Source organism: Acidovorax benzenivorans, assembly GCF_028680575.1.
Taxonomy (GTDB): Bacteria; Pseudomonadota; Gammaproteobacteria; order Burkholderiales; family Burkholderiaceae_C; genus Acidovorax; species Acidovorax benzenivorans.
This window is the reverse complement of record NZ_JAPCKI010000007.1, coordinates 220,543-261,253: the sequence shown is the minus strand read 5'-3', so window position 1 is coordinate 261,253 and position 40,711 is coordinate 220,543. Positions and strand designations below refer to the sequence as shown.

General features: G+C 66.1%; 37 protein-coding genes (1 of these 37 cut by a window edge). 20 read left to right on the top strand and 17 right to left on the bottom strand.

What is annotated here, in order from left to right:
* Positions 1-167: 167 nt before the first annotated feature.
* The 5 genes from OIN59_RS14985 to OIN59_RS14965 form a co-directional block, all read right to left on the bottom strand.
* Positions 168-935: a class II glutamine amidotransferase gene (locus OIN59_RS14985; protein ID WP_274111674.1), complete on the bottom strand. Its 768-nt coding sequence runs from the start codon at positions 933-935 to the stop codon at positions 168-170.
* Between the two features lie 90 nt (positions 936-1,025).
* Positions 1,026-2,489: a DHA2 family efflux MFS transporter permease subunit gene (locus OIN59_RS14980; RefSeq protein ID WP_274111661.1), complete on the bottom strand. Its 1,464-nt coding sequence runs from the start codon at positions 2,487-2,489 to the stop codon at positions 1,026-1,028.
* Between the two features lie 54 nt (positions 2,490-2,543).
* Entirely contained in the window at positions 2,544-2,825 is a 282-nt protein-coding gene (locus OIN59_RS14975) for a 4-oxalocrotonate tautomerase (RefSeq protein WP_274111659.1), read from the bottom strand.
* Positions 2,779-3,030: a cysteine-rich CWC family protein gene (locus tag OIN59_RS14970; RefSeq protein WP_274111657.1), complete on the bottom strand. Its 252-nt coding sequence runs from the start codon at positions 3,028-3,030 to the stop codon at positions 2,779-2,781. Before OIN59_RS14970 ends, OIN59_RS14975 begins: the two co-directional genes overlap by 47 nt.
* 192 nt (positions 3,031-3,222) lie before the next feature.
* Complete coding sequence (locus OIN59_RS14965; RefSeq protein ID WP_274111655.1) at positions 3,223-5,433, bottom strand: malate synthase G; 2,211 nt, start codon at positions 5,431-5,433, stop codon at positions 3,223-3,225.
* A gap of 232 nt (positions 5,434-5,665) precedes the next feature.
* Here OIN59_RS14965 and OIN59_RS14960 point away from each other — a divergent pair, with 232 nt between their 5' ends.
* The 5 genes from OIN59_RS14960 (at position 5,666) to OIN59_RS14940 (ending at position 11,994) form a co-directional block, all read left to right on the top strand.
* Entirely contained in the window at positions 5,666-7,591 is a 1,926-nt protein-coding gene (locus OIN59_RS14960) for an acyl CoA:acetate/3-ketoacid CoA transferase (protein WP_274111653.1), read from the top strand.
* A gap of 152 nt (positions 7,592-7,743) precedes the next feature.
* A complete protein-coding gene (locus OIN59_RS14955) occupies positions 7,744-8,679 on the top strand; it encodes a LysR family transcriptional regulator (protein WP_274111651.1) in 936 nt (311 codons plus the stop codon).
* 30 nt (positions 8,680-8,709) lie between these two features.
* Complete coding sequence (locus OIN59_RS14950; protein WP_274111649.1) at positions 8,710-9,357, top strand: response regulator; 648 nt, start codon at positions 8,710-8,712, stop codon at positions 9,355-9,357.
* A gap of 23 nt (positions 9,358-9,380) precedes the next feature.
* Positions 9,381-10,052 (top strand): response regulator transcription factor, encoded by a 672-nt coding sequence (locus OIN59_RS14945; RefSeq protein WP_274111647.1) that lies wholly within the window; start codon positions 9,381-9,383, stop codon positions 10,050-10,052.
* Positions 10,018-11,994 carry a sensor histidine kinase gene (locus tag OIN59_RS14940; protein ID WP_274111645.1) on the top strand — a complete coding sequence of 659 codons (1,977 nt, stop codon included), beginning with the start codon at positions 10,018-10,020 and terminating at the stop codon, positions 11,992-11,994. Before OIN59_RS14945 ends, OIN59_RS14940 begins: the two co-directional genes overlap by 35 nt.
* 237 nt (positions 11,995-12,231) lie before the next feature.
* Here OIN59_RS14940 and OIN59_RS14935 read toward each other — a convergent pair whose 3' ends face one another.
* Positions 12,232-14,919, bottom strand: a complete 2,688-nt coding sequence (locus tag OIN59_RS14935) for a beta strand repeat-containing protein (protein ID WP_274111643.1) — start codon at positions 14,917-14,919, stop codon at positions 12,232-12,234.
* Between the two features lie 232 nt (positions 14,920-15,151).
* Positions 15,152-17,827 (bottom strand): hybrid sensor histidine kinase/response regulator, encoded by a 2,676-nt coding sequence (locus tag OIN59_RS14930; RefSeq protein WP_274111641.1) that lies wholly within the window; start codon positions 17,825-17,827, stop codon positions 15,152-15,154.
* Between the two features lie 241 nt (positions 17,828-18,068).
* Here OIN59_RS14930 and OIN59_RS14925 point away from each other — a divergent pair, with 241 nt between their 5' ends.
* Both OIN59_RS14925 and OIN59_RS14920 read left to right on the top strand, forming a co-directional pair.
* Positions 18,069-19,439, top strand: coding sequence for a dicarboxylate/amino acid:cation symporter (locus OIN59_RS14925; protein WP_274111639.1), 1,371 nt, complete (start codon positions 18,069-18,071; stop codon positions 19,437-19,439).
* A 174-nt stretch (positions 19,440-19,613) separates the two neighbouring features.
* The gene (locus tag OIN59_RS14920; protein WP_274111637.1) at positions 19,614-20,060 is read left to right on the top strand and encodes a DUF2214 family protein; all 447 of its coding nucleotides are present in this window, start codon (positions 19,614-19,616) and stop codon (positions 20,058-20,060) included.
* Between the two features lie 100 nt (positions 20,061-20,160).
* On the opposite strand, the gene OIN59_RS14915 is transcribed toward OIN59_RS14920, so the two are convergent.
* The gene (locus OIN59_RS14915; RefSeq protein WP_274111635.1) at positions 20,161-20,535 is read right to left on the bottom strand and encodes a PsiF family protein; all 375 of its coding nucleotides are present in this window, start codon (positions 20,533-20,535) and stop codon (positions 20,161-20,163) included.
* A gap of 203 nt (positions 20,536-20,738) precedes the next feature.
* On the opposite strand from OIN59_RS14915, the gene argS reads away from it, so the two are divergent.
* From argS to OIN59_RS14865, 10 genes are all read left to right on the top strand, one after another.
* Positions 20,739-22,472: an arginine--tRNA ligase gene (gene argS, locus OIN59_RS14910; RefSeq protein WP_274111633.1), complete on the top strand. Its 1,734-nt coding sequence runs from the start codon at positions 20,739-20,741 to the stop codon at positions 22,470-22,472.
* A gap of 15 nt (positions 22,473-22,487) precedes the next feature.
* Positions 22,488-23,141, top strand: coding sequence for an SPOR domain-containing protein (locus OIN59_RS14905; protein WP_274111631.1), 654 nt, complete (start codon positions 22,488-22,490; stop codon positions 23,139-23,141).
* Between the two features lie 92 nt (positions 23,142-23,233).
* Positions 23,234-23,890, top strand: a complete 657-nt coding sequence (locus tag OIN59_RS14900) for a thiol:disulfide interchange protein DsbA/DsbL (protein ID WP_274111629.1) — start codon at positions 23,234-23,236, stop codon at positions 23,888-23,890.
* A 106-nt stretch (positions 23,891-23,996) separates the two neighbouring features.
* Positions 23,997-24,656, top strand: a complete 660-nt coding sequence (gene lptA / locus OIN59_RS14895; protein ID WP_274111627.1) for a lipopolysaccharide transport periplasmic protein LptA — start codon at positions 23,997-23,999, stop codon at positions 24,654-24,656.
* Between the two features lie 11 nt (positions 24,657-24,667).
* Positions 24,668-25,435 (top strand): LPS export ABC transporter ATP-binding protein, encoded by a 768-nt coding sequence (gene lptB / locus OIN59_RS14890; protein ID WP_407655103.1) that lies wholly within the window; start codon positions 24,668-24,670, stop codon positions 25,433-25,435.
* Entirely contained in the window at positions 25,435-27,036 is a 1,602-nt protein-coding gene (locus tag OIN59_RS14885; protein ID WP_274111623.1) for an RNA polymerase factor sigma-54, read from the top strand. The genes lptB and OIN59_RS14885 overlap by 1 nt, the downstream gene beginning before the upstream one ends.
* A 75-nt stretch (positions 27,037-27,111) precedes the next feature.
* Complete coding sequence (locus OIN59_RS14880) at positions 27,112-27,594, top strand: acyl-CoA thioesterase (RefSeq protein WP_274111622.1); 483 nt, start codon at positions 27,112-27,114, stop codon at positions 27,592-27,594.
* Positions 27,591-28,886 (top strand): THUMP domain-containing class I SAM-dependent RNA methyltransferase, encoded by a 1,296-nt coding sequence (locus OIN59_RS14875; protein WP_274111621.1) that lies wholly within the window; start codon positions 27,591-27,593, stop codon positions 28,884-28,886. Before OIN59_RS14880 ends, OIN59_RS14875 begins: the two co-directional genes overlap by 4 nt.
* Positions 28,883-29,371, top strand: coding sequence for a putative toxin-antitoxin system toxin component, PIN family (locus tag OIN59_RS14870; protein WP_274111620.1), 489 nt, complete (start codon positions 28,883-28,885; stop codon positions 29,369-29,371). The genes OIN59_RS14875 and OIN59_RS14870 overlap by 4 nt, the downstream gene beginning before the upstream one ends.
* A gap of 36 nt (positions 29,372-29,407) precedes the next feature.
* Positions 29,408-29,680: a hypothetical protein gene (locus OIN59_RS14865; protein ID WP_274111619.1), complete on the top strand. Its 273-nt coding sequence runs from the start codon at positions 29,408-29,410 to the stop codon at positions 29,678-29,680.
* Between the two features lie 94 nt (positions 29,681-29,774).
* On the opposite strand, the gene OIN59_RS14860 is transcribed toward OIN59_RS14865, so the two are convergent.
* Positions 29,775-30,596, bottom strand: a complete 822-nt coding sequence (locus OIN59_RS14860) for a BUD32 family EKC/KEOPS complex subunit (protein ID WP_274111617.1) — start codon at positions 30,594-30,596, stop codon at positions 29,775-29,777.
* On the bottom strand, positions 30,593-32,335 hold the full coding sequence (locus OIN59_RS14855; protein WP_274111615.1) for an FMN-binding glutamate synthase family protein: 1,743 nt from the start codon (positions 32,333-32,335) through the stop codon (positions 30,593-30,595). The genes OIN59_RS14860 and OIN59_RS14855 overlap by 4 nt, the downstream gene beginning before the upstream one ends.
* Before the next feature lie 228 nt (positions 32,336-32,563).
* Between OIN59_RS14855 and OIN59_RS14850 the strand changes: the two genes are divergently transcribed.
* The 3 genes from OIN59_RS14850 (at position 32,564) to OIN59_RS14840 (ending at position 34,943) form a co-directional block, all read left to right on the top strand.
* Positions 32,564-33,415, top strand: coding sequence for a UPF0149 family protein (locus tag OIN59_RS14850; protein WP_274111613.1), 852 nt, complete (start codon positions 32,564-32,566; stop codon positions 33,413-33,415).
* A 33-nt stretch (positions 33,416-33,448) separates the two neighbouring features.
* Positions 33,449-34,267, top strand: a complete 819-nt coding sequence (locus OIN59_RS14845; RefSeq protein WP_274111611.1) for a sterol desaturase family protein — start codon at positions 33,449-33,451, stop codon at positions 34,265-34,267.
* A gap of 121 nt (positions 34,268-34,388) precedes the next feature.
* Positions 34,389-34,943, top strand: coding sequence for an IPTL-CTERM sorting domain-containing protein (locus tag OIN59_RS14840; RefSeq protein ID WP_274111610.1), 555 nt, complete (start codon positions 34,389-34,391; stop codon positions 34,941-34,943).
* Positions 34,944-35,005: 62 nt separating this feature from the next.
* Here OIN59_RS14840 and OIN59_RS14835 read toward each other — a convergent pair whose 3' ends face one another.
* The 7 genes from OIN59_RS14835 to OIN59_RS14805 all read right to left on the bottom strand — a co-directional run.
* Positions 35,006-35,506 carry a nuclear transport factor 2 family protein gene (locus OIN59_RS14835; protein ID WP_274111608.1) on the bottom strand — a complete coding sequence of 167 codons (501 nt, stop codon included), beginning with the start codon at positions 35,504-35,506 and terminating at the stop codon, positions 35,006-35,008.
* A gap of 45 nt (positions 35,507-35,551) precedes the next feature.
* The gene (locus OIN59_RS14830; RefSeq protein WP_274111607.1) at positions 35,552-36,457 is read right to left on the bottom strand and encodes an alpha/beta fold hydrolase; all 906 of its coding nucleotides are present in this window, start codon (positions 36,455-36,457) and stop codon (positions 35,552-35,554) included.
* Positions 36,458-36,564: 107 nt separating this feature from the next.
* Positions 36,565-37,092 (bottom strand): CinA family protein, encoded by a 528-nt coding sequence (locus OIN59_RS14825; protein ID WP_274111606.1) that lies wholly within the window; start codon positions 37,090-37,092, stop codon positions 36,565-36,567.
* The gene (locus OIN59_RS14820) at positions 37,092-37,616 is read right to left on the bottom strand and encodes a phosphatidylglycerophosphatase A family protein (RefSeq protein WP_274111605.1); all 525 of its coding nucleotides are present in this window, start codon (positions 37,614-37,616) and stop codon (positions 37,092-37,094) included. The genes OIN59_RS14825 and OIN59_RS14820 overlap by 1 nt, the downstream gene beginning before the upstream one ends.
* Positions 37,617-37,634: 18 nt before the next feature.
* Entirely contained in the window at positions 37,635-38,114 is a 480-nt protein-coding gene (locus OIN59_RS14815; RefSeq protein WP_274111604.1) for a universal stress protein, read from the bottom strand.
* 114 nt (positions 38,115-38,228) lie between these two features.
* On the bottom strand, positions 38,229-39,848 hold the full coding sequence (locus OIN59_RS14810) for a DUF4139 domain-containing protein (protein ID WP_407655104.1): 1,620 nt from the start codon (positions 39,846-39,848) through the stop codon (positions 38,229-38,231).
* Positions 39,849-40,003: 155 nt separating this feature from the next.
* A protein-coding gene (locus OIN59_RS14805; protein WP_274111600.1) for a LysR family transcriptional regulator crosses the window boundary here: on the bottom strand, positions 40,004-40,711 show its 3' portion. 177 nt of this gene lie beyond the right edge of the window; 708 of the gene's 885 nt are visible here — the last part of the coding sequence; its start codon lies off the right edge, out of view; the stop codon is at positions 40,004-40,006.

Sequence of the window (40,711 nt, the reverse complement as noted above, 5' to 3'; positions counted from 1 at the left end):
TTTTTTGCTTTGGCGTGGCGTAAAACATGCGCTGCGCAATGAGCGCATGACGGCAGCGGACTGGATATGTTTATCCGCGGTCCGGTACGCGAAATCTCTGAACACGGCCCTGATCGAGAAAGCGCTCGCATCACCTGCCTCGCCCTGCGGCGAGGCATCGCGCGCGTTCAGATCCGTAGACGCCGACCTTGCTCGAACACCAGCAGTTCGCCCTTGCCGAATGCTGTCCACGTTTCATTGGTCGTGAGAGGGCTGGTTACGATCACTGCCACTTGATCGCGCTCGCCGGTTTCTTTCGAGAAATCCAGCTGTAGGTCTTCGTCACTCAATTGCGCTGCTCCAAATGGGTGGCGACGCTCTATGTAGTGCAGGTTTGTGGAGGCATGAGACCACAAGGCCTGGCCATTGGAGAGCAGGAAATTGAACGTGCCATGGGGCGCTATGCGTGCGGCGAGTTCCTTGAGCGTCAAGGTCAGTTCTGGCACAGAAGGCACGCTGGCGTGTGACTTGGCCAGCTCCTGCATGATCCAGCAAAACGCGTGCTCGCTATCAGTATCGCCCACGGGGCGGAAATGCGAATGCAGGCGAGGGCGAAAGTCTTTCAGATCCCCGTTATGGGCAAACACCCAGTAGCGGCCCCACAGCTCACGCACGAACGGGTGGCAGTTCTGAAGGCTCACCACGCCCTGAGTGGCTTTGCGGATATGGGCAATGACATTTTGGCTCTTGATGGGGTAGCGGCGAATCAGCTCGGCCACGGGGGAGTCGACCGCCGCCAGATGGTCCACAAAGTGCCGCAGCCCCTTGTCTTCAAAGAACGCAATGCCCCAGCCATCGGTGTGGTGGTCGGTTTTGCCGCCGCGTTGCGCAAACCCCGTGAAGCTGAAGGTCACATCGGTGGGGACATTGCAGTTCATGCCGAGGAGCTGGCACATGGCGAGATTCCGTTTCTTCGATTTCGTACAACGCTTGGAGAGGCACTGGCCGCTTCTGCGCAGAAGCATCAGGATAAGGCACGCGTGCCGTCAGTCGATCCGGACCCGGGCCTCGCGCAGCTGCCAGGCCGCTACCAGCGCCAGCAAGCAGAGAAAAGTCAGCATCAGAAAAGTCTCGCCGAACGCTGCAATGCGGGCAGGATTGCTTGCTCCGGCAGTCAACGAAGCGCCATGTGCGCCCAGCCGCCATTCGAGCACGATGCCACACAGACTGACCCCGGCTGCGCCGCCCAGCATGCGCAAGAAACCAATGGCGCTAGAGCCCTGAGAGATCAGCGACTTGTCCAGCGGGCGCATGGAGCCTAGGTTCAGCGAGGGCAGAATGAACCCGAGTCCGATGCGCCCCAGAATCGCAAAAGCGACCAGCATCCACAGCGACGAGCCGAGACCCACAAACACCATCAGCCCGAAGGACAGCGCCAGCAGACCCAAGCCGATGCTGACTAAAAAATGGGTGGGCTGCCGGTCCGCCAGCCGACCCACCACCGCAATGGTGATGGCAAGGACAAAACCGGCGGGCAGCATGAGGGTGCCCACATGAGATGCCGACAGCTCCAGCCCCAATTGCATGAACACCGGCAACAGGTAGGTAGAGCCAAACAAGGCCGTGCCGTAGATGAATGCCACCACGCTGCCCATGGCGAACTGGCGGTATTGAAAAAGGCGCAGGTCCATCAGCGGCTTGCGCCCGGTGCGAAGCAGCCTGCGCTGCCAGGCAATAAAACACGCGACAGCCACCGCCGCGCCCATCAGCAGGCCCCCCGCTTCAACCACAGAGCCGCCATGCAGCGACACCAGGCCGTTGAGCAGGCACAGCGTGCCCACAGTACCCAGCAACAGGCCACGCCAGTCCAGGGCCTCGCCCTGACGGTTGGCCTCCACCCCGCCGGGGGCCGTGACCGGCACAAACTTGTAGGCCAACCAGATGGAGGCCAGGCACAGCGGCACCACCATGAAGAAGATGGACCGCCACCCAAACCAGTCCACCAGCAACCCCCCCATGCTCGGGCCGATGGCGGGCGCCAGCACGACGCCCATGCCGAAGATGCCGCTGGCGCGCCCTTGCTCATGCGGCTGAAAGGCGTACAGGATGATGACGGCCGGAATGGGCTGCACCACACCGGCTGCCAGCCCCTCGGCGACCCGTGCTGCCAGCACCAGCCCAAAGTCACGTGCCACACCGCCCCCGACACCTCCGAGGAGCAACAGCAACATGGCGCCCACATAGGTAGCGCGGTAGCCGTACCGGGATAGCAGCCAGGGGGTGGTGAGCATGGACACGGTGGTGGCCACCATGAAGCCCGAGGTGACCCACTGGGCGCGCTCCTGACCCAGCGCGAAGTGGTGGCTCATGTCCGGTATCGCCACGTTCACGATGGTGGAGGACATGATGGAGGCCATGGTGCCCACCATGACGGACAGCAACAGCAGCCATCGGTAGCGCTCACCATAGCGCTCGCGCAATACGGACAAAGACCCCGAAGATGTGCTCATGAAGCGGTCAAATGCTGAGGCAGAGCCACGGTCAATGACGGCAGGACACAGCGCTCAGGACGTGCGCTCCAGCCACAGCTTGCCGCCCGTGGCCCAGTTTTCGCGCTTGATGTCGGTGATCAGGATGTCCACCGACTCGGGCGAGCCGCCCAGGATCTCGACGGACACCCGGGTGATCTCTTCCACCAGCTTCTTCTTTTGCTCGACCGTGCGGCCTTCCATCATTTCGATGTGGTACGTGGGCATGTCTTGTTCCTTCGCGCGCTGTGAATTCAGCGAAAAGCGCAAATCATATCGGCGAAGGCGGACTGCACGCGGCGGAGGGTTGCTGCGCATCCGGTGTTGGCGCCCCACACGCGGCACAGATACAGACCTGGCCACGCGCCTCATCCGGCAAAGCCGCCAGGGCCGCGGGGTCGATGGCCTGTGTCATGCACCAGCAGCTTTCTGCGGGGCGACCTGCTGCGATGGCGCACTGATTGGGTTGGCCACAAAGCGGACAACAAGACGAGGCTAAAGGGTGGGTGGACGCTGCAGGCATGGGGGTAGGCGCAATGGCGCTGACGCCAGTGTACGGCGCAGCCCTGCCGAACGGACCCAACGGGCCCCGTTCGGCAGGGCTGGAATGAGGCCTGAAACAAAAATAGCCACCAGCGCAGATATTGATTGCGCGGATAGCTATCAAAAATGGAGCAAACAGCGCTGCAAATGCAGCACTGCCTGCGAACGGAAATCAGACCGCTTGAGCTGCCTTCAGCTTCAGGCGCCAGGCATGCAGCAGTGGCTCGGTGTAACCGCTGGGCTGCTCCAGGCCCTTGAAGACCAGGTCGCACGCAGCCTTGTAGGCCATGCTGGTGTCAAAGTGTCCGGCCATGGGCTGGTACAGCGCGTCGCCTGCGTTCTGGCCGTCCACCACCGCTGCCATGCGCTCGAACGTGGCGCGCACCTGGGCTTCGGTCACCACGCCATGGTGCAGCCAGTTGGCCATGTGCTGGCTGCTGATGCGCAGGGTGGCGCGGTCTTCCATCAGGCCCACGTTGTGGATGTCGGGCACCTTGGAGCAGCCCACGCCCTGGTCCACCCAGCGCACCACGTAGCCCAGGATGCCTTGGGCGTTGTTGTCCAGCTCCTGCTGCTTCTCGGCGTCGCTCCAGTTGGGGGCGGCGGCCACGGGCACGGTCAGCAGGCCGGTCAGCAGGTTGTCGCGCTCGGCGTTCACGTCGGTTTTTTCCAGCTCGGCCTGGATGTCGCTCACCTTCACCTGGTGGTAATGCAGCGCGTGCAGCGTGGCGCCCGTGGGGCTGGGCACCCAGGCGGTGTTGGCACCGGCCTTGGGGTGGGCGATCTTCTGCTTGAGCATCTCGGCCATCAGGTCGGGCATGGCCCACATGCCCTTGCCGATCTGCGCCTTGCCGCGCAGGCCACAGCTCAGGCCCACCAGCACGTTGTTCTTCTCGTACGACTGGATCCAGGCGCTGGTCTTCATGTCGCCCTTGCGCACCATGGGGCCAGCGTGCATAGCGGTGTGCATTTCGTCGCCGGTGCGATCGAGGAAGCCCGTGTTGATGAAGGCCACGCGGCTCGATGCGGCGGCAATGCAGGCCTTCAGGTTGACGGAGGTGCGGCGCTCCTCGTCCATGATGCCCAGCTTGACGGTGCTGTCGGGCAGGCCCAGCAGCTTCTCCACGCGGCCGAACAGCTCTCCGGCAAAGCCCACTTCGGCGGGGCCGTGCATCTTGGGCTTGACGATGTAGACGCTGCCCTTGCGGGAGTTGCGGATTCCATTCGCGCCATGGCCTTGCAGGTCGTGCAGCGCAATCGCTGTGGTCACCACCGCATCCATGATGCCTTCGGGGATTTCGCGCACTGCACCCTGGGCGTCGGTCCACAGGATGGCCGGGTTGGTCATCAGGTGGCCCACATTGCGCAGGAACATCAGCGAGCGGCCATGCAGGCGCACTTCGCCACCGGTAGGGCCGGTGTAGATGCGGTCGCCATTCAGCCCACGCGTGAAGCTCTTGCCGCCCTTGGCGACCTGCTCGGTCAGCGTGGCCTGGATGATGCCCAGCCAGTTGCTGTAGCCCAGTACCTTGTCTTCAGCGTCCACGGCGGCCACAGAGTCTTCCAGGTCCAGGATGGTGGACAGTGCTGCTTCCAGCACCAGGTCGCTCACGCCCGCAGCATCGGACTGGCCGATGGGCGTGCTGCGGTCGATCTGGATGTCCAGATGCAGGCCGTTGTGCTGCAGCAGCACCGACGAAGGTGCTGCTGCGTTGCCCTGGTAGCCCTTGAACTGCGAGGCGTCCTTCAGGCCCGTGGTGCTCCCGTTGGCGAACGAGACGACCAGCTGGCCGCCTTCTACCTTGTAGCCCGTCGAGTCCTTGTGCGAGCCCGAGGCCAGGGGCGCCGTGTCATCCAGCACCTGGCGTGCAAACGCGATCACCTTGGCGCCGCGCACGGGGTTATAGCCCTTGCCCTTTTCGGCGCCGTCAGTCTCGGGGATCGCATCAGTGCCATACAGCGCGTCATACAGGCTGCCCCAGCGCGCGTTGGCGGCGTTGAGTGCATAGCGTGCGTTCAGGATGGGCACCACCAGCTGCGGGCCGGCCTGGGTGGCCAGTTCGTCGTCCACGTTGGCGGTGGTGGCCTTCACGTCGGCAGGTTGGGGCACCAGGTAGCCGATCTTTTCGAGAAAGCTGCGGTAAGCCACCATGTTCTGGATGGGGCCGGGGTTGGCCTTGTGCCAGGTGTCCAGCTCGGTTTGCAGGCGGTCGCGCTCGGCCAGCAGGGCGATGTTGCGCGGTGCCAGGTCGGCCACGATGGCGTCAAAACCCTTCCAGAAGGCGGCGGCATCAACACCCGTGCCGGGCAGCACCTTGTCTTCGACAAAGCGGAACAGGGAGGTGGCCACTTGCAGGCCGTGGACTTTGGTGCGATCGGTCATGGGGTGCCTAGAAAGTTGTGGAAACGTGGATCAATGAAAAACAAAAGCGGGGCCGTACGAGCAGGCCATGGCCAGACTGTATTGCAAATATTTGCCCACATAAATACGCTGAAAATCTCTAAACCAGTGACTTTTACGCAAAACTGGTGACCATCCGTAGTCACCCGGAATGGTGCTTTGGGCGGTTACCCACTACGCTGCGCACACAACAAACCCATCGGGAGACAAACCCATGCAGGCACCCCTGGACGCCAGCGCGCTCAACGCGGCCCACAAGAACAAAATCGTCAGCGCCGCCGATGCCGTGCAACTCATCCACGACGGCGATACCGTGGCCACGGGCGGTTTTGTGGGCATTGGCTTTGCCGAGAGCATCGCCGTGGCGCTGGCCCAGCGCTGGGAGTCGACACAGACCCCGCGCGACCTGACCCTGGTCTACGCCGCAGGCCAGGGCGACGGCAAACAGCGCGGGCTCAACCACCTGGGCCACGCTGGTTTGCTCAAGCGCGTGATCGGCGGGCATTGGGGCCTGGTGCCGCGCATCCAGAAGCTGGCGGTGGACAACCAGATCGAGGCCTGGAACCTGCCGCAGGGCGTGATCACGCACCTGTTCCGCGACATTGCTGCGGGCAAGCCCGGCACGCTCACGCGCGTGGGCCTCGATACCTTTGTGGACCCGCGCCACGGCGGCGGCAAGCTCAATGCGCGCACCACCGAAGACCTGGTGCGCCTGTTGCCCATCGATGGGCAGGACTACCTGTTCTACAAGGCCTTCCCGATCCATGTGGGCATCATCCGCGCGACCACGGCCGACGCGGACGGCAACCTCACCATGGAGCGCGAGGCGCTCACGCTCGAAGCGCTGGCGATTGCCATGGCCGCGCGCAACTCGGGCGGTGTGGTCATCGCGCAGGTGGAGCGCATTGCCGAGCGCGGCACGCTCAACCCCCGGCAAGTCAAGGTGCCCGGCGTACTGGTGGACGCCGTGGTGCTGGCCACCGAGCCCGCGCACCACCACCAGACCTTTGCCGAGCCCTACAGCGCCGCGTTCGCGGGCGAGCTGCGTGTGCCCGTGGACACGCTGGAGGCGATGCCCCTGACCGAGCGCAAGATCATTGCCCGCCGCGCGGCGCTGGAGCTGCGCCCGCACCAGGTGGTCAACCTGGGCATCGGCATGCCCGAGGGCGTGGCCAACGTGGCGGCGGAAGAGCGCATCATCGACCTCGTCACGCTCACCGCCGAGCCCGGCGTGATCGGCGGCATCCCCGCAGGCGGCCTGAACTTTGGCGCCGCCGTGAACCCGCAGGCCATCATTGACCAGCCCAACCAGTTCGACTTCTACGACGGCGGCGGCCTGGACATCGCCATCCTGGGCCTGGCGCAGGCCGACCAGCACGGCAACCTCAACGTGAGCAAGTTTGGCCCGCGCCTGGCGGGTGCGGGCGGCTTCATCAACATCAGCCAGAACGCCAAGACCGTGGTGTTTGTCGGCACCTTCTCGGCGGGCGCGCTGCAGGTGGAGGCGGTCGACGGCCAACTGCACATCCTGCACGAGGGCGGCGCGCGCAAGCTGGTGCGCGAGGTGGAGCACCGCACCTTCAGCGGCGCCGAAGCGCTGCGGCGCGGCCAGCGCGTGCTGTATGTGACGGAGCGCTGCGTGTTCCGCCTGGTGCCGTCGGGCGAGCCGGATGGCGGTGGCGCGCTGGAGCTGATCGAGCTGGCCCCCGGCATCGACCTGGACCGTGACGTGCTGGCCCACATGTCGTTCACGCCGCGCATCAGCCCCGGCCTGCAGACCATGGACCTGCGCCTGTTCGAGCCCGGCCCGCTGGGCCTGCGCGAGCAGTTGCTCAACCGCCCGCTGGTGCAGCGCTTCGAGCTCGATGCCACGCGCCAGCTGCTGCACATCGACTTCTCGGGCCTGCAGATCAACTCCGCCACCACCATCGACGCCATCGAGCAGGAGGTGCGCAGCCTGCTGGCCCCCCTTGCGTTGAAGGGCGAGCGCGTGGGGGTGATCGTGAACTACGACCACTTCACCATCGCGCCCGACCTGGCCGATGCCTACACCGCCATGGTGCAGGGCCTCACGCGCGACCTCTACACCGAGGTCAAGCGCTATGGCACCGTGGGGTTCCTGAAGTCGCGCCTGGTGTGACGCCGCTGGTGTAGGTGATTTGCTATTATTTGTATAGCTTCTTAGGCATATTACACGGGCGCAATCGGCCTTTTTTGCTTCAAAGTCAACTGACTACAGTGCCAGAGCCCGTCACCAGGCCCTTCGCCGCTTTATCCCCATAATCACCGCCCATGGACAAACTCAAGGCCTTCGAATCGTTTGTATCGGTGGCAACGCGCGGCAGCCTCACCGCTGCGGCCAAGGCCGAGGGCGTGGCGCCCGCCATCATGGGGCGGCGCCTCGATGCGCTGGAAGAACACCTGGGCGTGAAGCTGCTGGTGCGCACCACACGCCGCATCAGCCTCACGCACGAGGGCAGTGCGTTTCTGGAAGACTGCCAGCGCCTGTTGTCCGATGTGGCCAATGCCGAGGCCAGTGTGTCCGAAGGTGGCGTCAAGGCCACGGGCCATTTGCGCATCACCGCACCGGCCGGGTTTGGCCGCCGCCATGTGGCGCCGCTGGTGCCACGTTTTCGCACCGCGCACCCGGACGTAACCATCTCGCTCAACCTCAGCGACCGCGTGGTGGACCTGGCGGGCGAGGGCTATGACTGCGCCGTGCGCGTGGGCGACCTGCCCGACTCGTCGCTCGTCAGCGTGCGCATTGCCGACAACCGCCGCCTGTGCGTGGCCACGCCCGCCTACCTGCAGCGCCACGGCACGCCACGCCACCCCAGCGAGCTGGTGCAGCACGACTGCCTCACGCTGTCGAGCGAGGCGTCGCAAACACGGGGCTGGGCGTTCCGCATGCCGGTCGAAGGCGGTGGCACCGAGGTCATCCACCTCAAGCCCGGCGGACCGCTCGATTGCTCGGACGGGCAGGTGCTGCACGACTGGTGCCTGGCGGGCTACGGCATTGCCTGGCGCAGCACCTGGGAGGTCGAGGCCGAGATCGCCGCCGGGCGCCTGGTGGAGGTGCTGCACGCGTTTGCCGCGCCGCCCAACGGCATCTATGTGGTGTTTCCGCAGCGCAAACACATGCCGCTGCGGGTGCGGCTGTGGATCGAACACCTCAAGCACCAGTACGCACAGCCCGCGTTCTGGAAAGGCCCGCAGGCTGGCGGCTGATGGCCCCCGTGGCAGACTGCACAACACTCCATGTCCACCGCGCCCACGCTCCTCGTCGCTGACGACCACCCCTTGTTTCGCTCCGCCGTGTTGCACGTGCTGCGCGAGCGGCTGCCGCAGTTCCGCACACTGGAGGCCGCCAGCGCCGCCACACTGGGCCAGGCGCTGCAGGACCACCCCGAGGTCGAACTGGTGCTGCTGGACCTGAGCATGCCCGGCACACGCGGCTTCTCGGCCCTGCTGCATGTGCGCGGCGAGTACCCCGAGCTGCCCGTGGTCATCATCTCGTCCAACGACCACCCCCGCGTCATCCGCCGCGCCCAGCAGTTTGGTGCGGCAGGGTTCATCCCCAAGTCCGCGCCCGCCGATGCCATGGGTGATGCCATCCAGGCCGTGCTGGATGGCGGCAGCTGGTTTCCTCCCATGGCGGCCGAGCGCTCCGAGGCCGACGCCGAGCTGGCCGCGCGGCTTGCGCAGCTCACGCCCCAGCAGTTCCGCGTGCTGCTCTGCCTGGCCGATGGCCTGCTGAACAAGCAGATTGCGAGCGCGCTGGGCCTGGCTGAGAACACCGTCAAGGTGCATGTCACCGCCATCCTGAAAAAGCTCGCGTGCTACAGCCGCACACAGGCGGCAGTGCTGGTCAAAAGTCTGGAGGCAGAAGAGGGCGGCGCGGGCTAAGGGCCTGTGGCGATAATCGCGCCATGTCCGCGCCCACGTCTTCGCCCCCTCCCACGCTGCGCGTCGGGGTAGTGGAAGACGATGCCGCCAGCCGCGACACCCTGGTGGCCATGATCGGCATGCAGCCCGACCTGGAGCTGGCGCTGCTGGCCACCGGCTGCGCCGAGGCCCTGGCCAGGCTGCCCCAGGCGCCCCTGGACGTGCTGCTGGTGGACCTGGGCCTGCCCGACGGCTCGGGCCTGGACGTGATCCGCGCCGCGCGCGTGCAGTGGCCCGCTTGCAGCATCCTGGTCAGCACCATCTTTGGCGACGAGGACCATGTGCTGCGCTCCATCGAAGCCGGGGCCATGGGCTACCTGCTCAAGGACGTGAACGCCGCCGAGCTGGCCGAAGAGATTCGCAACCTCCACGCGGGTGGCAGCCCCATCAGCCCCATGGTGGCGCGCAAGATCCTGGCGCGCGCCGCCGCCAGCCTGGCGCCTGCCAGCGAGCCGCCCACCACCCTGTCCGTGCGCGAACAAGAGGTGCTGCGCTACGTGAGCAAGGGCTTCACCGCCGAAGAAACCGCAAGCTCCATGGGCGTGTCCCGCTCCACCGTGCTCACCTTTGTGCGGCGCATCTACGCCAAGCTCCAGGTCAACACCCGCGCCGAAGCCATCCATGCCGCCTACAAACAGGGCCTGCTGGCGGATTAGCCAGTGCCTGGCCTGGCTGCTGCTGGCCGCCTGGCTCGTGGCCTGTGGCGACCGTGGCCAGGGCAGTGGCGCCGTGCACATCGAACAGGCGAGCATGCGCGTGGAGCCCGGAGCCGGGTGGGAGCCCCCGCCCGGGCCGCCTGGAGCCGTGCAAGGCGCGGACGGCTGGGCGCAGGTGCCCCTGCCCCACGCCCGCGCCCGCAGCCTGGCCGAGGGCAGTGCTTCGTTGCAGGCCCTGCCAGACGTGGTTTGGTACCGGCTCACGCTGCCGCCTGGTGTGCCGGACCAGGCGCTTTTTCTGTACCTGCCGCGCTGGCAGACCATTGGCATCGTGGCGGTGTATGTGGATGGCCGCATGGCCTACCGAACCCAGGGCAGCCGCGTATGGAACAGCTTCAACTGGCCCCTGTGGGTGGCCCTTGGCGGTGGCGGTAGCCAAAGCGGCAACGGCCGCGCGGGCGGCGTGCCGCCCCACACGATCTGGGTGCGCATGGCCAGCCAGCCCGGCGTGGGGGGCGCTCTGTCCACCGCCTGGGTGGGCACGGAAGATGCGCTGCTGTGGCGCTACCACCTGCGCCGCTTTGTGCAAAACGACCTCATCAGCCAGACGGGCGCGGCCTTTCTGGTCATCGGGCTGTTTGCGCTGGCCGTGGGGTTGGTGCGCCGCCGCGAGCCCATCTACGTGTTGTTCTTTGCGGTGTCCGTCACCTGCGTGCTGCGCAACCTGCACTACGTGGTGGACGACAGCCCCCTGCCCGTGCCGGACGACTGGTTTGGCTGGCTCACCGTCAACGCGCTGGGTTGGTCCATGGTGGCCACCTTCGCCTTTGCCTTTGCCCTGCGTGTGCACCACAAGCGCATGCCGCGCCTGGCGTGGGGCATCGTGGCGCTGGTGGTGCTGTGTACGGTGCTCACCTTGCCGGTGCCCCAGTTGCTGCCGCATGTCCATGCCATCCTGCCTGCGGTTTACATCGTCCTCACCGTGCTCACGGCCGTGGTGGCGGCGTCAGGCGTGTGGGCGTCGTGGCAGGCACGATCGGGCGAGGGGCTGGTCCTGTTCGCCTGGTTCTCTCTCAACGTGCCCGCAGGCGTGCACGATCTGCTGCTGCAGAACTACCGCATCGACATCGAGCGTGTGTACCTGGCGCCCTACCTGTCCATTGGCCTGTTTGCCATCTTCCTGGCCATCGTCTACCGCCGCTATGTGGGCGCCATCCATGCGGTAGAAGTGGTCAACGCGGGCCTGGAGAGCCAGCTCGCCGTGCGCGAGCGCGAGCTCACCGCCAGCCACGAGCAACTGCGCGCGCTGGAGCGCCAGCAAACCCTGGCGGCCGAGCGCCAGCGCCTCATGCAGGACATGCACGACGGCATCGGCTCCTCGCTCATGAGCGCGCTGCGCATGGTCGAGCGCGGCCAGGCCAGCACCGCCGACACCGCCCTGGTGCTCAAGGACTGCATCGACGACCTCAAGCTCGCCATCGACTCGCTCAGCCCCGCCGATGCCGATGTGCTGGCCCTGCTGGCCGCCCTGCGCTTTCGGCTGGCGCCCCGGCTCAAGGCCGCAGGCATCGCCCTTACATGGAGCGTGCAAGACCTGCCCCCGCTACCCTGGCTGGACCCGCAGGCCGCCCTGCACGTGCTGCGCATCCTGCAAGAAGTGCTCACCAACATCCTCAAGCACAGCCAGGCCACCACCATCGACCTGGCGACCGAGGGGCACGCAGGGAGTGCGCACGAGGGCGGCGTGGTGGTGCGCATCCGCGACAACGGCCGCGCCTTTGTGCCCACCCCCAGCCCGCCACCGGCCATACCCGCGAGCCAGGGCCTGGCCAATGTGCGCCACCGTGCCAAGGCGCTGGGCGGGCACTGCCAATGGGCCGCGTGGGAGGGCGGGGGCGAGTTCCGCCTGTGGTTGCCGCTGACGCGGAGGGTGATTCAATGATTGCTACTATTTTTATAGCTATTGACGCTTGTCTGATAAGCGCCAGACACTGATTTGGCTTGATATTCTGGGTGGTGCGGAGAGCCCAGGCCCCTTCCCACCATGACCGTGCCTGGCGCCAATACGCCGTGCGCTGCAACCTGCAGGGCTCATCGCCTTGGTGAACGGGCGCCCGCTGCTGGCTGGCGCGGTTCACGGACGCCGCTGCCATCGGCAATGGCAATGACAATGACGGCGTCAGTACACATACACAGCGCCCACGTAGTTGGCCGAGTTGTCCGCCTGGTTGCTGTTGATGCCGGTGGCGTTGCTGTCTTCTCCGGGGGTCCCCACCGCCAGGGTATTGCCGTCGCCCGACAGGGCCACGCTGAGGCCAAACTGGTCACCCGCCCCGGCATTGCTGGCCTTCACATAGGCCTGCTGGCTCCAGGTGCTGCCACTCTTGGTGAACACGTAGACGGCGCCTGCGTCGGTGGCCGAGTTGTCCGCCTGGTCGCCGTTGATGCTGGTGGCGCTGCTGTTTTCTCCGAAGGCCCCCACCGCCAGGGTGTTGCCATCGCCCGACAGGGCCACGCGGTAGCCAAAGGTGTCACCCGCCCCGGTATTGCTGGCCTTCACATAGGCCTGCTGGCTCCAGGTGCTGCCACTCTTGGTGAACACGTAGACGGCGCCTGATTCGCTGGCCGAGTTGTCCGCCTGGTTGCTGTTGATGCCGGTGGCGTTGCTGCCTTCTCCGTAGGCCCCCACCGCAAGGGTATTGCCATCGCCCGACAGGGCCACGTTGATGCCAAAGTAGTCATTCGCCTCGGTATTGCTGGCCTTCACATAGGCCTGCTGGCTCCAGGTGCTGCCGCTCTTGGTGAACACGTAGACGGCGCCTGCGCCGAAAACCGAGTTGTTCGCCTGGTTGCCGTCAATGCCGGTGGCGTTGCTGTCTTCTGTGTAGGCCCCCACCGCCAGGGTATTGCCGTCGCCCGACAGGGCCACGCTGGCGCCAAAGCCGTCATTCGCCTCGGTATTGCTGGCCTTCACATAGGCCTGCTGGCTCCAGGTGCTGCCACTCTTGGTGAACACGTAGACGGCGCCTGCGCTGCTGGCCGAGTTGTCCGCCTGGTTGCCGTTGATGCCGGTGGCGTTGCTGTCTTCAAAGTAGGCCCCCACCGCCAGGGTATTGCCATCGCCCGACAGGGCCACGCTGACGCCAAACAAGTCACCCGCCCCGGTATTGCTGGCCTTCACATAGGCCTGTTGGCTCCAGGTGCTGCCACTGCGGGTGAACACGTAGACGGCGCCTGCTTCGGTGGCCGAGTTGTCCGCCTGGTTGCCGTTGATGCCGGTGGCGTTGCTGTCCTCATAGGTCGTCCCCACCGCCAGGGTATTGCCGTCGCCCGACAGGGCCACGCTGGCGCCAAAGCCGTCATTCGCCTCGGTATTGCTGGCCTTCACATAGGCCTGCTGGCTCCAGGTGCTGCCGCTCTTGGTGAACACATACACAGCGCCGGAGTTGCTGGCCGAGTTGTCCGCCTGGTCGCCGTTGATGCCGGTGGCGCTGCTGCCTTCTGAGGAGGCCCCCACCGCCAGGGTATTGCCGTCGCCCGACAGGGCCACGCTGATGCCAAACCGGTCATTCACCCCGGTATTGCTGGCCTTGAAGTACCCAATGGCCTGCGTCACATTCACCGCCTGCGCTGTCGACAGCGGGCTGCACCCTGCGCTGTTGCACGCCTGCACACGGTAGGTGGCGTTCAGCCGGGTGTGCAGCAGGCCGGTGACGGGCCGGTCGTAGCTGGTGGCGGTGATGCCCGTGGCAATCTGCGTGGCTGCCGTGGGCCCCGCGCCATCGGGGTCTTCGGTCACGCGGTAGGTGATGGCCCCGCCCCCTGCCGGGGCAGGGATGGCGGCCCAGCTGAGCTTGAAGGTCTTCACGTCATACGCCAGCGTGAGCGTGGGGATGGCCGGGATGGCCACCACCGGTGGCGGCGGCGGTGCATCGACCACGCAGGTCACGGTAATCTGCGTCACATCGGCCATGGCAAAGCCCGAGCCACCACCCACGCTGCAGGACTGGCCCGCACTGCTGTCGAACACGGTGACGGCATACGGCGTACCCGCCAGCACCGGCTGGGCAAAGCGGAAGGCCCCGTTGTCCACCACGGTGACCGTGTCGCCATTGGCCGTGTTGCGCAGCGCCACCACGCCGATGTTGCCGCTCACGGTGCCCGAGAGCCGGAAGGCCGTGGCCGCGCAAGTGATGCTGAGCGCAGGCAGCGTGGCCCCTGCTGCCACGGTGCCCTCGCCGCCCGTGACGGTGCAGGTCTGGTTCAGCGGCTGGCTGCGCACGGTGATGCGGTAGGCCCCGGCCACCGGCTGGGCGAACACAAACGGGCCATCGGCATTCAGGCTGGCTTCCTGCGTGGCGCCCTCAGCGCTCAGCTGCAGCACCACCGTCTTACCCACTCCCAGTCCCGCCACACTGCCCCCCAGGGTGCGGGCGTCGGCGGGCACCTCGTTGTCCAGGCAGGCCACGCTCACACTGTTGATATCGGCACTCACGGTGCCGCTGCCGTTGGTGATGGTGCAGGTCTGGCCCACGGGCTGGGCGGCAATGCGCAGGCTGTAGGCGGTGCCAGCGGGCAGTTGCAGGCTGTAGCTGCCGTTGGCGCTCAGGCTGGCGCTGGGCCCGCTGGCATCGGCAACAACCACGGTCTTGCCCACGCCCAGGCCAGCGAGCTGGCCGCCCACGCGAAAGGTGGGCGTATCCACGGGTGGTGGGGCATCGCCACCGCCGCCGCCACCGCAGGCGGTCACCACCAGGGCCAGGCCCAGCAGCCAGGCACGGGCCAGATGGCGGCCCAGGGTGTTGTGGGCGCTGGGAGCGGACCCGGTGGATGGCATGGCTGCCCTGGCTGCTGTCTTGGCCATCATGCTGTCGCTTCTCCTTGTGTTTCTGTGCCCCCGTGGGGCTGGCGCGCCAAAGCTACCGGAATCGCGGTGGGTTGTATGTCCTCAGAACTGGGGACATGGGCGGCTGAGGAGGTGGGGCCGTTGCCGAGCAGGATGACAGGGTTTTAAGGGTGGAAATGGGCTGTGGTGCCCATCTGTAAAGCGTAAGTAGCTATCAATTTTGATGTGGATGGCTGCGTGGGGCGGCGCGTGATCAGGCTTGTTCGCGCCAGCGCAGCAGCGTCTGGCTGACCAGTGCGCGCAGAGCAGGCGCGCGCACTGGCTTGGCCAGAAAGCCCCAGCCGCGCTCGGCGGCCTGGCGGCGCAGGGTGGCGTCGCGTTCGGCGGTGACCAAGATCACGGCGGGCGTCTGGCCCCAGCGCTGGCTCAGTTGTGCAAAGACGTCGGGGCCGTGGTGGCCTGCGCCCAGGTGCACGTCCAGCAGCACCAGTTGTGGCGCCTGGCCGGGCAGGGCGGCGGCCAGGGCCTCGGGCGCGCCACCGGCCAGCGGCACCGCGCAGCCCCAGCGCTGCAGCAGGGCCCGTGTGGCGGCGCAGGTGGGGCCGTCGTCATCGATCACCCAGGCGCTGCTGCCTTGCAGGGGCGCGTCGTCGGTGGGCTGCTGGGCGGTGGCTGGGGCGGCGGTTTGCTGCGCGGCGGCGGGGTTGCCCAGCGGCACACACACCCAGAACACGCTGCCGCGCCCCAGTTGCGAGCGCAGGCCGATCTCATGCCCCAGCAGTCGGCCCAGGCGCTCGACGATGGCCAGGCCCAGGCCTGCGCCCCGGTCGTCTGCGCGGCCTTCGTCGAGGCGGCGGAATTCTTCAAAGATCTCGCGCTGTAGCGCCTCGGGGATGCCGGGGCCTTGGTCGTGCACCTCGATGCGCAGGTGGTCGCCTTGCGGGCGCTTTACCCGCCTGCAGCCCACCACGATGCGCCCGCGTCGGCTGTAGCGGATGGCGTTGGAGACAAAGTTCTGCAGGATGCGGCGCAGCAGGTTTTCGTCGGTGCGCACCACGGCGCGTGTGGGCACGCAGCGCAGCTTCAGGCCTTGGCTTTCGGCCAGCACGCCGAAGTTGTGGCCCAGCACCTGCAGCAGCGGGCCCAGCGCCACGTCATGGATGTGCACATCGAACTGGCCCGATTCCATGCGCGAGATGTCGAGCAGGCTGTTGAGGATGGCGTCCTGCGCAGCCAGGGCGCCGTCGATGCTGTCCACGGCGTGCCGTTCGGCGTCGCCTGGCAGATGGCTGCGCAGCAGCGAGGTGAACATGCGCGCGGCGTTCAGGGGCTGCAGCAGGTCGTGCACGGCGGCGGCCACAAAGCGGGTCTTGGAGCGGTTGGCCTGCTCGGCCTCGCGCCGCGCGGCGTCCAGGTCGCGCGTGCGGTCGGCCACGCGCTGCTCCAGCGCGTCGGCCAGCGATCGCAGCTCGCGCGCGGCGTTTTTGTAGCTGGTGATGTCGGCGTAGCTGGTCACAAAGCCGCCCTCGGGCAGCGGGTTGCCCCGGATCTCCAGCACCGTGCCGTCGTCCTTGGCGCTTTCGTGCAGGTGGGGGGTACCGCTGCGCAGGTGGGTCAGGCGGCGTTCAATGGCCTCTTCTACCGGGCCCGGTCCCAGCAGGCCCCGGCGTGCGTTGTGGCGCATCAGGTCTTCGATGGGGCGGCCCACCTGCATCAGGTCGGATGGGTAGCGAAACAGCTGTACGTAGCGTGAGTTCCAGGCCACCAGCTTCAGGTCGGCGTCGATGATGACCACGCCCTGGGGCAGGTGTTCCAGGCTGCGGCTCAACCCCATGTCTGCTTGCTGCGCCGCCTGCACGATGCCGTCCTGCGCGGTGCGCAGCTCTTGCGCGTGTTGCTGCAGCACGGTCTCCAGCTCTTGGCGGCTGCGCTGGCGCAGGCGGGCCAGTCGCTGGCGCTGGCGCACAAACAGCACCAGCAGCGACAGGGCCAGCCAGCCGCCGCCCCCGGCTGCGGCGGCCCAGCGGCTGTCGGCCAGGCTGCTGTGGGTGGTATGCACCAGGTGCAGTTGCCAGGGGGTGCCGGGCAGCGGCTGGGTTTGCCACAGTACGCGTCCGGGCAGGGTGGGCATGTCGGGTGATGGCAGCAAGTGCACGAGGCGGCCGCCGTTGTCCATGTGGTCGTCTACCCGCAGGTCCAGGGGGCGCAGGGGCTGGTCGGAGTATTGACGGGTGGCGTTCAGCTCGCGGCGCTCTTCGTCGTCCAGCGGCTCCAGCAGGCGGTAGCGCCAGGCGTCCTGGCTGGCCAGAAAGACCACGCCATGTGCGTCCGACGCGAGCACGATGTCGGGCGTCTGCAGCCATTCGCGCTCCAGCTCCTGCAGCGCAATCTTGATGGCCACCAGCCCCAGGATGTGGCCGCTGTCGTCGCGGATGGCCTGCGACAGGAAGTAGCCCGGCTCGCCCGTGGTCACGCCAATGCCGTAGAAGCTGCCGCGCCCTTGGGCCAGCGCTTGCTGCACATAGGGGCGAAAGCTGTAGTCCACGCCCACATTGCTGGTGGCCGTGCGCCAGTTGCTGGCGGCCACGGCCAGGCCGTCGCGGTTGAGCAGGGTGAGGGTGGACGACTGGCTGGCGCCGTTGGCCTGCTCCAGCTTGCGGTTGAGCTGCGCTACCTCGTCCGGGCGCAGGGGGCGTTGCAGTGCGCTTTGCAACTGCGCGTCCAGCGCCAGCACCTCGGGCAGGGTGCGGTAGCGGTCGATGCGCTGGGCCAGCGTCTGGCCATACAGGGCCAGCTGGCGCTGCACGCTCTCGCTTTCGTCCAGCAAAGACCGGTGCCAGGCCCACTGACCGGCCGCGAACATGCTGGCCGCCGTGCCTGCAAGCAGGATGAGCAGCGTCCAGAACTGGCGAAGGCGGAGCGTGGGCATGGCAAACAAGCGGGGTTGTGACTCGGCAACAAGGCCAATTTGGTGCGAGTGAAGTGTGCCGCACCAGGCTGGGGACTAAGTAGTTACCCTGATTTTGCGCATGCGTTCTCCTATGAGGCCGCTTGCGACTAATACCAATAGGTTATCGGCTGAAACAAAGTGCAGCGGTACAAACGGCACCCTTAACGCGCGCCGGAGGCACCCCGGTGGTGCAGCCCCGTGACCCCAGGAGACCCGTTCCATGCACAACCATTCCGCTCCAGCAGCCTCGACCTTGAAGCTGCCTTTCTATCGGCAACTGTACTTTCAGGTGGTGTTCGCCATTGTCCTGGGCGTGCTGCTGGGTCATTTTGAGCCGTCCTATGGCGAGGCTCTCAAGCCCCTGGGCGACGCGTTCATCAAGCTGGTCAAGATGATCATCGCCCCGGTGATCTTCCTGACCATCGTGACGGGCATCGCGGGCATGTCGCAGCTCTCCACCGTGGGCCGCGTGTTTGGCAAGGCCATGGCGTACTTTCTGTTCTTCTCCACGCTGGCGCTGGTCGTCGGCCTGGTGGTGGCCAACGTGGTGCAGCCCGGTGCGGGCATGAACATCAACCCCGCTGACCTGGACCAGACGGCTGTGAAGGGTTACGTGGCCAAATCGCACGAGATGACGCTCACCGGCTTTGCGCTGGACGTTATCCCCAAGACACTGGTGAGCCCGTTCGTGGGCGACAACATCCTGCAGGTGCTGCTGGTGGCCGTGCTGTTCGGCATTGGCCTGGCCATGGTGGGTGACGCTGGCCGCCCGGTGCTGCACTTTTTGGACGCGCTCACGACCCCCGTGTTCAAGGTAGTCGGCATTGTGATGAAGGCTGCGCCCATCGGTGCGTTTGGCGCCATGGCCTTCACCATCGGCAAGTTCGGCCTGGGCTCTCTGGTCAACCTGGCGTGGCTGGTGGGCTCGTTCTACCTCACCTCGCTGCTGTTTGTGGTGGTGATCCTGGGCTTTGTGGCCCGGCTGTGCGGCTTTTCGGTGCTCAAGCTGTGCCGCTACCTCAAGGCTGAGCTGATGCTGGTGCTGGGCACCTCGTCGTCCGAGTCCGCCCTGCCGTCGCTGATGGAGAAGATGGAAAAGGCCGGTTGCAGCAAGTCGGTGGTGGGCCTGGTGGTACCCACTGGCTATTCCTTCAACCTGGACGGCACCAACATCTACATGACGCTGGCCGCGCTGTTCATCGCCCAGGCCACCAACACCGAGCTGACGCTGGGCCACCAGGTGGCACTGCTGCTGGTGGCGATGCTGTCGTCCAAGGGCGCGGCGGGCGTGACGGGCGCGGGCTTCATCACCCTGGCCGCCACCCTGGCCGTAGTGCCCGAAGTGCCGGTGGCCGGTATGGCGCTGATCCTGGGCGTGGACCGCTTCATGAGCGAATGCCGCTCGCTGACCAACTTCATCGGCAATGCCGTGGCCACCGTGGTGGTGTCGCGCTGGGAAAACGCGCTGGACTATGAGCGCCTGGACGCGGCAATGAATGGCCATCCGTTGCCGCTCGCGGTGCCTGCGGCCTCGGCGCCTGTGGTGTCGGTTGATGTGCCCGTGGGTGCTGTAACCCGCACCGTGGCCTGATCTCGCCGGTTCTTGCGGGATAACGCTCCCTGCGGCGCGGGCTTTCGGGCCCGCGCCGCTTTTTGGTGGGGCGTGTCGAGGCCGCGCCATCAAGCACAATGGCGGCCCTGCCCGACTGCACTGGGAGCGCTCTGCGCTGCTCAGAAGCCTGGGGCACTACAAGGAATCCTCACCATGACCCTCGAAGCCATCCTGGCCGCATTTCACCTTCTGGCCATCCTGACCTTTGTGGTTTTTTTGTCCAGCCAGGCCGCGCTGTGCCGCATTGAATGGCTCAACGCCGCCGTGATCGAGCGCCTGGCGCGGCTGGATGTGATCTACGGTGTGGCTGGGGCGGTGATGATTGGCAGCGGCCTGGCCCGGTTGATCTGGGGCGTCAAGGGTGCGTCGTGGTACCTGTCGCAGCCCCTGTTCCATATCAAGATCACCATCGTGCTGGCCATGGTCTTGTTGTCGTTTGTGCCTTCGGCCGCGTTTCGCCGCTGGCGCAAGAACCTGCGCCACACAGGGGCACTGCCCGCAGCGCAAGAGGTGGCCAAGGTGCGCCGCCTGGTGATGATCCAGTCGCACGTGCTGCCCGTGGTGGCAGTGATTGCGGTGTTTTGGGCGCGCGGCTGGTAAGCGCCAGTACCCCACAAAGAAAAGCCCGCCAGGCGCGTTGCCGGCGGGCTTTTCTTTTTTGCCGGAGCCCCAGTGGCGGGGCCTCGTGCGTGAAGTGAACTTACTTCTTCAGGCAATCGCTCATGAAGGCCTTGCGTTCGTCGCCCTTGAGGGTCTTGGTCTTGGCGTCGGCGTTGCAAGTCTTCATCTTGTCTTGCTGGGTCGCTGGCTTGTTGCTCAAGCAGGTCTTCATGAAGGCCTTGCGCTCGTCACCCTTCTTGTCTGCCGCGTCCGCATTGCAGGTGGCCATGCGGGTCTGCTGCTTGGTGGGTGCCGCAGCCGGTGCAGCAGGCGTTGCCGGGGTGGCTGGCGTGGCGGGGGCTGCTGCCGTGGCTGGCGTGGCGGCCTTGGCTCCGGCTGCAGGGGCGTCGGCAGCGTGGGCTGCGCTGAACGAAAGGACCAGGCTCAGGGCTGTCAGGGAGAGAAGCTTTTTCATAGGGGCTCCAGTAGAGGGTGGCATCTGACGCAACCTGCGTCAGATTGCCCGATTACAACGTATGCCGCGGAGACCGGGCTGACACGCTGCAGACCTGGACATGATTCTTTACGATCTGTTGCGCGCAGGCTGCGAAGGGCTGCTTGGGCGGCGTTGGCGATGTGCTTGGCCTGCGCTCCGGCCTGGCCCCGTAAAATCCGCCGATGCTCACAGCCAAAAATGAATTGCTCGCTGCGCTTGCAGCCGAGCTGGAAGTCCTGTCCCCCGGCGCTGGCGCCAAGGCGGCATTTGAATCTCCCAAGGTGGCGGCCCATGGCGACTTTGCCTGCACGGCCGCCATGCAGCTGGCCAAGCCGCTCAAGCTCAATCCCCGTGCATTGGGCGAACAGCTCAAGGCTGCGCTGGAGGCCACGCCCGCTTTTCAGCGCTGGGTGTCCGCCATCGAAATCGCGGGCCCCGGCTTCCTGAACATCCGCCTCCAACCCGCCGCCAAGCAGGAAATCGTGCGCGAGGTGCTGGCTGCGGGCGAGCGCTTTGGCTACCAAGCCAAGCGATCGGAGGAACAGGGCCAGCAGGTGCTGGTCGAGTTCGTGTCAGCCAACCCCACCGGCCCGCTGCATGTGGGCCACGGCCGCCAGGCGGCGCTGGGCGATGCCATTTGCAACCTGTTTGCTACCCAGGGCTGGAAGGTGCACCGCGAGTTTTATTACAACGACGCGGGCGTGCAGATCGATACGCTGACCAAAAGCACGCAACTGCGCGCCAAGGGCTTCAAGCCCGGTGACGACTGCTGGCCCACCGACAGCGACAACCCGCTGGCCAAGAACTTCTACAACGGCGACTACATCGCCGACATTGCCGAGGCCTTCAAGGCCAAGGCCACCGTCAAGGCCGATGACCGCGAGTTCACGGCCAATGGCGATGTGGAGGACTACGACAACATCCGCCAGTTCGCCGTGGCCTACCTGCGCAACGAGCAGGACAAAGACCTGCAGGCGTTCAACCTGCACTTTGACGAGTACTACCTCGAATCCAGCCTGTACACCAGCGGCCGCGTCGAGGCCACGGTGAACAAGCTGGTGGCCAATGGCAAGACCTACGAGCAAGACGGCGCGCTGTGGCTCAAGAGCACTGACTACGGAGACGACAAAGACCGCGTCATGCGCAAGCAGGACGGCACCTTCACCTACTTTGTGCCCGACGTGGCCTATCACATCGCCAAGTGGGAGCGTGGATTCACCAAGGTCGTCAACATCCAGGGCACGGACCACCACGGCACCATCGCCCGGGTGCGCGCTGGCCTGCAGGCGGCCGATGTGGGCATCCCGCAGGGCTACCCCGACTACGTGCTGCACACCATGGTGCGCGTGGTCAAGGGCGGTGAAGAGGTCAAAATCAGCAAGCGCGCGGGCAGCTATGTCACGCTGCGCGACCTGATTGAATGGACGAGCAAGGACGCGGTGCGCTTCTTCCTGCTCAGCCGCAAGCCCGACACCGAATACACCTTTGACGTGGACCTGGCTGTGGCCCAGAACAACGACAACCCGGTGTACTACGTGCAGTACGCACATGCGCGCATTTGCTCAGTGCTGCGCGCCTGGCAAGAGTCTGTGCAGGCGGCGGGCGGCGGCGATGTGGCATTGCTCAAAGACGTGGACCTGTCGGCGCTGGAGGGCCCACAGGCCCAGGCGTTGATGCTGCAACTGGCCAAGTACCCCGAGATGCTGACCGCTGCCGCCGACGGTGAGGCGCCGCACGATGTGACCTTCTACCTGCGCGACCTGGCCGCCAGCTACCACAGCTATTACGATGCCGAGCGCATCCTGGTGGATGACGAGGCGGTGAAGAAGGCGCGCCTGGCGCTGGTCGCTGCCACCGCGCAGGTATTGCACAATGGCTTGGCCGTGCTGGGCGTGTCGGCTCCAGCCAGAATGTAAGCAATCACTACAGATATGAAAAAGCAACAGACGGGCGGGACCATTGTCGGCTTCATCGTCGGGGTTATCGTGGGCTTGGGCGCGGCGCTGGCCGTGGCCGTGTATGTGACCAAGGTGCCGGTGCCCTTCCTGAACAAGGGCAACGGCCGCGGCGCCGATCTGGATGCCGCCGAATCCCAGAAGAACAAGAACTGGGACCCGAACTCGCCGCTGTATGGCAAGAACCCGGCCCGTCCTGCCGCGCCACCGGTGGCGGCGGCATCGGCTCCTGCAGTGGCACCCGCTCCCGAGGTGCGCGCTGCTGCCTCTGCGGCCAAGCCCGCCGCGAGCAAGCCAGACGCCAAAGCCGAAGCCAAGGCCGAGAGCAAGCCGGGCGCCGACCCTCTGGGCGACTTGGCCGTGGCCAAGGCGGCTGCCAAGGGCAGTGTGGACCCGTTTGACTACTTTGTGCAGGCGGGCGCGTTCCGCACCCAGGCCGACGCTGACGCCCAGCGCGCCAAGCTGGCCATGCTGGGCTGGGAGGCCCGCGTGAGCGAGCGTGAGCAAAATGGCCGGGCGGTCTTCAGGGTGCGCATCGGCCCCTTCTCCAAGCGCGACGACGCCGAGGTGCTGAAAGAAAAACTCGATGGCGCCGGGCTGGAGTCGGCGCTGGTGCGTGTACAGCGTTGATGAGCCTGTCAAAACGGCGCCAACGCCTGGGCTGAACTTTTTGTAAAGGGATGTCTCACATCCCGCATACCTGAACCAGGAGAGTCTTTGTCATGAAACGCCGTGAGTTTTCTTTGTCCGCCGCCTCGGCGGTTGCCGCTTCTGCCCTGACGCTGCCAGTGGCCAACCCCGCCATGGCGCAAGCCCGCCAGTTCAAGGAGGGCAAGGACTTCAAGCGGCTGGACAAGCCCGTCGCCCCCGATGCCCCTGCTGGCAAGGTCGATGTGATCGAGTTCTTCTGGTACAGCTGCCCCCACTGCAACGCCTTTGAGCCCACGCTGGACGCCTGGGTCAAAGCCGCGCCCAAGGACCTCTCCATCCGCCGCGTGCCCGTGGCGTTCAACGCCAGCTTTGTGCCCCAGCAAAAGCTGTACTACACGCTTGAAGGCATGGGCAAGCTCGATGCCCTGCACGCCAAAGTCTTCCGCGCCGTCCATGTGGAAAAGGCCAAGCTCGCCAAGGACGACGAAATCCTGGCCTGGGTGACCCAGCAGGGTGTGGACGCCGCCAAGTTCAAGGAGGTCTACAGCTCCTTCGGCGTGGCCAACCAGGTGCGTCGCGCCTCGCAGTTGCAAGACTCGTATGGCGTCGAAGGCGTGCCGTCCATGGGTGTGGCGGGCAAGTTCTACACCGACGGCACCATGGCTGGCAGCATGCAGACGGTGCTGCAAGTGGTCGAATACCTGGCGTCCACGGCGCGCAAAGCCTGACGAGGTGCCGACTCTGTCGGCCTTTGTCCCAAAGGCCCGCTGACGCGGGCTTTTTTTCGAGTTGGGTACCATCGGGTGGCTACAATCATTGCAAGATTCGTGCCCTATGACCCACCGCCTACTTCCCCTCCTTGTGCTCGCCGCCCTGACCGGCTTTGCGGGCATGGCACACGCCGAAAAGGCCGACCGTGCCAAGCCCATGAACATCGAGGCCGACGCCCTGCGCCACGATGAACTCAAGCAGACCAGTGTGTTCTCGGGCCGCGTGGTGATGACCAAAGGCACCATCGTGTTGCGCGGCGCGCGGCTGGATGTGCGCCAGGACGCCGACGGCTACCAATACGGCGTGGTCACGGCCGAGGCGGGCAAACGGGCGTTTTTCCGCCAGAAGCGCGATACCCTGCCTGGGGCGCCGGACGAGTTCATCGAAGGCGAGAGCGAAGTCATCGAGTACGACGGCAAGGCCGACAATGTGCGCTTCATCACCCGCGCCGAACTGCGCCGATACCGTGGGTCGATGCTGAACGACGAGATCACCGGCGCCGTGATCGTTTACAACAACCTCACCGATGTGTTCACGGTGGACGGCCAGAAGGCTCCTGCGTCTTCGGCTGCAGCGGGCGACACCCCCGCGCCCGGTGGCCGCGTGCGCGCCGTGCTGGCGCCCAAAGACCCGCCGCCTGGCGCGACGGCCCCGGCCCCAGCGCCTGACGCGCCCGCACCGGCGCTGCGCCCCAGCAACAGCCTTGGCGGCGGCGCCAAGTGAGCGGGTCCGCCGTGAGTTCCAGTCCTGACACCCAGGCGGGTAGCCGCCTGGAGGTGCAGCATCTGGCCAAATCCTATGGCAGCCGCAAGGTCGTCAAGGATGTGTCGCTGGTGGTGCAAAAAGGCGAAGTCGTGGGGCTGCTCGGCCCCAACGGCGCGGGCAAGACCACCTCGTTCTACATGATCGTGGGCCTGGTGCGCAGCGACGAGGGGGACATCCGCATCGACGGTCAATCGGTGGCCCACATGCCCATCCACCGCCGCTCACGCCTGGGGCTGTCATACCTGCCGCAAGAGGCTTCCATCTTCCGCAAGCTCACCGTCGAAGAAAACGTGCGTGCCGTGCTGGAACTGCAGCGCGCCGACGATGGCCAGCCCCTGTCGCGCGACGCCATCGAAGAGCGCCTGACGGCCCTGTTGCAAGAGCTGCGCGTGGACCACCTGCGTGCCTCGCCCGCCCTGGCCCTGTCGGGTGGTGAACGCCGCCGCGTCGAGATCGCCCGCGCCCTGGCCACCCAGCCACGTTTCATCCTGCTGGACGAACCCTTCGCCGGCATCGACCCCATTGCTGTGATCGAGATCCAGCGCATCATCGGCTTCCTCAAGGCACGCGGTATTGGTGTGCTCATCACCGACCACAACGTGCGCGAGACGCTGGGTATCTGCGACCACGCCTTCATCATCAGCGACGGCCGCGTGCTGGCGCAGGGCACGCCCTCCGAGATCGTGGACAACGCCGAAGTACGCCGCGTGTACCTCGGCGAACACTTCAGGATGTGATGAAGCCTGGACTGTCGCTGCGCATCTCGCAGCATCTTGCATTGACCCCCCAGCTTCAGCAATCCATCCGGCTGCTGCAGTTGTCCACGCTCGAACTCTCGCAGGAAGTCGAGCAGATGCTCGACGAAAACCCGTTCCTCGAACGCAATGCCGACGAAGCGCCGCGCGAGGAGTTTGGCCTGGAAGCCGCCGATACGCCCGCACAGGCAGACGACTACAGTGCTGATGATGCTATGTTTTCGGGAGCTACTACCGCAAGTAGCACTAGCGCTGAGAGCCAAAACGACGCTGAAATCCCCAGTGGAGGTTCTGACGAACCCGACTGGAGCGGCGACGGCACCGTCGAGATGGCGCCCAACGACGCCGAGTGGGGTGGCGACGCCCCAGCACGCACCCGCAACGATGCGGAAGGCGACGAGGCCGACGCCACCGAGCTGGCCCGTTCGCACGAATCGCTCACCGCCTTTTTGCACCGGCAGGCGCTGTCGCTGCGGCTGTCTGAAGTTGACACGGCCGCGCTTCGTTTTCTCATCGAATCGCTGAATGACGATGGCTACCTGGAAGAGCCGCTCCAAGAGCTGGCCATCAGCCTGGCCGGGCCCGATGACCTGGAGCAGATTGAAGAACTGGTCCACCGCTTCACCGTGGCCCAGCGCCTGCTGCAAAGCCTGGAGCCCGTGGGCGTGGGCGCCCGCAACCTCGCCGAATGCCTGACGCTGCAGTTGACCGCCCTGGCGGCCGATGAGGACAGCGACGCCGACCCCGAGACCGTGTTGACCGCGCTGCGCATCTGCCAGCAGCCGCTGGAGATGCTGGCCCGCCGCGACATCCGCCGCCTGACGCAGCTGTGCAGCGAAGGCGGTGTGGCCGGAGAAGAGCGCACCCGCGCCGCCATGGCCCTGATCGCCCGGCTGGAGCCTCGCCCCGGCCGCCGTTTTGCCGACGTAGAGCGCAACATCATCATCCCCGACGTCATCGTGCGCAAAGCCGGGCGCGCCAACGGGCGCGATGGCCAGCACAATTTCATCGTCAGTCTCAACCCCGATGTCATGCCCCGCCTGCGCGTGCACGACATCTACGCGGGCGCGCTGCGCGGCCACAAGGGCGGCGAGGGCCACCAGGGCATGCAGCAGCGCCTGCAGGAGGCGCGCTGGTTCATCAAGAACATCCAGCAGCGGTTTGACACCATCCTGCGCGTCTCGCGTGCCATCGTCGAACGGCAAAAGAACTTCTTCACCCACGGCGAGCTGGCCATGCGCCCGCTGGTGCTGCGCGACATTGCCGACGAGCTGGGCCTGCACGAGTCCACCATCAGCCGCGTGACCACGGCCAAGTACATGGCCACGCCGATTGGTACCTACGAGCTCAAGTATTTCTTCGGCTCGGGTCTGGGCACCGAGACCGGCGGCAACGCATCGAGCACCGCCGTTCGCGCGCTCATCAAGCAGTTCGTGTCCGCCGAAAACCCGGCCAAGCCGCTGTCCGACAGCCAGATCGCCGAGATGCTCAAGGAGCAGGGCATTGAATGCGCCCGCCGCACCGTGGCCAAGTACCGCGAGGCGCTCAAGATCGCGCCAGCGAATTTGCGCAAGGCGCTTTAGCCTGATTTCCCCGGCCGCAGTGCCCTGGGTGGATGGATCCACGGCCTGCCATTGCATTGATTTTCCTGACCCACCATGGCCCGCATCGTCTTCGACCTCCCCGCGCACTTCGGCTTTGCCACCGAGTTGCAGATCTACATCAGCCACGTGAACCAGGGCGGGCATCTGGACAACGCGCAGTTGCTCAGCCTGGTGTCTGAGGCGCGCGTGCGCTTTTTCCAGTCGCTGGGCTACCCCGAGGCGGATGTGGGCGGCCTGTCCATCGTGGTGGGCGACATCGTGGCGCAGTACAAGTCCGAAGGCTTCCACGGCGAAACCATGCGCGTGGAGATGGCGCCTGCGGACTTCAATCGCTACGGTTTTGACTTGGTTTTTTGCATGACCGAGAAGGCCACGGGCCGTGAGGTGGCGCGCGGCAAGATCGGCATCGTCTTCATCGGCAAGGCCGACCGCAAGGTGGCGGCTATCCCAGACTCCATCCGCCAGCTGCTGCTGGCCCGCGCAGGCACGCCGGATTCCCATGCATTGTCCGAGCGCGTATCCTCCCCATCGACATGAACCAACTCCAACTTTTTCTCCCCTGCGCCGCGGGCGTCGAGGGCTTTCTGGCCGACGAGGTGTACGGCATCACCGGCCTCACGGGGCAAGACCTGCTGGTGGGCCGGGGCGGCGTGCTGCTGCGCGCCTCATGGCGCCAGGCCATGCAGCTCAACCTGCACAGCCGCCTGGCCCAGCGCGTTCTGGTGCAGCTGGCGCACCGCCCGTACCGGTCTGAGAACGACCTCTATGCCATGGCCAGCGAGGTGGCCTGGGAGATCTGGTTCACCACGCGCCAGACCTTCAAGGTCGAAGTGACGGCCCAGCACAGCCCGCTGCAGAGCCTGAACTTCGCGGGCCTCAAGGTCAAGGACGCCGTGGCCGACCGTTTCCGCGCCAAGAGCGGCGTGCGACCTGATGTGAACACCCAGTGGCCCGACGTGCGCATTCACCTGCACCTGACCACCGACGAAGCCACGATCTACATCGACACCAGTGGCGAGCCGCTGTTCAAGCGCGGCTGGCGCGAGGACAAGGGCGACGCGCCGCTCAAGGAAACCCTGGCCGCAGCCATGATTGCAGCGAGCGGCTGGGACCCGCACGGCGACAACCCCCAGCCGCTGTACGACCCCTGCTGCGGCAGCGGCACCATCGTGGTCGAGGCCGCGCAGATCGCCTGCCGCATCCCGGCGGGCATGCTGCGTCGCTTTGCGTTCGAGAAACTGCTGCCCTTCCAGGCGCATGTCTGGAGTGCTATTAAAAACGAAGCTGAAAGCGCAATACAGACAAGCGCTGTACCCATTTTTGGCAGTGATGTCGCCTTCCGTATGGTCGATTTTGCGCAGCGCAACGCCGAGCGCGCGGGCGTGGCCGAGGCCGTGCAGCTGCGCGGCGGCGACGCTCTGCAGCGTATGCCGCCGTGCGATCCGCCCGGCGTGATGTTGCTGAACCCGCCCTACGGCGAGCGCATTGCCGCAGCCGGCACTGCAGGCCGCAACGCCAGCGAGCGCGCCGCCGACCGCGCCCAGGGCCTGGCCGTGGGCCGCGAGGAAGCGCAGACCGAAGACGGTGGCGAGTTCTTCAGCCAGCTCGCCACGCACTGGAAGAAAAACTACAGCGGCTGGACGGCCTGGATGCTCACCCCCGACCTCAAGCTGCCCGGCAAGATGCGCCTGAAAGAATCGCGCCGCGTACCGATGTGGAACGGCCCCATCGAATGCCGCATGTTCCGCTTCGACATGATCAAGGGTGCGGTGCGTGAGCGCGCCGCCAAGCCACCCGCCGCGCAAAACCCCGGCAACGGCGCACCATGAAGGTCGAACTGCGCCTGCCCGCCGAGGCACCGGCGGGCGAGCCCGCACGCCCCGTGGTGGTGGACACCAACGTGGCGCTGGACCTGCTGATCTTCAGCGACCCGCGCACCGCGCCGCTGCGCACGCTGCTGGCCCAGGGGCGCCTGTCATGGATCGCCACCCAAGTCATGCGCGACGAGCTGGAGCGCGTGCTGGCCTATCCGCACATCGTGGAGCGCATGAACTACTACCGTGTGGACGCTGCCCAGGTGCTGGCCGCGTTTGATGCGCAGGTGCAGCGGGTGGAGATTGCGCCCAAGGTGGCCTACGTGTGCAAGGACGCGGACGACCAGAAGTTCATCGACCTGGCGGCAGCACACCGGGCGATCTTGCTGAGCAAAGACAAGGCGGTGATTTGTATGCGCAAGCGGTTGGTGAGCTTGGGGGCGGATGTGGCGACGGAGCTGGTGCTGGAAGGGGCTTGCGTCGCTGACGCAGTGGGATGACCCCGCTTTGATCTGGCTGTCACTCTGAGGATCGGTATGGGGCCATTGGGTTTTCTTGTCCTCTCCGGCTTTTTTGCGTACCTCGCCTTCGACGCGCATCAGTTCAACCGAACATCCGGCCACCAAGTCTGGGCGGTGCCGCCATCTTCCGATCGGGCTGTTGGTGTGGATCCTTTGTCGCGTGCCGAGCAGGAAGGCGCGCAGTCGAACGAAATCACTGCAGTGGGGGGCATTCCCGGCCTCTACTGGGTTTTTGTGGTGCTCTCGATTGGCTGCTTGGGGATTGCTGCCTGGCTGTGGCTCGCGTAGGTTGGGGTAGCGCAGCGAAATCCGACGTTTTCTCGTTGGAGCGCGGTCTGTCGGCTACGTCTGCGGTTAACTCGAACTACTGGCTGATCTGGCCTCAGGCCAGCAAGTCATACGCCGCCCGCACCCGCTGCAAATCCCGCCCCAGCCTGCGGCTTGTTGGCAGGCGTCGCATCCATCCCATCCTGCGAATGCTGGTCGCCAGCACCTCTCGCATCTCGGCGCTGCCCTGCGCCACCCACGCCGCCCAGCGCTCACGCCCCTCGCCCAGCGTGCCACTGGCATGCAGATAAATGGCGGTGGAGTGCGCGTAACACAGCGCATCGCGCACATGGCACACCGCCAGGGGAAGCACGGCGGCAGGGTCGTCTTCAAAGTCGATGCAGGCCACCTCGCCATCGGGGCAGCGCACCAGGTTGCGCGCAAACGCCTGGCTCAGGCAGGTGCCCTGGCGGTGCACCTGGGCCAAGGTGTCCAGCCCCTGCTGCCACAGCGCCAGCACGGTGGCCGTGTCGCCCGCCTGCACGGCGTGGTCGATCTCGTTGCCCAGCGAATGGATCTCTTCTCCCGTGTGGCCCAGGTGGCGCATGGCAAAACCATTCGGCAACGCGGCCAGCACCGCGGGCACGCGGATGCCACGGGCGGCCAGGTCCTTGAGGCGCTGCACCTCGGTGGCGATGGCGGTGGGGCCGCCGGGGTTGGGCACGGGGCGCAATGCGTCGAGGCGCAACAGCCCCGCCAGCACGGCCATGGCACGGTAGCGGCCTGTGCCATGGGGCGCGCCGGCACGCTTGATCCAGATCTGTTCGTTGCCCAGCACATGGGCCATCACGTTGTGGGGCTGGGTGGCCAGCTGCTGCTGCAAAAAGGCGGCGTAGTCCGGGGTGGTGGTGGTGGTGCTGTCCATCGTCAAAGTCATACGGCGGCGTCCCCTGCCACCGCAGCAGCGGTGCCGACGGCTGCGGCGTGCACCAACTCGACGTGGTGGGGAATGGATGGCTCCAGTGTGGGCTCGCTGGCCTGAAAGCTGTGGGCGCTGGCCAGGGGCCAGTACAGACGGAACACGTTGTGCTGCGCGTCCAGCGTGCCCAGCAGTGCGCCCGGCAACATGCGGGTGATGAGGTTGGAGAGCAGGCGCACCTCGGTGTCGCTGATGCGGCGCACGATGTGGTGGGCTGTGATGTCCTTGGGGTGGCGCAGCCCGGCGGCCTGTACCAGCTCTTGCAGCGCATGCAGCGTGCTGCGGTGGAACTGCGTCACGCGCGTGGCCTTGTCGGGTACCACCAGGGCCTGCTGGCGCAGGGGGTCTTGCGTGGTCACGCCGGTGGGGCAGTGGCCGGTGTGGCAGTTTTGCGCCTGGATGCAGCCCAGCGCCATCATGAAGCCGCGCCCCGCGTTGCACCAGTCCGCGCCCAGTGCCATCATGCGGGCGATGTCGAAGGCGCTGATGACCTTGCCCGCGCAGCCAATGCGTACGCGGTCGCGCAGGTTCACGCCCACCAGGGTGTTGTGCACCAGCAGCAGGCCCTCTTGCAGCGGCGCGCCCACGTGGTCGGTGAATTCCACCGGCGCAGCGCCCGTGCCGCCCTCGGCACCATCCACCACGATGAAGTCGGGCGTGATACCCGTGACCAACATGGCCTTGACGATGCCAAACCACTCCCACGGGTGGCCCAGGCAGAATTTGAAACCGGTGGGTTTGCCGCCCGACAGCGTGCGCAGCCGCGCGATGAATTGCATCATCTCCACCGGGTTGCTGAAGGCGCTGTGGCTGGCGGGCGAGATGCAGGACTCGCCCTCCTTCACGCCGCGCGCAGCGGCGATCTCGGCCGTCACCTTGGCGCCGGGCAGCACGCCGCCGTGGCCGGGCTTGGCTCCCTGGCTGAGCTTCAGCTCGATCATCTTGACCTGGGGCTCGGTGGCGTTGGCGGCAAAACGCTCTTCGCTGAACGTGCCGTCGGGGTTGCGGCAGCCGAAGTAGCCCGAGCCGATCTCCCAGATCAAATCGCCGCCGTGCACCCGGTGGTGCTGGCTGATGCTGCCCTCGCCCGTGTCGTGCGCAAAGCCGCCTTTTTGGGCGCCCTGGTTGAGCGCCAGGATGGCATTGGCCGACAGCGCACCAAAGCTCATGGCCGAGATGTTGAACACGCTGGCGTGGTAGGGCTGGGTGCAGGGCGACACGGACGGCGAGGGGGCATCGGGGTTGCCCCCGATCCACACGCGAAAGTCGTGCGACGGCAGCTGTGTAGGCGCGAGCGAGTGGTTCACCCACTCGTAGCCGTGCGCCCCCACATCCAGGTGCGTGCCAAAGGGGCGGTTGTCCGGGTCGCCCTTGGCGCGCTGGTACACCAGTGAGCGCTGCGCACGCGAGAACGGCGCGGCCTCGCTGTCGCTCTCGATGAAATACTGGCGCACCTCGGGCCGCACGTATTCGAGCATGAAGCGGATGTGGCCGATGACCGGGTAGTTGCGCAATATGGCGTGGCGTGACTGCTGCAGGTCGTACACACCCAGGGCCACCAGGGCCGCAAACACCAGCACCACGGGCAGCCTCACTTGAAAGGCCACCAGCGCAAACAGGGACAGCAGCAACCCGAAAACGCACAGTGCAAAGGCCGTGTAGCGCACCGGGTACAGGGAGTTCAGTTGGTGGAGCATGGGGGTCCTGGTTCTGGGCGGTGGTGCGAGAGGGCTACACTGGCCGCCTTTTTATCGGGTTGCCGGGTGGTGAGCAGTACGCTTTGCGCAGCGTCGGCCTGCGGAGTTGGTGGCGGCGCTGTCGCTACACCTGCACCGCGACAGGGCTATGGCACACGGCCTGCGCATCATAAAAGTAAAACTTTGCCGCCCAACCCCCCGCTTTCTCCCTTGACGACCGGAGCCCACATGACCGAACCCACATCGCCCACCCCTGCCACTGACGATCTTGACCCCACGGCCTCCCCCGCCGCTGCGCTGGGCCCGGAGGAGCTGGAAGAGATCGACAACATCCTCGACGACCTGCGCTCGCGCGGCGAGGAAATCCCGCAGTGGGAGTTTTGCGACGGTTTCATGACCGCGCTGATCTGCAGCCGCCGCCCCATCGCCCCGGCCGAGTACCTGCCCATGCTGCTGGGCGATGGTGCCGAGCTGGATGTGGCCGAAGGCGCGCCGCTGCCCGTGCTGCCAGCGTTTGCCGACGCCGCCCAGCAGGCGCGTTTTCTGGAGCTGTGGGACCGCCGCTGGGCCGAGATCGTGACCCAGCTCGACACCGACGTGAAGACGCTGGACGACGACCGCACCTTCCAGCCCGAAGCCATGGACATGCGTGGCGCCGTGGCCAGCCTGCCTGAAGCAGAGCGCGCCGAGATGGAAGGCCAGGAGATTCCATCCTTCAGCCAGGTCTGGGCGCTAGGTTTCATGTTTGCGGTCGAAAACTGGCCCGAAGACTGGGCCGCCCCGCGCGACAAGGAAGCCGCCAAGTGGCTGGACGACGCGCTGGACCGCATCGTTGCCCTGACCGAAGACGACACCGGCAAGCCCGAGGTCTGCATGTACGACGAAGACGGCCCACCCAGCACCAGCCAGGCGCGCGTCGAGGCCTTCGGCGAAGCCATCTGGGCCGTGTACGACCTGCGCCAACTGTGGAAGAGCATGGGCCCGCGCGTGGAGACGGTGCGCAAGGCGCCCGAGCCGGGGCGCAACGACCCTTGCCACTGCGGCAGCGGCAAGAAGTACAAGAAGTGCCACGGGGCTTGATGCCTCTTTGGCCTCTTTTGGTAGACAAACCTGATGCAGTTCATGCAGGCCGTGATGGATCACTTTGAATGGGGGCAGTACGTATTGCTCTTAGTGGTCCTGGGCATTCTTGCTTTGACAGAGCACTTCTGGCCTCGCCGTGTGGCTGGCGAAAGCCACCAAGGCCGGAGAAGGGTCAACCTGTTGCTGTATGCGCTGGGTGGTCTGTTGATGTGGTGGGTGGCCGAGCCCGTGCAGACCGCTGCGGTGCGACTTGGGGTGTCCTTGGGGTGGACCGGGTTGGCCGGGGGAGCATTGCCCGATGTTCCCAAGATCGTCATCGGCGTGTTGCTGGTGGATGCAATCCAGTATGTGCTGCATCGTGCTTCGCACGCCATTCCACTTCTGTGGCGAATGCACCAGGTGCATCACGCGGATGCCGCGTTCGATGTGACGACCAGTGTGCGCCACCATCCGCTGGAAATGGTGGCACTTGCGGCACTGACGCTGATGCTGTGCGCGGCACTGGGCATGCCTCTTGTGTCCTTGTTGTTGTATGCGGTGCTTCAGCTGGTGCACACCGCGTTTTGCCATGCCAATGTTGCGATTCCTTTGCGCTGGGATCGGCGACTGCGTTGGGTGATGGTGACCCCGGATATGCACCGCGTGCACCATTCACAACGCATGGATGAGGGCAACAGCAACTTCGGAATGGTGTTCCCCTGGTGGGACCGCCTGCTGGGGACATACTGCGCGCAACCAGCGTTGGGCCATCAGGGCATGCACTTGGGGCTGGCCAACGACAACAACAACGATGCCCGGCCTGGCGGGTTCTGGCGGGCCCTGATCCAACCCTTTGGCAAGCTGCCCTGAGGCCTCCCCTTCAAGACCGAGGGCACGCGGTCATTTTTTGCAAGACATTTGCAAAACCCTGAAGTACAAACGCCACTCGCTTGATTGAGCGTTCAGAAAATTTGTATTTTTTAAGGGTGATATGTCGAAAGTTCGTTGGATGGGCGCGCTGTTGGTTGGTGCAGGCGCTTTGTTGGCAACAGGTGCGCAAGCAGGCGTTGTCTTTACTTTTAGCAAGGCGTTTGGAGCGCCCAGTGTCTCGGTCGGAAGTTCCACCTCGCTGGCGTTCACCATCAATCGGCTGGGGCCAGCTGCGAACAACATCACGTTCACGGACAATTTGCCGGCGGGCCTGGTGGTGTCCACCCCCAACGGTTTGGTGGGCGACTGTGGGGTCGGCAGCGTGGTGACCGCCGCACCGGGTTCCTCCTCGGTGGCCTTGGCCGGCGGGGTGTTGGCCGGTGGGGCCAATTGCACGTTTTCTGTTCAGGTCACCGCAACAGCGCCGGGTGTCAAAAACAACGTTACTACGGGCCTGAATTCCAGTTCTGGCAGCGCCCCTGCCGCCAATGCCACGCTCAATGTGCTTGCCGCCAGCGCGGCCTCCGTTCCGACACTGAGCGAATGGGGGCTCATGGCGCTGCTGCTGGCCATAGCGGCATCGGCATTCAATGCGGTGCGTCGCAAGAAGGCTTGAAGCTCACGCGCAGTGAATCGCAGATGCGGCCTTGACCATGTCTCGCAGGCCCGGTGTGTGGGTCAGAGGGGCCGCGTTTCCTGTGCCAAAAACTTCTTCAGATTGCCCGCTGCCGTGCTGCGCACCTTGCGCTTGAGCGATGGCGACCAGCCCAGCAGTACGCCTGGCAGGCCCAATGCCTGGCGCGACCAACTCCAGAAGTTGAAGCGGTCGCGGTGCGTGGCGATCAACCCGTCGGGCGTGAAGGTGAAGGTGCCGTCGATGATGTTGTGCACCTTGCGCCCCGTGGCGCTGAAGAGGTAGTGCGCCTCCCAGTGCGCCTTGCCGCCCTGGGCATCGGCGTCGATGCCGCTGAACTCCAGCCTCCAGTGCTCTGCGGCGCCAGGCTTTTTGGTGGCGGTGCACAACATGCGCCACATGCCTGCCACCTGCTCGCGGCCCTTGAGCGAAAAGGCCTCGTCGTCAAACGTGGCGTCGGGTGCGTAGCAGGCGGCCATCGTGGCGTGGTCCAGCTGCGCGAAGGCGGTGTAGAAGCGTTGCAGGGTTTGGGCGTTAGGGTGCATGAAGAAGGCTTCCGGCGAGGTGAAGGAAATGGAGGGTGGGAGGTGTCAGCGCATGAAAGCGCGCAGCGCGTGGGCCGTGGCTTCGGGCAATTGTTCGGGGATGAAATGCCCCGCCGGCACGGCCTGGCCCGTCACCACGCCCGCACACTGCGCCTGCCACAGCGCCAGCGGATCGAATAACCGGTGCACCACGCCGTGCTCGCCCCAGATCACCAACGTGTCGCAGGCGATCTTGTCACCGCGCGCACGGCTTTCGCGGTCGTGGGTGAGGTCGATGCCCGCGCTGGCGCGGTAGTCTTCGCAGGCGGTGTGGATGGCATCGGGCGTGCAAAAGCAGCGTTCGTAATCGGCCAGGGCCTGGGGCTCGATGTGGGCCAGGCCCGCGCTGCCCCAGCCGCCCAGCTTGGCGTGCAGGTAGGCGCGGGCGTTGCCGCCGATCATGGTCTCGGGCAGTGGGGCGGGCTGGATCAGGTGGAACCAGTGGTAGTAGGCGCGGGCAAAGTCCATGTCGGTGCGCGCGTACATGTCGAGCGTAGGGGCGATGTCGATCACGCACAGCTTGCGAACGCGCGCGGCGTGGTCCAGCGCCAGGCGGTGCGCTACGCGGCCGCCCCGGTCGTGGCCGCACAGGTAGAAGTGGTCATGGCCCAGCGCGGTCATCACCTCGGCCATGTCTTGCGCCATCGCGCGTTTGCTGTAATTGCTGTGGTCGGGTTGGCCGGGCGCGTGCGACGAGTCGCCATAGCCGCGCAAATCGGGCATGACCAGAAAATAGTCGCGCGCCAGTTGCTGCGCCACGCGGTGCCACAGCGCGTGGGTTTGCGGAAAGCCGTGCAGCAACAGTAGGGGTGGCGCGCCCACGGTGCCACCGGTGCGCACAAAGATCTCCGCGCCCGACGTGGTGATGCGCTGGGTGGTGAAGCCGTCAAACCAAGGGGGTGTCGTTGTCATGGCGGTATGTTGTGGCAACAGGCCTGTGAGGCACTGTCTTGTAGACGACAGCGGGAGCCGGTGCCGGGGCCAAAGGGATGGTTGGCGCCTCGCAGGCGGGAGGCGGGTTACGCCGGCAGCAGGTTCAGCAGCCGTTTCAGCGCATACCGCACCGTCGCCACACGGATCGCGGCGCGGTCACCCGCAAAGTGCTGCACCTCGCTGTGGGTTTCGCCGCCCACGCACCAGGCAAACCACACGGTGCCCACCGGTTTGGCCTCCGTGCCGCCTGTGGGGCCCGCGACGCCGGTCACGGCCAGGCTGACCTGCGCGCGCGAGTGGGCGAGGGCGCCGTCGGCCATGGCGCACGCCACCGGCTCGCTCACGGCACCGTGTTGCTCGATCAGGCCAGGGGGCACTCCCAGCATCTCGGCCTTGGCCTCGTTGGAATAGGTCACGAACCCGCGCTCGAACCACTGGCTGGAGCCCGAAAGGTCCGTGCAGGCGGCAGCGATCATGCCGCCGGTGCAGCTCTCGGCAGTGGCCAGCATGTGGCGGTGGGCCAGCAAACGCAGCGATATTTGCGTCAAATTGGCCTCTAGCGCTTGTATCTCTTGCGCAAGTAGCTCACTTTTTGATAGTAATGTGGGTGCCATCAGAACCTCCACAGTGCGATGACCAGCAAGGTACAGAAGGCTGCCACAAAGTCGTCCCACAAGATACCCCAGCCGCCGCGCCAGCCAAAGCCCTTGAACAGGCTGTCGGCCCAGCCCACGGGGCCGGGTTTGGCCGCGTCAAAGAAGCGGAACAGCCCAAACGCTACCACCTGTCCCCACAGCCCCATGGGCATGGCCAGCCACAGCACCAGCCAGAAGGCCACGACTTCGTCCCACACGATGCTGCCGGGGTCGGCCACGTGCATATGGCGCGCCGTGGTGGTGCAGGCCCACCAGCCCACCACGGTGCTGACCGCGATCAGCAGGCCCATGTGCCGCTGGTTCAGCCACTGTTGCAGCACCAGGTAGGCCAGCCAGGCCCACAGCGTACCCACGGTGCCCGGCGCCTTGGGGGACAGGCCTGCGCCAAACCCCAGTGCCATGAAGTGGGCCGGGTGAGAGAGCATGAAGCGCACGCTGGGGCGCAGGGGGGCAAGGGGTGGCAGTGGCTCGGAAGCGGTCATGTCGCGACGGAAAAATGATCAGGCGCTGGCGGCACCGCCGTCTGCCCCGGCAGGCAGGCGCACCAGCAGTACGGGCACGGGAGCGGTGCGGGCAATCTGCTCGGCATCGCTACCCATCAGCACGCGCGCTAGGCCACGGCGCCCGTGGGTGCCCAGCACGATCAGGTCGGCGCCCCAGGCCTGGGCATGCTCCACCACCAGTTGCGCCACACGGGCGTCCATGTTTTCGATCAATACGGTGTCCACCGGCACGCCGCTTTGCGCCACGCGTTCCTGGGTCTGGCGCAGCAGGGCTTCGCCGGCCTTGCGCAGGCGGGGAAGCACATCCTGGCTGTAGACCTCGGGCCGCTCAAAACCGCTGATGTGGGCCACGGGGTCCATCACGTTCAGCAGGCGGATGCGGCCACCCGAGGCCTTGGCCAGGCCCGTGGCTTCGGTCACGGCGTGGTCGGAGGTGGGGCTGCCGTCAACGGCAACGAGGAGGTGTTGGTAACTCATGGCGGCGGGCTCCTGGTGGCTCGGTGGCGCCTTTGCGGGCGCTGTGACGGATTGTGACCGACCGGTTGTTGCGTGCGGCGGGTGACGGCGGTGATCGTTGATCGTTGATCGGAATCACTGGCGTTCCAGCAGTTCCACATCCTTGGGGTAGCGGATGGTGTGCTCAGCGCTGAACTGCGCGGTGGTGCCCGCAGTCACGGGCTGTTGCCAGGCCACGGTGCCGGGTGAGCGGTTCCAGGTGGTTTCGGCGGGCTGGGGCTGGTAGCTCGACTCCACCTCGATCTTCTCGTTGCGCGAGACTGGCGACGCGTGCAGCACCTGCAGCGTGATGGCCGCCTTGTGGCGGTTCTCCACGCTGTAAGCCCGGCGCGTCTTGCGCTCCACGCGCGAGCCAGTGAAGCCGCTGCTGCCCGTCAGATCCTGCACGGGCTCGGCCCGCACGGTGACCAGTTCATCGCGGCCAAACGACAGGCTGGTGCTGCCTGCTGGCGTGCCCGCACTGGGGGCGCCAAAGTCGATGCGGCCCGTGCCCACAAAAGCGCCGTCGCGGTACAGCCCTGCCGGGCCGGCGGGCCATACACCCGACGGTTGCGCAATCTGGGCCACCACGTAGGCGGCCTCTTCCATGGCGGGTGCCGTGCGGGTGATCAGCGTGGCCGGGGCCGTGTGGCTGCCCAGCGCCAGCGTCACCCGCTGGCCGCTGGAGGGCACGGTGATGCGCTGGGGCACGGCGAACTCGGTGGCAAACCCCTTGTCGAGGGCGCTCACGTCAAAGGTGGGCATGGCTTCATCGGCGGCACTGCGCGACCTGGACAGCGATGCAATGGCCGGTGCTGGTGCGGGCGCCATCGCCATGGCAGGGGAGGGCGTGGCTGGTCCCTGCGGCGGCGGAGCCACATTCAGCCACCAGGGGCGCGGCAGCTGCCCCTGCGTTGCCCGGCCCGGCTGGCCGGTGGACAGGGTCAGCTGCACACCTGCCCAGTCTTCGCCGCTGTTCTGCGCCACCAGCGCCTGGCGCTCGATCAGCACCGTGGACTTGTTCGCATCCAGCGTGGCGCGGTAGCTGGGCTGCCAGCCGGGGCCGCGCACCTGGTAGGACAGGCGCAGTTCGGCCTCGCGCTCGGTCGCCAGGTTGATGGTGACCGACACCACCCGCGCGCGCTGGCTGGCCACACGGTCGCGCTCGGCTACGAGCGGCTTGAGGGCCAGCTCCAGCGATTCCTGCTTGCGCTGGAGCTGGTGCGCGCGCGCAAAACTGTCCTGCCCGGACTTGCGCAGCACCTCGGCGGTGGCTGTGATCTGTGCTGGCGTGGGGCTCGCGCCGGAGCTGCTGGCACGAGCTGCAGGAGCCTCGTTGGGTGCGGCGCCGGTGTTGGCTACACTGCGCAGGTAGCCATCCACCAGTTGCAGCGCGGAGGCCTCGGCCTTCACCCCGGCGATCTGGTCATCCAGCTCGCGGATGCGGCCGTCCAGCGGGCTGGCGCAACCCGCTGCCACATCGCGGTCCTCGGTCAGCACATTGAACTCGCCCACGCGCACGGCAGGGTCGGGGTTGATCTGCAGGCTTTGCACATCCAGCGACGCGGGCAGGCAGGCCAGCGTGAGGCTGCGGGCACCGGCTGCCACCTTGGCCACACGTTCTACGGTGGCGCTGCCAGGGTAGACGGTGACGCGGGCGATGCGGGAGGTGTCCTGGGCCAGGGCCGGCGAGGCCGCATTGCAGAGCAGGGCCAGGCCGACCAGGCACAGGGGCCGCAGCGGGAGTGGAGAGCGCAAGCGCGAGGCAAGGGAGGGATGGATCACGGGGCTCCTTGGGCGCGGTGGACAAAGGGAATGGGATGCTAGCAGCCGCCGTGGTTGGAACCGGCGCTGAGAACCTCAACACGTTCTCAAAGCACCCCCGGCACCTCTGCCGCCAAAAAGTCATACACCGCCCGAATCTTGCGGCTGGTACGGATCTCTCGGTGCACCGTGAGCCAGATGGGCAACTCGGGCAACGGCAGCTGGGGCAGCACCGCCACCACGTTGGGGTCGGTGCGAGCCATGTAGTTGGCCACAAAGCCGATGCCTAGGCCAGCGCGCACGGCCTCCCAGTAGGCCATGAGGTCGTCGGTGCGAAACGCAAAGTGCTGGCGTTCCACCGGGTAGCCCATCGCAGCAAAGCCCTGCAATATCTCCTCGTTCCGGTCGTTGCCCACCAGCTCGTGTTGCAGCAGGTCGGGCGGTTGCCGGGGTGTGCCCTTGCGGCGCAGGTAGTCGCGGTGGGCATAGGCGCCCAGCGTCACCGCGCCGATGCGCTTGGCCACCAGGCTGGCCTGGTCGGGGCGCACCATGCGCAGCGCAATGTCGGCCTCGCGGCGCAGCAGGTTGGTGACCTGGTTGCTGGCCACCAGCTCCACCTGCACCTCGGGCAGGGCCTGGCGCATGCGCGCCAGCACCGGCGGCAGCAGCACGCAGGCCACGGGCTGGCTGGCGGTGATGCGCACGGTGCCGCTCACGCCCTCCTCGGCGCCCGACACACTGCGCGCCAGCTGGTGCGCCCCAGTCTCCATGGTGCGGGCCGATTCGGCCAGCCGCAGCGCGGTGGCGGTGGGCTG

What these genes read in the sequence shown, in the direction of transcription:
- OIN59_RS14985 (WP_274111674.1), bottom strand. Translation starts at nt 935, where the DNA reads ATGTGCCAGCTCCTCGGCATGAACTGCAATGTCCCCACCGATGTGACC.
- OIN59_RS14885 (WP_274111623.1), top strand. Translation starts at nt 25,435, where the DNA reads ATGAAGCCTGGACTGTCGCTGCGCATCTCGCAGCATCTTGCATTGACC.
- OIN59_RS14940 (WP_274111645.1), top strand. Translation starts at nt 10,018, where the DNA reads ATGCCGCCTACAAACAGGGCCTGCTGGCGGATTAGCCAGTGCCTGGCC.
- OIN59_RS14875 (WP_274111621.1), top strand. Translation starts at nt 27,591, where the DNA reads ATGAACCAACTCCAACTTTTTCTCCCCTGCGCCGCGGGCGTCGAGGGC.
- OIN59_RS14920 (WP_274111637.1), top strand. Translation starts at nt 19,614, where the DNA reads ATGACCCTCGAAGCCATCCTGGCCGCATTTCACCTTCTGGCCATCCTG.
- OIN59_RS14965 (WP_274111655.1), bottom strand. Translation starts at nt 5,433, where the DNA reads ATGACCGATCGCACCAAAGTCCACGGCCTGCAAGTGGCCACCTCCCTG.
- OIN59_RS14900 (WP_274111629.1), top strand. Translation starts at nt 23,234, where the DNA reads ATGAAACGCCGTGAGTTTTCTTTGTCCGCCGCCTCGGCGGTTGCCGCT.
- OIN59_RS14955 (WP_274111651.1), top strand. Translation starts at nt 7,744, where the DNA reads ATGGACAAACTCAAGGCCTTCGAATCGTTTGTATCGGTGGCAACGCGC.
- argS (WP_274111633.1), top strand. Translation starts at nt 20,739, where the DNA reads ATGCTCACAGCCAAAAATGAATTGCTCGCTGCGCTTGCAGCCGAGCTG.
- OIN59_RS14945 (WP_274111647.1), top strand. Translation starts at nt 9,381, where the DNA reads ATGTCCGCGCCCACGTCTTCGCCCCCTCCCACGCTGCGCGTCGGGGTA.
- OIN59_RS14845 (WP_274111611.1), top strand. Translation starts at nt 33,449, where the DNA reads ATGCAGTTCATGCAGGCCGTGATGGATCACTTTGAATGGGGGCAGTAC.
- OIN59_RS14840 (WP_274111610.1), top strand. Translation starts at nt 34,389, where the DNA reads ATGTCGAAAGTTCGTTGGATGGGCGCGCTGTTGGTTGGTGCAGGCGCT.
- OIN59_RS14980 (WP_274111661.1), bottom strand. Translation starts at nt 2,489, where the DNA reads ATGAGCACATCTTCGGGGTCTTTGTCCGTATTGCGCGAGCGCTATGGT.
- OIN59_RS14855 (WP_274111615.1), bottom strand. Translation starts at nt 32,335, where the DNA reads ATGCTCCACCAACTGAACTCCCTGTACCCGGTGCGCTACACGGCCTTT.
- OIN59_RS14865 (WP_274111619.1), top strand. Translation starts at nt 29,408, where the DNA reads ATGGGGCCATTGGGTTTTCTTGTCCTCTCCGGCTTTTTTGCGTACCTC.
- OIN59_RS14970 (WP_274111657.1), bottom strand. Translation starts at nt 3,030, where the DNA reads ATGCCTGCAGCGTCCACCCACCCTTTAGCCTCGTCTTGTTGTCCGCTT.
- OIN59_RS14880 (WP_274111622.1), top strand. Translation starts at nt 27,112, where the DNA reads ATGGCCCGCATCGTCTTCGACCTCCCCGCGCACTTCGGCTTTGCCACC.
- OIN59_RS14905 (WP_274111631.1), top strand. Translation starts at nt 22,488, where the DNA reads ATGAAAAAGCAACAGACGGGCGGGACCATTGTCGGCTTCATCGTCGGG.
- OIN59_RS14930 (WP_274111641.1), bottom strand. Translation starts at nt 17,827, where the DNA reads ATGCCCACGCTCCGCCTTCGCCAGTTCTGGACGCTGCTCATCCTGCTT.
- OIN59_RS14860 (WP_274111617.1), bottom strand. Translation starts at nt 30,596, where the DNA reads ATGACTTTGACGATGGACAGCACCACCACCACCACCCCGGACTACGCC.
- OIN59_RS14825 (WP_274111606.1), bottom strand. Translation starts at nt 37,092, where the DNA reads ATGGCACCCACATTACTATCAAAAAGTGAGCTACTTGCGCAAGAGATA.
- lptA (WP_274111627.1), top strand. Translation starts at nt 23,997, where the DNA reads ATGACCCACCGCCTACTTCCCCTCCTTGTGCTCGCCGCCCTGACCGGC.
- OIN59_RS14815 (WP_274111604.1), bottom strand. Translation starts at nt 38,114, where the DNA reads ATGAGTTACCAACACCTCCTCGTTGCCGTTGACGGCAGCCCCACCTCC.
- OIN59_RS14975 (WP_274111659.1), bottom strand. Translation starts at nt 2,825, where the DNA reads ATGCGCAGCAACCCTCCGCCGCGTGCAGTCCGCCTTCGCCGATATGAT.
- OIN59_RS14830 (WP_274111607.1), bottom strand. Translation starts at nt 36,457, where the DNA reads ATGACAACGACACCCCCTTGGTTTGACGGCTTCACCACCCAGCGCATC.
- OIN59_RS14850 (WP_274111613.1), top strand. Translation starts at nt 32,564, where the DNA reads ATGACCGAACCCACATCGCCCACCCCTGCCACTGACGATCTTGACCCC.
- OIN59_RS14925 (WP_274111639.1), top strand. Translation starts at nt 18,069, where the DNA reads ATGCACAACCATTCCGCTCCAGCAGCCTCGACCTTGAAGCTGCCTTTC.
- OIN59_RS14950 (WP_274111649.1), top strand. Translation starts at nt 8,710, where the DNA reads ATGTCCACCGCGCCCACGCTCCTCGTCGCTGACGACCACCCCTTGTTT.
- OIN59_RS14820 (WP_274111605.1), bottom strand. Translation starts at nt 37,616, where the DNA reads ATGACCGCTTCCGAGCCACTGCCACCCCTTGCCCCCCTGCGCCCCAGC.
- OIN59_RS14935 (WP_274111643.1), bottom strand. Translation starts at nt 14,919, where the DNA reads ATGATGGCCAAGACAGCAGCCAGGGCAGCCATGCCATCCACCGGGTCC.
- OIN59_RS14835 (WP_274111608.1), bottom strand. Translation starts at nt 35,506, where the DNA reads ATGCACCCTAACGCCCAAACCCTGCAACGCTTCTACACCGCCTTCGCG.
- OIN59_RS14960 (WP_274111653.1), top strand. Translation starts at nt 5,666, where the DNA reads ATGCAGGCACCCCTGGACGCCAGCGCGCTCAACGCGGCCCACAAGAAC.
- OIN59_RS14870 (WP_274111620.1), top strand. Translation starts at nt 28,883, where the DNA reads ATGAAGGTCGAACTGCGCCTGCCCGCCGAGGCACCGGCGGGCGAGCCC.
- OIN59_RS14915 (WP_274111635.1), bottom strand. Translation starts at nt 20,535, where the DNA reads ATGAAAAAGCTTCTCTCCCTGACAGCCCTGAGCCTGGTCCTTTCGTTC.